Annotated in this window: 55 protein-coding genes (1 of these 55 running past the window's edge); 26 read left to right on the top strand and 29 right to left on the bottom strand. The window is 68.9% G+C overall.

Going from position 1 to position 54,062, the window contains the following annotated elements; genetic code table 11:
- The 8 genes from AC3EGR_RS14775 to AC3EGR_RS14810 all read right to left on the bottom strand — a co-directional run.
- On the bottom strand, positions 1 to 588 hold a 588-nt coding region (locus AC3EGR_RS14775), incomplete at its 3' end, for a type IV pilus assembly protein FimV (protein WP_488547255.1).
- A 205-nt stretch (positions 589 to 793) separates the two neighbouring features.
- Complete coding sequence (gene asd / locus AC3EGR_RS14780; RefSeq protein WP_488547256.1) at positions 794 to 1,942, bottom strand: aspartate-semialdehyde dehydrogenase; 1,149 nt, start codon at positions 1,940 to 1,942, stop codon at positions 794 to 796.
- A gap of 77 nt (positions 1,943 to 2,019) precedes the next feature.
- Positions 2,020 to 3,108, bottom strand: a complete 1,089-nt coding sequence (leuB, locus tag AC3EGR_RS14785) for a 3-isopropylmalate dehydrogenase (RefSeq protein ID WP_488547257.1) — start codon at positions 3,106 to 3,108, stop codon at positions 2,020 to 2,022.
- A gap of 16 nt (positions 3,109 to 3,124) precedes the next feature.
- Positions 3,125 to 3,769, bottom strand: coding sequence for a 3-isopropylmalate dehydratase small subunit (leuD, locus tag AC3EGR_RS14790; RefSeq protein WP_488547258.1), 645 nt, complete (start codon positions 3,767 to 3,769; stop codon positions 3,125 to 3,127).
- A 52-nt stretch (positions 3,770 to 3,821) separates the two neighbouring features.
- On the bottom strand, positions 3,822 to 3,953 hold the full coding sequence (locus AC3EGR_RS14795; protein WP_488547259.1) for an entericidin A/B family lipoprotein: 132 nt from the start codon (positions 3,951 to 3,953) through the stop codon (positions 3,822 to 3,824).
- Positions 3,954 to 3,964: 11 nt separating this feature from the next.
- Positions 3,965 to 5,386, bottom strand: coding sequence for a 3-isopropylmalate dehydratase large subunit (leuC, locus tag AC3EGR_RS14800; RefSeq protein WP_488547260.1), 1,422 nt, complete (start codon positions 5,384 to 5,386; stop codon positions 3,965 to 3,967).
- Positions 5,387 to 5,408: 22 nt separating this feature from the next.
- Entirely contained in the window at positions 5,409 to 6,353 is a 945-nt protein-coding gene (locus AC3EGR_RS14805) for a LysR family transcriptional regulator (RefSeq protein WP_488547261.1), read from the bottom strand.
- A gap of 104 nt (positions 6,354 to 6,457) precedes the next feature.
- A complete protein-coding gene (locus AC3EGR_RS14810) occupies positions 6,458 to 7,804 on the bottom strand; it encodes an MFS transporter (protein WP_488547262.1) in 1,347 nt (448 codons plus the stop codon).
- Positions 7,805 to 7,990: 186 nt separating this feature from the next.
- Between AC3EGR_RS14810 and cyoA the strand changes: the two genes are divergently transcribed.
- The 8 genes from cyoA to AC3EGR_RS14850 all read left to right on the top strand — a co-directional run bounded on the left by cyoA (position 7,991) and on the right by AC3EGR_RS14850 (position 15,233).
- Positions 7,991 to 9,040 carry a ubiquinol oxidase subunit II gene (gene cyoA / locus AC3EGR_RS14815; RefSeq protein ID WP_488547263.1) on the top strand — a complete coding sequence of 350 codons (1,050 nt, stop codon included), beginning with the start codon at positions 7,991 to 7,993 and terminating at the stop codon, positions 9,038 to 9,040.
- A gap of 4 nt (positions 9,041 to 9,044) precedes the next feature.
- Positions 9,045 to 11,033, top strand: coding sequence for a cytochrome o ubiquinol oxidase subunit I (gene cyoB / locus AC3EGR_RS14820; protein ID WP_488547264.1), 1,989 nt, complete (start codon positions 9,045 to 9,047; stop codon positions 11,031 to 11,033).
- A 15-nt stretch (positions 11,034 to 11,048) separates the two neighbouring features.
- The gene (cyoC, locus tag AC3EGR_RS14825; protein ID WP_488547265.1) at positions 11,049 to 11,672 is read left to right on the top strand and encodes a cytochrome o ubiquinol oxidase subunit III; all 624 of its coding nucleotides are present in this window, start codon (positions 11,049 to 11,051) and stop codon (positions 11,670 to 11,672) included.
- Entirely contained in the window at positions 11,669 to 12,043 is a 375-nt protein-coding gene (gene cyoD / locus AC3EGR_RS14830; RefSeq protein ID WP_488547266.1) for a cytochrome o ubiquinol oxidase subunit IV, read from the top strand. The genes cyoC and cyoD overlap by 4 nt, the downstream gene beginning before the upstream one ends.
- Entirely contained in the window at positions 12,040 to 12,780 is a 741-nt protein-coding gene (locus AC3EGR_RS14835; protein WP_488547267.1) for an SURF1 family protein, read from the top strand. Before cyoD ends, AC3EGR_RS14835 begins: the two co-directional genes overlap by 4 nt.
- 55 nt (positions 12,781 to 12,835) lie before the next feature.
- Complete coding sequence (locus AC3EGR_RS14840) at positions 12,836 to 14,113, top strand: ATP-binding protein (protein ID WP_488547486.1); 1,278 nt, start codon at positions 12,836 to 12,838, stop codon at positions 14,111 to 14,113.
- Positions 14,103 to 14,639 (top strand): response regulator transcription factor, encoded by a 537-nt coding sequence (locus tag AC3EGR_RS14845; protein ID WP_488547268.1) that lies wholly within the window; start codon positions 14,103 to 14,105, stop codon positions 14,637 to 14,639. Before AC3EGR_RS14840 ends, AC3EGR_RS14845 begins: the two co-directional genes overlap by 11 nt.
- Positions 14,640 to 14,753: 114 nt before the next feature.
- Positions 14,754 to 15,233, top strand: coding sequence for a BON domain-containing protein (locus tag AC3EGR_RS14850; RefSeq protein ID WP_488547269.1), 480 nt, complete (start codon positions 14,754 to 14,756; stop codon positions 15,231 to 15,233).
- 67 nt (positions 15,234 to 15,300) lie between these two features.
- On the opposite strand, the gene gltA is transcribed toward AC3EGR_RS14850, so the two are convergent.
- The 7 genes from gltA to AC3EGR_RS14885 all read right to left on the bottom strand — a co-directional run bounded on the left by gltA (position 15,301) and on the right by AC3EGR_RS14885 (position 21,196).
- Positions 15,301 to 16,611 (bottom strand): citrate synthase, encoded by a 1,311-nt coding sequence (gene gltA / locus AC3EGR_RS14855; RefSeq protein ID WP_488547270.1) that lies wholly within the window; start codon positions 16,609 to 16,611, stop codon positions 15,301 to 15,303.
- A 20-nt stretch (positions 16,612 to 16,631) separates the two neighbouring features.
- Positions 16,632 to 16,922 (bottom strand): FAD assembly factor SdhE, encoded by a 291-nt coding sequence (locus AC3EGR_RS14860; protein ID WP_488547271.1) that lies wholly within the window; start codon positions 16,920 to 16,922, stop codon positions 16,632 to 16,634.
- Between the two features lie 14 nt (positions 16,923 to 16,936).
- Positions 16,937 to 17,641 carry a succinate dehydrogenase iron-sulfur subunit gene (locus AC3EGR_RS14865; RefSeq protein WP_488547272.1) on the bottom strand — a complete coding sequence of 235 codons (705 nt, stop codon included), beginning with the start codon at positions 17,639 to 17,641 and terminating at the stop codon, positions 16,937 to 16,939.
- Between the two features lie 55 nt (positions 17,642 to 17,696).
- Positions 17,697 to 19,505 (bottom strand): succinate dehydrogenase flavoprotein subunit, encoded by a 1,809-nt coding sequence (gene sdhA, locus AC3EGR_RS14870; protein WP_488547273.1) that lies wholly within the window; start codon positions 19,503 to 19,505, stop codon positions 17,697 to 17,699.
- A gap of 11 nt (positions 19,506 to 19,516) precedes the next feature.
- A complete protein-coding gene (gene sdhD, locus AC3EGR_RS14875; RefSeq protein WP_488547274.1) occupies positions 19,517 to 19,882 on the bottom strand; it encodes a succinate dehydrogenase, hydrophobic membrane anchor protein in 366 nt (121 codons plus the stop codon).
- An 8-nt stretch (positions 19,883 to 19,890) separates the two neighbouring features.
- Complete coding sequence (gene sdhC / locus AC3EGR_RS14880) at positions 19,891 to 20,316, bottom strand: succinate dehydrogenase, cytochrome b556 subunit (RefSeq protein WP_488547275.1); 426 nt, start codon at positions 20,314 to 20,316, stop codon at positions 19,891 to 19,893.
- Positions 20,317 to 20,422: 106 nt separating this feature from the next.
- Positions 20,423 to 21,196, bottom strand: coding sequence for a GntR family transcriptional regulator (locus tag AC3EGR_RS14885; RefSeq protein WP_488547276.1), 774 nt, complete (start codon positions 21,194 to 21,196; stop codon positions 20,423 to 20,425).
- A gap of 319 nt (positions 21,197 to 21,515) precedes the next feature.
- Between AC3EGR_RS14885 and AC3EGR_RS14890 the strand changes: the two genes are divergently transcribed.
- The 5 genes from AC3EGR_RS14890 (at position 21,516) to sbmA (ending at position 27,914) form a co-directional block, all read left to right on the top strand.
- The gene (locus tag AC3EGR_RS14890) at positions 21,516 to 22,502 is read left to right on the top strand and encodes a malate dehydrogenase (protein WP_488547277.1); all 987 of its coding nucleotides are present in this window, start codon (positions 21,516 to 21,518) and stop codon (positions 22,500 to 22,502) included.
- Between the two features lie 102 nt (positions 22,503 to 22,604).
- On the top strand, positions 22,605 to 23,588 hold the full coding sequence (locus AC3EGR_RS14895; protein ID WP_488547278.1) for an HpcH/HpaI aldolase/citrate lyase family protein: 984 nt from the start codon (positions 22,605 to 22,607) through the stop codon (positions 23,586 to 23,588).
- A gap of 19 nt (positions 23,589 to 23,607) precedes the next feature.
- On the top strand, positions 23,608 to 24,159 hold the full coding sequence (locus tag AC3EGR_RS14900; RefSeq protein ID WP_488547279.1) for a hypothetical protein: 552 nt from the start codon (positions 23,608 to 23,610) through the stop codon (positions 24,157 to 24,159).
- 27 nt (positions 24,160 to 24,186) lie between these two features.
- Positions 24,187 to 26,778 (top strand): bifunctional aconitate hydratase 2/2-methylisocitrate dehydratase, encoded by a 2,592-nt coding sequence (gene acnB / locus AC3EGR_RS14905; protein ID WP_488547280.1) that lies wholly within the window; start codon positions 24,187 to 24,189, stop codon positions 26,776 to 26,778.
- A gap of 119 nt (positions 26,779 to 26,897) precedes the next feature.
- On the top strand, positions 26,898 to 27,914 hold the full coding sequence (gene sbmA, locus AC3EGR_RS14910; RefSeq protein ID WP_488547281.1) for a peptide antibiotic transporter SbmA: 1,017 nt from the start codon (positions 26,898 to 26,900) through the stop codon (positions 27,912 to 27,914).
- Between the two features lie 97 nt (positions 27,915 to 28,011).
- On the opposite strand, the gene AC3EGR_RS14915 is transcribed toward sbmA, so the two are convergent.
- Positions 28,012 to 28,887, bottom strand: a complete 876-nt coding sequence (locus tag AC3EGR_RS14915) for a helix-turn-helix domain-containing protein (RefSeq protein ID WP_488547282.1) — start codon at positions 28,885 to 28,887, stop codon at positions 28,012 to 28,014.
- Positions 28,888 to 29,136: 249 nt separating this feature from the next.
- Between AC3EGR_RS14915 and serC the strand changes: the two genes are divergently transcribed.
- From serC to AC3EGR_RS14935, 4 genes are all read left to right on the top strand, one after another.
- Positions 29,137 to 30,219, top strand: coding sequence for a 3-phosphoserine/phosphohydroxythreonine transaminase (gene serC, locus AC3EGR_RS14920; protein ID WP_488547283.1), 1,083 nt, complete (start codon positions 29,137 to 29,139; stop codon positions 30,217 to 30,219).
- Positions 30,212 to 31,402 carry a phosphoglycerate dehydrogenase gene (locus tag AC3EGR_RS14925; RefSeq protein ID WP_488547284.1) on the top strand — a complete coding sequence of 397 codons (1,191 nt, stop codon included), beginning with the start codon at positions 30,212 to 30,214 and terminating at the stop codon, positions 31,400 to 31,402. The genes serC and AC3EGR_RS14925 overlap by 8 nt, the downstream gene beginning before the upstream one ends.
- 61 nt (positions 31,403 to 31,463) lie before the next feature.
- Positions 31,464 to 34,358, top strand: coding sequence for an aconitate hydratase (locus tag AC3EGR_RS14930; protein WP_488547285.1), 2,895 nt, complete (start codon positions 31,464 to 31,466; stop codon positions 34,356 to 34,358).
- Positions 34,359 to 34,454: 96 nt separating this feature from the next.
- On the top strand, positions 34,455 to 35,624 hold the full coding sequence (locus AC3EGR_RS14935) for an FAD-dependent monooxygenase (protein WP_488547286.1): 1,170 nt from the start codon (positions 34,455 to 34,457) through the stop codon (positions 35,622 to 35,624).
- Between the two features lie 27 nt (positions 35,625 to 35,651).
- Here AC3EGR_RS14935 and kynA read toward each other — a convergent pair whose 3' ends face one another.
- The 4 genes from kynA to AC3EGR_RS14955 form a co-directional block, all read right to left on the bottom strand.
- Complete coding sequence (gene kynA, locus AC3EGR_RS14940) at positions 35,652 to 36,494, bottom strand: tryptophan 2,3-dioxygenase (RefSeq protein WP_488547287.1); 843 nt, start codon at positions 36,492 to 36,494, stop codon at positions 35,652 to 35,654.
- Between the two features lie 2 nt (positions 36,495 to 36,496).
- Complete coding sequence (kynU, locus tag AC3EGR_RS14945) at positions 36,497 to 37,759, bottom strand: kynureninase (RefSeq protein WP_488547288.1); 1,263 nt, start codon at positions 37,757 to 37,759, stop codon at positions 36,497 to 36,499.
- Positions 37,759 to 38,445: an arylformamidase gene (gene kynB, locus AC3EGR_RS14950; protein WP_488547289.1), complete on the bottom strand. Its 687-nt coding sequence runs from the start codon at positions 38,443 to 38,445 to the stop codon at positions 37,759 to 37,761. The genes kynU and kynB overlap by 1 nt, the downstream gene beginning before the upstream one ends.
- Before the next feature lie 73 nt (positions 38,446 to 38,518).
- Entirely contained in the window at positions 38,519 to 38,854 is a 336-nt protein-coding gene (locus tag AC3EGR_RS14955) for a YkgJ family cysteine cluster protein (RefSeq protein WP_488547290.1), read from the bottom strand.
- Positions 38,855 to 38,936: 82 nt separating this feature from the next.
- Between AC3EGR_RS14955 and AC3EGR_RS14960 the strand changes: the two genes are divergently transcribed.
- On the top strand, positions 38,937 to 39,341 hold the full coding sequence (locus tag AC3EGR_RS14960) for a hypothetical protein (RefSeq protein WP_488547291.1): 405 nt from the start codon (positions 38,937 to 38,939) through the stop codon (positions 39,339 to 39,341).
- 23 nt (positions 39,342 to 39,364) lie between these two features.
- On the opposite strand, the gene argF is transcribed toward AC3EGR_RS14960, so the two are convergent.
- Together argF and AC3EGR_RS14970 are read right to left on the bottom strand one after the other, a co-directional pair.
- Positions 39,365 to 40,282, bottom strand: coding sequence for an ornithine carbamoyltransferase (argF, locus tag AC3EGR_RS14965; protein ID WP_488547292.1), 918 nt, complete (start codon positions 40,280 to 40,282; stop codon positions 39,365 to 39,367).
- Positions 40,283 to 40,287: 5 nt separating this feature from the next.
- Entirely contained in the window at positions 40,288 to 41,481 is a 1,194-nt protein-coding gene (locus AC3EGR_RS14970) for an acetylornithine/succinylornithine family transaminase (protein ID WP_488547293.1), read from the bottom strand.
- Positions 41,482 to 41,756: 275 nt separating this feature from the next.
- On the opposite strand from AC3EGR_RS14970, the gene AC3EGR_RS14975 reads away from it, so the two are divergent.
- Positions 41,757 to 42,059, top strand: a complete 303-nt coding sequence (locus tag AC3EGR_RS14975; RefSeq protein WP_488547294.1) for a DUF3579 domain-containing protein — start codon at positions 41,757 to 41,759, stop codon at positions 42,057 to 42,059.
- 119 nt (positions 42,060 to 42,178) lie between these two features.
- Here the strand turns inward: AC3EGR_RS14975 and rpsT are convergent, their stop codons facing one another.
- The gene (gene rpsT / locus AC3EGR_RS14980) at positions 42,179 to 42,478 is read right to left on the bottom strand and encodes a 30S ribosomal protein S20 (protein ID WP_488547295.1); all 300 of its coding nucleotides are present in this window, start codon (positions 42,476 to 42,478) and stop codon (positions 42,179 to 42,181) included.
- A 116-nt stretch (positions 42,479 to 42,594) separates the two neighbouring features.
- Between rpsT and murJ the strand changes: the two genes are divergently transcribed.
- Entirely contained in the window at positions 42,595 to 44,160 is a 1,566-nt protein-coding gene (gene murJ / locus AC3EGR_RS14985; protein WP_488547296.1) for a murein biosynthesis integral membrane protein MurJ, read from the top strand.
- Positions 44,161 to 44,226: 66 nt separating this feature from the next.
- Positions 44,227 to 45,081 (top strand): SirB1 family protein, encoded by an 855-nt coding sequence (locus tag AC3EGR_RS14990; RefSeq protein ID WP_488547297.1) that lies wholly within the window; start codon positions 44,227 to 44,229, stop codon positions 45,079 to 45,081.
- A 42-nt stretch (positions 45,082 to 45,123) separates the two neighbouring features.
- Here AC3EGR_RS14990 and AC3EGR_RS14995 read toward each other — a convergent pair whose 3' ends face one another.
- The 3 genes from AC3EGR_RS14995 to purM all read right to left on the bottom strand — a co-directional run bounded on the left by AC3EGR_RS14995 (position 45,124) and on the right by purM (position 48,273).
- Positions 45,124 to 45,924 carry a ParA family protein gene (locus AC3EGR_RS14995; protein ID WP_488547298.1) on the bottom strand — a complete coding sequence of 267 codons (801 nt, stop codon included), beginning with the start codon at positions 45,922 to 45,924 and terminating at the stop codon, positions 45,124 to 45,126.
- Between the two features lie 119 nt (positions 45,925 to 46,043).
- The gene (locus tag AC3EGR_RS15000; RefSeq protein ID WP_488547299.1) at positions 46,044 to 47,231 is read right to left on the bottom strand and encodes an MFS transporter; all 1,188 of its coding nucleotides are present in this window, start codon (positions 47,229 to 47,231) and stop codon (positions 46,044 to 46,046) included.
- A gap of 7 nt (positions 47,232 to 47,238) precedes the next feature.
- On the bottom strand, positions 47,239 to 48,273 hold the full coding sequence (gene purM, locus AC3EGR_RS15005) for a phosphoribosylformylglycinamidine cyclo-ligase (RefSeq protein WP_488547300.1): 1,035 nt from the start codon (positions 48,271 to 48,273) through the stop codon (positions 47,239 to 47,241).
- A gap of 92 nt (positions 48,274 to 48,365) precedes the next feature.
- Here purM and hda point away from each other — a divergent pair, with 92 nt between their 5' ends.
- The 5 genes from hda to atpE are packed head-to-tail and all read left to right on the top strand — an operon-like array spanning position 48,366 to position 52,136.
- Entirely contained in the window at positions 48,366 to 49,040 is a 675-nt protein-coding gene (gene hda, locus AC3EGR_RS15010) for a DnaA regulatory inactivator Hda (RefSeq protein WP_488547301.1), read from the top strand.
- A complete protein-coding gene (locus tag AC3EGR_RS15015; protein ID WP_488547302.1) occupies positions 49,037 to 49,717 on the top strand; it encodes an HAD family hydrolase in 681 nt (226 codons plus the stop codon). Before hda ends, AC3EGR_RS15015 begins: the two co-directional genes overlap by 4 nt.
- Positions 49,714 to 51,351, top strand: a complete 1,638-nt coding sequence (gene pcnB, locus AC3EGR_RS15020; protein ID WP_488547303.1) for a polynucleotide adenylyltransferase PcnB — start codon at positions 49,714 to 49,716, stop codon at positions 51,349 to 51,351. Before AC3EGR_RS15015 ends, pcnB begins: the two co-directional genes overlap by 4 nt.
- The gene (gene folK, locus AC3EGR_RS15025) at positions 51,320 to 51,847 is read left to right on the top strand and encodes a 2-amino-4-hydroxy-6-hydroxymethyldihydropteridine diphosphokinase (RefSeq protein WP_488547304.1); all 528 of its coding nucleotides are present in this window, start codon (positions 51,320 to 51,322) and stop codon (positions 51,845 to 51,847) included. Before pcnB ends, folK begins: the two co-directional genes overlap by 32 nt.
- 46 nt (positions 51,848 to 51,893) lie before the next feature.
- Complete coding sequence (gene atpE, locus AC3EGR_RS15030; RefSeq protein ID WP_187074787.1) at positions 51,894 to 52,136, top strand: F0F1 ATP synthase subunit C; 243 nt, start codon at positions 51,894 to 51,896, stop codon at positions 52,134 to 52,136.
- 15 nt (positions 52,137 to 52,151) lie between these two features.
- Here the strand turns inward: atpE and AC3EGR_RS15035 are convergent, their stop codons facing one another.
- The 3 genes in view from AC3EGR_RS15035 to AC3EGR_RS15045 are tightly spaced (at most 16 nt apart) and all read right to left on the bottom strand, a layout consistent with a single transcriptional unit that may run on beyond the window.
- The gene (locus AC3EGR_RS15035; protein ID WP_488547305.1) at positions 52,152 to 52,628 is read right to left on the bottom strand and encodes a protein-tyrosine phosphatase family protein; all 477 of its coding nucleotides are present in this window, start codon (positions 52,626 to 52,628) and stop codon (positions 52,152 to 52,154) included.
- Between the two features lie 16 nt (positions 52,629 to 52,644).
- The gene (locus AC3EGR_RS15040) at positions 52,645 to 53,931 is read right to left on the bottom strand and encodes a c-type cytochrome (protein ID WP_488547306.1); all 1,287 of its coding nucleotides are present in this window, start codon (positions 53,929 to 53,931) and stop codon (positions 52,645 to 52,647) included.
- Positions 53,928 to 54,062: the 3' portion of a c-type cytochrome gene (locus tag AC3EGR_RS15045; protein ID WP_488547307.1), read on the bottom strand. It continues 648 nt past the right edge of the window; 135 of the gene's 783 nt are visible here — the last part of the coding sequence; its start codon lies off the right edge, out of view — the gene reads right to left on this strand; the stop codon is at positions 53,928 to 53,930. The genes AC3EGR_RS15040 and AC3EGR_RS15045 overlap by 4 nt, the downstream gene beginning before the upstream one ends.

A 54,062-nucleotide genomic window follows, 5' to 3' on the forward strand; every position in this document is an offset into this window, starting at 1 on the left:
GGCCGGTGCCGGAGCGGGCGCGGCCGGGCGCGCCGCGGGCGCGGCCGGTGCCGCAGCACGCGGGGCTGCGGTGCCCGGGCCGACCTGCGCCGACAAGGGCGCCTGGGGCTGCCGCAGTGCCGGCGGATCGAACAGCATCGTGAAGTCGCGCTGCACGCGGCCGGAGGACCACGCGGCCTCCAGGATGACGTCCACGAAGGGTTCGCTGACGGGACGGTCGCTGGCCAGCTGCAGGTAGTAGCTGCCGTTGGTGCGGCGCTGCAGGGTGATCGTGACGTTCGACAGGGCGCTGCTGTAGTCCAGGCCCTGGTTGCGGAAGACGTTGGGTGCCGCGATGTTCGCGTGCAGGGAGGACACTTCCTCCGGCGTGATCTCGGGAACGTCGATCTCGGCGCGCAGTGGCTCGCCGAGGGCGGACTGCACGGTCACGCGACCGAGTGCCAACGCCTGTGCGTCAGGGGAGGCAAAGCCGAAGGTGACTGCAGCAGCGAGCGCGAGCGCCGAGACTCGAAGTTTCGGCAGGCCCTTTTGTTGCTGAGTCCCCACACCTCCTCCGGGAGGCTGTCTTTTTCTCTTCATGCTGCCCATCGCTGAATTCGAAAAAGGACCATAGCAGCAACGTTTTAGACTGACAAGCTGAGACGCCGCTTAACGTCCGTGGAACGCTCATGCACCGCTCCGCACCCCATCCCTTGTTGCCAACGGGCAACGTCGAGCCATCGGCGGACTGTGGCGCGGACAACAAAAAGGCGCTGCGATGCAGCGCCCCGGGTGCCACTTTCTGCCGCGTCGATCAGGCCTCGAGCAGGATGCGCAGCATCCGGCGCAGGGGCTCCGCCGCGCCCCACAGCAGCTGGTCGCCGATGGTGAAGGCGCCGACGTACTCCGGACCCATGGCCAGCTTGCGGATGCGGCCCACCGGGATGCCCAGCGTGCCGGTCACGGCCACGGGCGTCAGGTCCCGGATCGAGGCTTCGCGCGTGTTCGGCACGACCTTGGCCCATGGGTTGTCGTTGGCGATCAGCGCCTCGATGTCCGCGAGCGGCACGTCCTTCTTCAGCTTGAAGGTCAGGGCCTGGCTGTGGCAACGCATCGCGCCGATGCGAACGCAGAAGCCGTCGACCGGGACCGCCGGGGTGCCGAAGCCTGCGCCCTGGCCGAGGATCTTGTTGGTCTCGGCGCCCGCCTTCCATTCTTCGCGGGACACACCGTTGCCCAGGTCCTTGTCGATCCAGGGGATCAGCGAGCCGCCCAGGGGCACGCCGAAGTTGGCGGTCTCTTCCCCGGACAGGGACTGCTGGCGCGCGAGCACCTTGCGGTCGATCTCCAGGATGGCGGACTTGGGGTCGTCCAGCAGCGCGCGCACTTCGGCGTTGAGCGTGCCGAACTGGGTGAGCAGCTCGCGCATGTGCTGCGCGCCGCCGCCGGAAGCGGCCTGGTAGGTCATGCTGGTCATCCACTCGACCAGGCCCGCCTTGTACAGCGCGCCCACGCCCATGAGCATGCAGCTCACGGTGCAGTTGCCGCCGATCCAGTTGCGGCCGCCCTTGCCCAGCGCATTCTTGATGACAGGCAGGTTGACCGGGTCCAGGACGATGACGGCGTCGTCCTTCATGCGCAGCGTGGAGGCCGCGTCGATCCAGTGGCCGTTCCAGCCGGCCGCGCGCAGCTTGGGGAACACCTCGGTCGTGTAGTCGCCGCCCTGGCAGGTGATGACCACGTCGCACTTCTTCAGCGCCTCGATGTCGAACGCGTCCTTGAGGGTCTTCTCGTTCTTCGCCTGGGCGGGCGCCTTGCCGCCGGCGTTGGAGGTGGAGAAGAACAGGGGCTCGATCAGGCCGAAGTCGCCCTCGGCCTGCATGCGGTCCATCAGGACCGAGCCGACCATGCCGCGCCAGCCCACGAGGCCGACCAGCGGTTGTTGTCCGTTCGAGAGAGTCATGGGTGCGCGCCTTTCAGTTTGGATCTGGTTCCCCCGGCTCGTCAGTGCCGGGGGTGGGCGCGACGAACCGGAGCTTGCTAGCTCTTGGTGGTCTTCGTCGTGATGGCCGCAACGACGGCCTCACCCATTTCGCGGGTGCCGACCTTGCGGGTGCCTTCGGACCAGATGTCCGCCGTCCGCAGGCCCTGGGACAGCACGGCCTTGACCGCGGACTCGATGCGGTCGGCGGCCTGGGGCTGGTTGAGGGAGAAGCGGAGCATCATGGCGGCTGACAGGATTGTAGCCAAAGGATTGGCGACCCCCTTGCCGGCGATGTCCGGCGCGCTGCCGTGGGACGGCTCGTACAGGCCCTGGTTGGACGCATTCAGGCTGGCCGACGGCAGCATCCCGATGGAGCCGGTCAGCATGGCCGCCTCGTCCGACAGGATGTCGCCGAACATGTTGCCGGTGACCACCACGTCGAAGGACTTGGGCGCCTTCACCAGCTGCATGGCCGCGTTGTCCACGTACATGTGGTCCAGCTTCACGTCCGGGTACTGCTGGCCGACCTCGGTGACCACGTCCTTCCAGAACTGGAAGGTCTCCAGCACGTTGGCCTTGTCCACGCTGGTCACCTTCTTGCTGCGCTTGCGCGCGGCCTGGAAGGCGACGTGGGCGATGCGCTCGATCTCCGGGCGCGCGTAGCGCATGGTGTCGAAAGCTTCCTCCGCGCCCTGGAACGCGCCGTCGGGAGACTGGCGACGCCCCCGCGGCTGGCCGAAGTAGATGTCGCCGGTGAGCTCCCGGATGATCAGGATGTCCAGTCCCGCGACCAGCTCGGGCTTCAGGCTGGAGGCGTGCGTGAGCTGCTCGTAGCAGATGGCCGGCCGGAAGTTCGCGAACAGCCCCAGGTTCCTGCGCAGGCCCAGGATCGCCTGCTCGGGGCGCAACTGCCGTTCCAGCTTGTCGTACTTCCAGTCGCCGACGGCGCCGAACAGCACCGCGTCGGCTTCCTTGGCGAGCTTGAGCGTGGCCTCGGGCAGCGGATGGCCATGCTTGTCGTACGCCATGCCGCCGACGTCGGCGAATTCCAGCTCGAACTTCAGGTCCAGGACCTTCAGGACCTTGACGGCCTCGTCGACGATTTCGGTGCCGATGCCGTCACCAGGGAGGACTGCGATTTTCATTGTGTTTTTCAGGAGTTCAGAGCGTATGGGCCAGCCAGGGCTTCTTCGCCAGGCGCTCGGCTTCGTATTGCCTGATCTTGTCGGACTGGCGCAGGGTCAGGCCGATGTCGTCGAAGCCGTTCATGAGGCAGTAGCGGCGGAAGGGCTGGACCTCGAAGGGGATTTCCTCGCCCTGGGGCTTGACGACCACCTGGCGGTCCAGGTCCACGGTCAGCTGGTAGCCCGGGAAGGCGTGCACCTCGTCGAACAACTGCGCCACGGTGGCGTCCGGCAGCACGATCGGCAGCAGGCCGTTCTTGAACGTGTTGTTGAAGAAGATGTCCGCGAAGCTCGGGGCGATCAGCGCGCGGAAGCCGTACTGCTGCAGCGCCCAGGGCGCGTGCTCGCGCGAGGAGCCGCAGCCGAAGTTCTTGCGCGCCAGCAGCACCGAGGCGCCCTGGTAGCGCGGCTGGTTCAGCACGAAGTCCGGGTTGGGCCGGCGGCTGGCCGGGTCCGAGTCCGGCTCGCCCTTGTCCAGGTAGCGCCACTCGTCGAACAGGTTGGGACCGAAGCCGGTCTTGGTGATCCGCTTGAGGAACTGCTTGGGGATGATCGCGTCCGTGTCGACGTTTTCGCGATCCATGGGGGCGACGAGCCCCTTGTGCACGATGAATTTGTCCATGATGGTCAGAAGGGGCCGGCCAGCGCTGCGCTGGTGCTCGTCCCCAGGTCCTTTATTTCTTCTTCGCCGTGTCTTCGATCTTCTCGCCCGCCTTCTGGATGTCCTGGCCCATGCCGCGCACGGTGTTGCAGCCGGCAAGCATCAGGGCGAAGGCGAACAGGGCGGCGGCGGTGATGGTCTTCATTGGCTCTCCTCTCAGGCGAACTGCCGGACATCGACGAAATGGCCATGGACGGCGGCAGCTGCCGCCATGGCGGGACTCACGAGGTGCGTGCGGCCGCCGGCACCCTGGCGGCCTTCGAAATTGCGGTTGCTGGTGGAGGCGCAGCGCTCGCCCGGCTCCAGCCGGTCGGCGTTCATCGCCAGGCACATGGAGCAGCCCGGCTCGCGCCACTCGAAGCCGGCGGCCTTGAAGATCTGGTCCAGGCCTTCGCGTTCGGCCTGCTCCTTGACCATGCCCGAGCCCGGCACCACGAGCGCCGCCTTGATGTTGGGCGCGACCTTGCGACCGAGCCGCTTGACCACCGCGGCGGCTTCGCGCATGTCCTCGATGCGGCTGTTGGTGCAGGAGCCGATGAACACCTTGTCGACGTAGATGTCGTTCATCGGCTTGCCCGGCTGCAGGCCCATGTAGGTCAGGGCGCGCTCCATGGCATTGCGCTTGTTGCCGTCCTTTTCCTTGTCCGGGTCCGGCACGCGGCCCTCGATGGTGGTGACCATCTCGGGCGAGGTGCCCCAGGTGACCTGCGGCTGGATCCCGGCGGCGTCCAGTTTCACCACCGTGTCCCATTTCGCATCGGGGTCGGAGAACAGGGTGCGCCAGTAGGCGACGGCCTGCTCCCACTCCACGCCGCTGGGCGCCAGCGGACGGCCCTTGACGTACTCGAAGGTCTTCTCGTCGGGCGCCACCATGCCGGCGCGCGCGCCGGCCTCGATGGCCATGTTGCACACGGTCATGCGGCCTTCCATGCTCAGGCTGCGGATGGCGGAGCCGGCGAACTCGATGGTGTAGCCCGTGCCGCCGGCGGTGCCGATCTTGCCGATGATCGCCAGCACGATGTCCTTGGCGGTCACGCCGAGGCCCAGCTTGCCCTCGACCTGCACCAGCATGTTCTTCGCCTTCTTGGCCAGCAGCGTCTGGGTGGCGAGCACGTGCTCCACCTCGGAGGTGCCGATGCCGTGCGCCAGCGCGCCGAAGGCGCCGTGCGTGGAGGTGTGCGAGTCGCCGCAGACCACCGTCATGCCGGGCAGCGTCGCGCCGGACTCGGGGCCGATCACGTGCACGATGCCCTGGCGTTTCGACAGGAAGGGGAAGTACGCGGCGGCACCGAACTCGTCGATGTTGTGGTCCAGGGTCGTGATCTGCTGCTTGGAGATCGGGTCGACGATGCCGTCGTAGCCGCGCTCCCAGCCGGTGGTGGGCGTGTTGTGGTCGGCGGTGGCCACCACGGAGCTGATGCGCCACACCTTGCGGCCGGTCTCGCGCAGGCCTTCGAAGGCCTGCGGGCTGGTCACCTCGTGCACCAGGTGGCGGTCGATGTAGAGGATGGACGTGCCGTCTTCCTCGGTGTGGACGACGTGCTCGTCCCAGATCTTGTCGTACAGGGTGCGGGCCATGGGCTTCCTTTGGCTTGAAATTCTATGCGGCGAGCGACTGCTGCTCCTGCGCGCGGGCGCGCAGGTGGTCCACCAGCAGGCGGGCGGTGAGCGGGAGGGTGGAAAAATCGCGGGCGGCCAGGCGGATGTCCCGCGTGGCCCAGGCATCGGTGAGGCGCACGCAGTCCAGGTCGCCCACGCCGTGCATCAGCATGAAGGCGCGGCGCGGCATGACGCCCACGCCCAGGCCGTTGTGGATCATGCGGCACATGGCGTCCAGGCCCGTGACGTGGATGCGCAGGCGGATGGGGCGCCCCGCGGCGGCGGCGGCGTCGCGCATGGCCAGGTAGATGGAGCTGTTGGAGTGCAGGCCGACGTGGTCGAAGTCCAGCGTGTCCTCGAACGCCACCGCCGTCCTGCGCGCCAGCACATGTCCGCGCGGCACGATCAGCACCAGTTCGTCCTGGCGGTAGGGCAGCGTCTGCAGCTCGTGGCCATTGCCGCCGGCGGCGATGTTGCAGATGCCCAGGTCCGCCGCGCCTTCCTGCACGGCGCGCAGCACCTCGGTGGACAGGTGCTCCTCCAGGTCGATCTTCACCTGCGGGTGCGCCTGGCTGAAGGCGCCCAGGTCCTCGGGCAGGAACTGCACGATGGCGGAGATGTTGGCATGGATGCGCACGTGGCCGCGCACGCCCTCGGCGTATTCGGACAGCTCCGCCTGCATCTTCTCCAGGCTGAAGAGGACCGAGCGCGCGTGGTGCAGCAGGCTCTCGCCGGCCGGCGTCAGCTTGACGCCGCGCGTGTGGCGATAGAGCAGGGGCGTCTCCAGCGTCGCCTCCAGGTCCGACAGCCGCTTGCTCACCGCCGACGCGGCGATGAACTCGCGCTCGGCCGCCTTGCCGATGGAGCCGAGCTCGCACACGGCGACGAACAGCTGCAGCGAGGTCAGGTCAATGCGGCGGGCGAAGGAACGTTCGGAGGGACGCATGGCGGCTTGGGCATCGCGTGGCGCGATGGCGAAGCCGCTATTTTCAGGGATAGGGTGGGGTTGCGCCATCGCCATCCGCGATGACGGCCCTCCCGGGTCGGGTATCAGTCCCGCAGCGTCAGCATGCGGTTGGTCCGCAGCGCCAGCAGCGTGCAGACCGCGCCGGACAGCAGGTACAGGCTCACCGCCACCAGCCCGAACCGGGCCGACAGGAACAGGGCCACCAGCGGCGCGAAGGCGGCACCGATGAGCCAGGCGAGGTCGGTGGTGAGGGCCGAACCGGTGTAGCGGAAGGACGGCAGGAAGTTGCCCGCCACCGCGCCGGCGGCCTGGCCATAGGACAGCCCGAGCAGCACGAAGCCCACGAGGATGAAGGCGTCCTGCGCCCCGGTCCCGCCTCCCAGCAGCCAGGGCGTTGCCAGGCTGAACAGGCCGATGGCGATGGCCGACCCGCCCAGCACCCTGCGGCGGCCGACGCGGTCGGCGATCCAGCCGGAGGCCAGCATGGCCAGGCCGGCGAGCACGGCACCCACCAGTTCCACGGCGAGCACCTGGCTGATCTCCTGCTCCGAATACAGCATCACCCAGGACAGCGGGAAGACCGTGACCAGGTGGAACAAGGCATAGGAGGCGAGCGAAGCGAAGGCGCCGATCACCACGTTGTAGCCCTGCTGCCGGAAGAGTTCACCGGTGTCGCAGGGCTCCAGCTCGTGCGCGTGCAGTTCGCGCTCGTATTCGTGCGTCACCACCAGGCGCAGGCGCGCGAACAGCGCCACCACGTTGATGGCGAAGGCGGCAAAGAAGGGGAAGCGCCAGCCCCACTCGTGGAAGTCCACGGGCGACAGGTTGCCCCACAGGTAGGCGAAGAGGCCGCAGGCGATCAGGAAGCCCAGGGGCGCGCCCAGCTGTCCCAGCATGGCATAGCGGCCGCGCTTGCCTTCCGGGGCGTTGAGCGACAGCAGCGAGGGCAGGCCGTCCCAGGAGCCGCCCAGCGCCAGGCCCTGGCCGATGCGGCACGCCAGCAGCAGGACGATGCCGGTGGCGCCGGCCGCGGCGTAGGAGGGCAGCAGCGCGATGCCCACGGTGCAGCTTCCCAGCAGGAACAGCGACACGGTCAGCTTGGCGCCGCGCCCGAAGCGGCGCTGCAGCGCCATCCCGAGCAGCGTGCCGACCGGCCGCACCACGAAGGCGATCGCCAGCAGCCCGAACGCCCACAGGATGCCTTCGACCCGCCCGGCGAACGGAAAGAACACCGTCGGGAACACCAGCACCGAGGCGATGCCGAACACGAAGAAGTCGAAGTACTCCGAGGCCCGGCCGATCACCACGCCCACGGCGATGTCGCCCGGGGCGACGCTCGCGGCTTCGGCGGAGTTCTCCGGATTCGCGCCGTGGGCGCCGGTCAGGGGCGAAGGGAGGGGAGGCAGCGGGGCGCGGGCGGCAGAAGTCATCGGAGCGGAACGGGGGGACGAACCGGGGAAGGGTAACCGAGGAAAGGGCAAAAGGGCAAAACCCGGCGCGAGGGGGAAAGGGCCTGAAACCGGGTGGGACAAAATGTCCACTTCTTGAGTTGCATCAAGAGGGATACATTGGCGCCCGAAGCGCAATGAGCGTTTACCCCAGCGCGACCGATCCCGATGCCTCCTTCCCCCTTCCGCCATCCGCTCGCGCGCCTCGGCGCCCTCGCGGCCCTGGTCCTGCCGCTGGCAGGCTGCAACCTGATCGTGATGAAGCCGCACGGCGACGTCGCCGTGCAACAGGCGCAGTTGATCCTCACGTCCACCTTCCTGATGCTGCTGATCATCGTGCCGGTGATCGCGCTGATCCTGTTCTTCGCGTACCGCTACCGCGCTTCGAACGAGCAGGCCACGTACACGCCCGACTGGGACCACTCCACCAAGCTGGAGCTGGTGATCTGGGGCGCGCCGCTGCTGATCATCATCGCCCTGGGCGCGATCACCTGGATCAGCACCCACAAGCTGGACCCGTTCCGGCCGCTGGAGCGCATCGATGCCCAGCGGCCGCTGCCCGCCGGCACCGAGCCGCTGGTGGTGAACGTCGTCGCCATGGACTGGAAGTGGCTGTTCCTGTATCCGGAGCAGGGCATCGCCTCGCTCAACGAGCTGGCGCTGCCGGTGGACCGCCCGGTGGAATTCCGCATGACCGCCTCCACGGTCATGAACACCTTCTACGTGCCGGCGATGGCCGGCATGGTCTACGCGATGCCGGGCATGCAGACCAAGCTGAACGCGGTGCTCAACCGCACCGGCAACTACGAAGGCCTGTCGGCGAACTACAGCGGCGCGGGCTTCTCGGACATGCGCTTTCGCGTGCTGAGCCTCAACGACGCCGACTTCTCCGCCTGGGTGGCGGCCAACAAGAGCGGCGGCGTGGCGCTCACGCGCACGAACTACCTGGAGCTGGAGAAACCCAGCCACAAGGAGCCCGTGCGCCACTTCGCGCAGGTGGAAGCCGGCCTGTACGAAGCAGTGCTGAACCGCTGCGTCGACGGCCGCAAGATGTGCAGCCACCAGATGATGGCCATCGACGCCGGGGGCGGCCTGGGCAAGGGCAACGTCGACGGCATCCTGCGCCAGTCCACGGCCACCGGCGCGCGCGCCGTCGTCGCCGCCCTCTGCACCCCCGACAACCCGCTGGGCCTGCCGCGCCCCGCCGCCGCGGACTGAAGACATGAGCCTGACCGAACTGATCCTGGGCAAGCTGGGATGGGAAGCCATCCCCCTGCACGAGCCCATCCTCCTCGCCACCTTCGCCGGGGTCGTGCTCGGGGGCCTCGTCGTCGTGGGCGGGCTGACCAGGCTGCGCCTGTGGGGCCCGCTGTGGCACGACTGGATCTGCAGCATCGACCACAAGAAGATCGGCATCATGTACGTGGTGCTGGGCATCGTGATGCTGCTGCGCGGCTTCGCCGACGCGATCATGATGCGCATGCACCAGGCCGTGGCCTTCGGCGACAACGCCGGCTTCCTGCCGCCGCACCACTACGACCAGATCTTCACCGCGCACGGCGTGATCATGATCTTCTTCGTCGCCATGCCCCTGGTGACGGGCCTCATGAACTACCTCGTGCCGCTGCAGATCGGCGCGCGCGACGTGGCCTTCCCGTTCCTGAACAACTTCAGCTTCTGGATGACCACGGGCGGCGCCGCCCTGGTGATGGCCTCGCTGTTCATCGGCGAGTTCGCCAAGACCGGCTGGCTCGCGTACCCGCCGCTGTCGGGGCTGGCCGCGAGTCCGGACGTGGGGGTGGACTACTACATCTGGGCCCTGCAGGTGGCCGGCATCGGCACGACCTTGTCCGGCATCAACCTGATCGCCACCATCCTGAAGATGCGTGCGCCCGGCATGAAGCTGATGAAGATGCCGGTGTTCACCTGGACGTCCCTGTGCACGAACGTGCTGATCGTGGCCAGCTTCCCGATCCTGGCCGCGGCCCTGGCGCTGCTCTCGGCGGACCGCTACCTGGGCACCAACTTCTTCACGAACGACCTGGGCGGCAACGCCATGCTGTACGTGAACCTGATCTGGATCTGGGGCCACCCCGAGGTCTACATCCTGGTGCTGCCCGTGTTCGGCGTGTTCTCGGAGGTGGTCGCCACCTTCAGCGGCAAGCGCCTGTTCGGCTACGCGTCCATGGTCTACGCGACCTGCGTGATCGCCGTGCTGTCCTACCTGGTGTGGCTGCACCACTTCTTCACCATGGGCTCGGGGGCGAGCGTGAACTCCTTCTTCGGGATCACGACCATGATCATCTCGATCCCGACCGGCGCGAAGATCTTCAACTGGCTGTTCACCATGTACCGCGGGCGCATCCGCTTCGAGCTGCCGATGCTGTGGACGGTGGGCTTCATGGTCACCTTCGTCATCGGCGGCATGACGGGCGTGCTGCTGGCGGTGCCGGCGGCCGACTTCGTGCTGCACAACAGCCTGTTCCTGATCGCGCATTTCCACAACGTGATCATCGGCGGCGTCGTGTTCGGCATCTTCGCCGGCATCAACTACTGGTTCCCCAAGGCCTTCGGCTACCGGCTCGACGACTTCTGGGGCCGGGTGTCCTTCTGGTGCTGGCTGGTCGGCTTCTGGGTCGCCTTCACGCCGCTGTACGTGCTGGGGCTCATGGGCGTCACGCGGCGCGTGAGCCACTTCGACGACCCTTCGCTGCAGGTCTGGTTCGTGATCGCGGGCGTGGGCGCCGGCCTGATCGCCCTGGGCATCGGCGCCTTCCTCGTCCAGCTGGTGGTGAGCTACCTGCGGCGCGAGCAGCTGCGCGACCTGACCGGCGACCCGTGGAACGGCCGCACCCTGGAGTGGGCCACCGCCTCGCCGCCGGCCGACTACAACTTCGCGTTCACGCCGGTGGTGTACGACACCGACGCCTGGCACGACATGAAGCAGCGCGGCGCCGTGCGCCCGACCTCCGGCTTCCAGTCCATCCACATGCCGAAGAACACCGCGGCCGGCTTCGTGATCGCCATGATCGCCACCCTGCTGGGCTTCGCGCTGGTGTGGCACATGTGGCTGGTGGCCGGCGTCAGCTTCGTCGCGATGCTCGCCGCGGCCATCATCCACACCTTCAACTACGACCGTGACTTCCACATCCCGGCGGACGTGGTCACGCGCAGCGAGGACGCGCGCACGCGCGACCTGGCCGCAGCCTGAGGAACAGCCAGGACCATGTCTTCCCCCACCGTGAACATCGCCGGCGCCCCGCCGGTCTTCTACGACGACGGCAGCCACCACCCGGAACAAGGCACCCTGTTCGGGTTCTGGATGTACCTGATGAGCGACTGCCTCGTCTTCGCCGTCCTGTTCGCCACCTACGCGGTGCTGGGCCGCAGCTATGCGGCGGGCCCGTCCGGCGCCGACCTGTTCGAGCTGCCGCTGGTGGCGGTGAACACCGGCCTGCTGCTGCTGTCTTCCATCACCTATGGCTTCGCGATGATCGCGATGCTGGCCGGCAGGAAGGGACAGGTGCTGGCCTGGCTGGCCGTCACCGGGCTGCTCGGGCTGGGTTTCCTCGGCATCGAGCTCTACGAGTTCTCGCACCTGGTCCACGAGGGCTTCGGGCCCCAGCGCAGCGCCTTCCTCTCCAGCTTCTTCACGCTGGTGGGTACGCACGGCCTGCACGTGACCTTCGGAACCGTCTGGCTCGTGACCCTGATGGTGCAGGTCGGCAAGCTGGGCCTCACGCGCGAGAACAAGCGCCGGCTGGTGTGCCTGTCGATGTTCTGGCACTTCCTGGACGTCGTGTGGATCGGCGTCTTCACCTTCGTCTACCTGGTGGGGGTCCTGCCATGAGCGCCGCGCAGCACGAGCACCACGACGGCCACGACGACGTCGGCTACCACGCCACCGTCAAGGGCTACCTGGTGGGCTTCGTGCTCGCCGTGGTCCTCACGGCGATTCCCTTCTGGCTGGTGATGGCGAAGGTGCTGCCGCCCGAGCCGACCAAGTTCATCATCCTGGGCCTCGCGGCCGTGCAGGTGGTCGTGCACATGATCTACTTCCTGCACCTGAACGCGAAGGTCGAAGGCGGCTGGTCCATGCTCGCCACCATCTTCACCCTCATCGTGGTGGTGATCATGCTGGCCGGTTCCGTCTGGGTGATGTACCACATGAACGCCAACATGATGCCCATGGACCCGCACACGGTGCGCAACATGCCTTGAGCACCCACCCTCCGGCGCGGGGCCCGCGCACGCTGCGCGCGCTGCTGGTGATGCTCACCGCCTGCGCCCTGGCGTGCGCGGGCTTCGCCGCGCTGGGGGTGTGGCAGCTCGAGCGCCTCGCCTGGAAGGAGGCGCTGATCGCGCGGGTGCAGCGCAACGTCAGCGAAGCGCCCGTGCCCCCGCCCGGTCCGGGGCAGTGGGACCGCCTCACGCAGGAGGATGAATACCGGCGGGTGCAGGCCCATGGCCGGCTGGACTACGAGCGCGAGGTGCTGGTCGCGGCGACGACCGCGCTGGGACAGGGCTACTGGGTGCTCACGCCGATGCAGACCGAGGAGGGCCCCTGGCTGCTGGTGAACCGCGGCTTCGTTCCGCTGGAGCTGCGCGAGCGGGTGCCCCAAGCCGCGCTGGAGGAGACGGTCACCGGCTTGCTGCGCGCGAGCGAGCCGGGCGGGCGGCTGCTGCAGAAGAACGACCCCGCCGCGGACCGCTGGTACTCGCGCGACGTGGCCGCCATCGCGGCGCGCCAGCACCTGGCCGGTCCGGTGAGCCCCTTCTTCATCGACCAGGTCGGCAGCTCCGATCCGGCGGCGTGGCCGCGTCCCGGGCTCACGGTGCTGCGCTTTCCCAACGACCACCTGGCCTACGCGCTCACCTGGTTCGCGCTTGCCGCCATGATGGCCGCGGCCTTCGGCTACGTGCTGCTGGACGCCCGGCGGCGGCGGCGCCCGCAGTGAGGCGACCGGCTTGCTGAGGCCACCCGCCTTCCCACCCGCGCCCGACGCCGCCGGCATGGCGCCGGAGCGGCTCGCCCACCGCCGCAACCTGCTGCAGCTCGTGGAGCTGCGCTGGCTGGCCGTGGCCGGCCAGCTGCTCACGATCCTCGTGGTGGAGCTGCTGCTGGCCGTGGAACTGCCGCTGCGCGAGATGCTGACGCTGCTCGCGGTGCTGGCCCTGTTCAACGTCGCGAGCTGGCTGCGCACGCGCCTGGCGCTGCCGGTCGTCAATGGCGAGCTCTTCGCCGGCCTGCTGGTCGACGTCGCCGTGCTCACCGGCCAGCTCTATTACGCGGGCGGCATCACCAACCCCTTCATCTTCCTGTTCCTGCTGCAGGTCGCGGTGGGCTCGGTGCTGCTGCGGCCCCGCTACGTGTGGGGGCTGGTGCTGGCGACGACCGCGGCCTTCGTCGCGCTGACCTTGCGGCACCGGCCGCTCGCCTTGCCGGGGCTTTTCGATGCCGTGCTCTCCAGCGACTACGTGAGCGGGCTGCTGGTGTGCTTCGTGCTCGACGCGGCGCTGCTGGTGATCTTCATCGGCCGCATCTCGCGCAACCTGCGCCAGCGCGACGAGGCGCTGGCCAGGCTGCGCCAGCGCGCGGCGGAAGAGGAGCACATCGTGCGCATGGGCCTGCTGGCCTCGGGCGCGGCGCACGAGCTGGGCACGCCGCTCGCCACCTTGTCCGTGATCCTGGGCGACTGGTCGCGCATGGCGCCCTTCGCCGGCGAGCCCGAGCTGCGCGAGGAGATCGAGGAGATGCAGCGCCAGATCGCCCGCTGCAAGGCCATCGTCGCGGGCATCCTGAGCTCCGCCGGCGAGACCCGCGGCGATGCGCCGCAGGAGACTTCGCTGAACGCGTTCCTGGACGAACTGGTCGGTGAGTGGAGGCGCAGCCGCGGTGCCGCGCTGGAGTTCGCGCGCGAGGGCCTGGACCTGCCGATCATCTCCGACACCGCGCTCCAGCAGATGGTGCACAACATCCTGGACAACGCGCTGGAGGCCGCGCCCGGCGCGCCGCTGTTCTTCCAGGCCCGCTGGGACGAGGACACGCTGAGCCTGCGCGTGCGCGACCGCGGGCCGGGCTTCCCGCCCGGCGTCCTCGAGCGCCTGGGCACGCCCTACCAGTCCAGCAAGGGCTCGGGCCGCGGCCTGGGGCTCTTCCTGGCCTTCAATGTCGCACGCACCCTGGGGGGACAGGTGGCGGCGCACAATGTTCCGGGAGGGGCCGAGGTGACGATCACGCTGCCGCTGGCCGCCCTGGTGCCGCAGGAGGATGCCGAGGATGGACGCTGAACGCGAACTGCTGGTGGTGGAGGACGACGACGCCTTCGCCCGCACGCTCACGCGTTCCTTCGAGCGGCGCGGCTATCGTGTGCTGCGCGCGTCCGACCTGGAAAGCGCGCGGGCGCTGCTGGAGGGCCACGCGCCTGCGTACGCGGTGGTGGACCTCAAGCTCGCCGGCGGCGCCTCCGGACTGGCCTGCGTGCAACTGCTGCACGAGCACGACCCCGGGATGGTGATCGTGGTGCTGACCGGCTACGCGAGCATCGCGACCGCCGTGGAGGCCATCAAGCTGGGCGCGCGCCACTACCTCGCCAAGCCCGCCAACACGGACGACATCGAAGCCGCCTTCGCGCGCGCGCAGGGCGACACGGGGGTGGAGCTCACCGAGCGCCAGACCAGCATCAAGACGCTGGAGTGGGAGCGCATCCACGAGACGCTCGCCGAGACCGGGTTCAACATCTCCGAGACCGCCCGCCGCCTGGGCATGCACAGGCGCACGCTCGCCCGCAAGCTGGAAAAGCAGCGGGTGAAATAGCCGCCGCGTCATTGCGGCCTCGCGCCGCGATCCATGCGGCGGCGGATCCAGCGGCGCATGGATCCCGGGTGAAGCCCGGGATGACAGCCTCGCCACCTGCAGTAGCCTTCGGGAATGAACACCCGCCACGTCTTCTGGCTGCTGCTGTTCGCAGCGGCCGCGCCGGCGCAGGAGCGGCGCAACGTCTTCGACGACCCGTTCCTGCAGGTCAGTTCCGCGCTGCCCGGCTGCCCGGCGCCGCGGCCGCCCGGTTTCACGCCGGAGGAGGTCCGCAAGGAGGAGCATGCCCGCGCGCAGCACGGCACCAGCTGCTTCCACTCCGGCCGCTGCCGGCTGCCCAACTCCTTCCTGTACGACCAGGAGATCATCCCGCGCGTGAAGCAGTACATCGCGCGGGATGGACGCTTCGACGACACCTCCGTGTGGGTGCTGGGCGAGCGCCGGATCGTCACGCTCATGGGATGCGTGCGGACGAAGGAGCAGGCCGAGCAGATGGAGAAGGCGGTGCTGCTGGTGGACGACGTGATGGGGGTGGTGAACCACCTGATGGTGGGCACGAAGGGCAAGCCGAAGTACGAGCTGGCGAAGCCCTGAAGCCCGGTGCTTCCGAGAAAGAAAAAAGGCCCGCGCAAGCGGGCCTTCGTGCATGCGCAGGAAGCGATCAGCGATTGTCGATCGGCTTGACGTCGCGCTTGGTCGCGCCGACGTACAGCTGGCGCGGACGGCCGATCTTGTACTCGGGGTCGGCGATCATCTCGTTGAGCTGGGCGATCCAGCCGACCGTGCGGGCCAGCGCGAAGATCGCGGTGAACAGCGACACGGGGATGCCGATCGCGCGCTGCACGATGCCGGAGTAGAAGTCCACGTTCGGGTACAGCTTGCGCGAGACGAAGTACTCGTCTTCCAGCGCCACCTTCTCCAGGGCCATCGCCAGCTTGAACAGCGGGTCGTTGTGCAGGCCCAGGGCGTCCAGCACCTCGTGGCAGGTCTCGCGCATCAGCTTGGCGCGCGGGTCGTAGTTCTTGTACACGCGGTGCCCGAAGCCCATCAGCTTGACGTTGGAGTTCTTGTCCTTCACCTTGGACACGAACTCGCCGATCTTGGCCACGCCGCCCATCTTCTGGATGTCCTCCAGCATGTTCAGCGCCGCCTCGTTGGCGCCGCCGTGCGCCGGGCCCCACAGGCAGGCCACGCCGGCCGCGATCGCCGCGAAGGGGTTGGTGCCGGAGGAGCCGCACAGGCGCACCGTGGAGGTGGAGGCGTTCTGCTCGTGGTCGGCGTGCAGGATGAAGATGCGGTCCATCGCGCGCACCAGCACGTCGTTGGGCTCGTAGTCCTCGCAGGGCGTGGCGAACATCATGCGCATGAAGTTCGACGTGTAGCTCAGCGAGTTCTTCGGGTACATGTAGGGCTGGCCCATGGAGTACTTGTACGCCATGGCCACCAGCGTCGGCATCTTCGCGATCAGGCGGATCGCGGAGATCTCGCGGTGCTCGGGATTGTTGATGTCCGTGCTGTCGTGATAGAAGGCCGACAGCGCGCCCACCAGGCCCGTCATGACCGCCATCGGATGCGCATCGCGGCGGAAGCCGCGCAGGAAGAACTGCATCTGCTCGTTGACCATCGTGTGGTTGGTCACGCGCGAGACGAAGTCCGTCTTCTGCTGGGGGTTGGGCAGCTCGCCGTACAGCAGCAGGTAGCAGGTCTCGAGGTAGTCGCAGCTGGTCGCGAGCTGTTCGATCGGATAGCCGCGGTACAGCAGTTCGCCCTTGTCGCCGTCGATGTAGGTGATGGTCGACTGGCACGAGGCCGTGGACATGAAGCCCGGGTCGTACGTGAACATGCCGGTCTGCGCATACAGCTTGCGGATGTCGACCACGTCGGGGCCGATGGTGCCGTTGTACACGGGCAGCTCGACGCTCGGGCTGCCGTTGCTGAAGGACAGCGTGGCCTTGTTGTCAGCGAGTTTCATAAGGTTTCCTCAACAGGTATTCAATGCCCTGGGCGCGGCGATGCGGCCGGTCGGCGCAGCATCTCCAGCACGCCCCTCACGTCTGGACTATCCAGTTCGCCTTCCGGGTCCTTGCGGCGCAGCAGCAGGTCCAGCAGGTCGTTGTCGGCCAGATCCATCAGCTCCCCGAGTGCGCTGGCCTGGCGTACGGTCAGGCTCGCGGCGTACTGGTCGAAGAACCGCTCGATGAAGAGATCGTTCTCCAGCAGCCCGCGCCGGCAGCGCCAGCGCAGCTTGCTGAGTGCACGTTCGTCGAGCAGAGCTTCAGTCATTCTCCACCAAATGCTCAGACCGCGCGCCGCACCATCAATTCCTTGATCTTGCCGATCGCCATGGTCGGGTTGAGTCCCTTCGGGCAGACGTCGACGCAGTTCATGATGGTGTGGCAGCGGAACAGGCGGTACGGGTCTTCCAGGTTGTCCAGGCGCTCGCCCGTGGCCTGGTCGCGGCTGTCCGCGATGAAGCGGTAGGCCTGCAGCAGGCCGGCGGGCCCGACGAACTTGTCGGGGTTCCACCAGAAGCTGGGGCAGCTGGTGGAGCAGCTCGCGCACAGGATGCACTCGTACAGGCCATTGAGCTCATCGCGCTCTTCCGGCGACTGCAGGCGCTCGGTCTCGGGCGGGATGCTGTCGTTGACCAGGTAGGGCTTGATCGAGTGGTACTGCTTGAAGAACTGCGTCATGTCCACGATCAGGTCGCGGATCACGGGCAGGCCGGGCAGCGGCTTCAGGACGATGGGGTCCTTCAGCGTGAGCAGGTTGGTCAGGCAGGCCAGGCCGTTCTTGCCGTTGATGTTCATCGCGTCGGAGCCGCAGACGCCTTCGCGGCACGAGCGGCGGAAGGCGATCGTCGGGTCCTGCGCCTTGAGCTTCATCAGGGCGTCGAGCAGCATGCGCTCGTTGCCCTCCAGCTCGATCTCCACCGTCTGCATGTAAGGCTTGGCGTCCTTGTCCGGGTCGTAGCGGTAGATGTGGAAGGTGCGCTTTTGCATAGGGGGTATCCGTATCCTGAATCTAGGCGGGAATGGGGTGCGCAGAAGTACGTAATCAGAAAGTCCGGACCTTGGGCGGCACGGATTCCACCGACAGCGGCTTGAGCTTGACCGGCTTGTACGCCAGGCGGCTGCCTTCGCTGTACCACAGCGAGTGCTTCATCCAGTTGGCGTCGTCGCGGCCGAGGGGCGCCACCGGATCGTCGGCCGGGCGCTCGTAGTCGTTGACCGTGTGCGCGCCCCGGCACTCCTTGCGCGCCGCCGCCGACACGATGGTGGCCTGCGCCGCCTCGATCAGGTTCTCCACTTCCAGCGCTTCCACGCGGGCGGTGTTGAACACGCGCGACTTGTCCTTCAGGCCGATGGCGTCGACCCGGCTGCGCAGGGCGGCGATCTTGTGCACGCCTTCGTCCATGCTGGCCTGGGTGCGGAACACGCCCGCGTGGGCCTGCATGGAGGCGCGGATGTCGTTGGCGACGTCCTGCGAGTACTCGCCGGAGCTGGTGGACTCCAGGCGATTCAGGCGCTCCAGCGTGCGCTCGGCGGCGTCCGCCGGCAGCGGCTTGTGCGCCTTGGTCCTGCTCGCGAAATCCACGATGTGGTTGCCCGCGGCCTTGCCGAACACCAGCAGGTCCAGCAGCGAATTGGTGCCCAGGCGGTTGGCGCCGTGCACCGACACGCAGGAGCACTCGCCCACGGCGTACAGACCGTTGAGCGGGCTGTTGTCCTCGCCGTTCTTCTGCAGCACGACCTGGCCGTGGATGTTGGTGGGGATGCCGCCCATCTGGTAGTGGATGGTGGGCACGACCGGGATCGGTTCGCGCGTGATGTCCACGTTGGCGAAGTTGATGCCGATCTCGTAGACCGAGGGCAGGCGCTTGTGGATGGTTTCCGCGCCGAGATGGTCCAGCTTGAGCAGCACGTAGTCCTTGTTGGGACCGCAGCCGCGGCCTTCCTTGATCTCCTGGTCCATGGAGCGGGAGACGAAGTCGCGCGGCGCCAGGTCCTTGAGCGTGGGGGCATAGCGTTCCATGAAGCGCTCGCCGTTGCTGTTGAGCAGGATGGCGCCTTCGCCGCGGCAGCCTTCGGTCAGCAGCACACCCGCGCCGGCCACGCCGGTGGGGTGGAACTGCCAGAACTCCATGTCTTCCAGCGGGATGCCGGCGCGCGCCGCCATGCCCAGGCCGTCACCGGTGTTGATGAACGCGTTGGTCGAGGCCTGGAAGATGCGACCGGCACCGCCCGTGGCCAGCAGCACGGTCTTGGCGTGCAGCACGTGCAGGTCGCCCGTTTCCATCTCCAGCGCCGTTACGCCCACGACGTCGCCGTCGGCGTCGCGGATCAGGTCCAGCGCCATCCACTCGACGAAGAAGCTGGTGCGGGCCTTCACGTTCTGCTGGTACAGGGTGTGCAGCATCGCGTGGCCGGTGCGGTCGGCCGCGGCGCAGGCACGCTGCACGGGCTTCTCGCCGTAGTTGGCCGTGTGGCCGCCGAACGGCCGCTGGTAGATCGTGCCGTCGGGGTTGCGGTCGAAGGGCATGCCGAAGTGCTCGAGCTCGTACACGACCTTGGGCGCTTCCCGGCACATGAACTCGATCGCGTCCTGGTCCCCGAGCCAGTCGGAGCCCTTGACGGTGTCGTAGAAGTGGTAGTGCCAGTTGTCCTCGGACATGTTGCCCAGCGACGCACCGATGCCGCCCTGCGCGGCGACCGTGTGCGAACGGGTGGGGAACACCTTGGACAGCACGGCCACGTTCAGGCCGGCCAGGGACAGTTGCAGGGAGGCGCGCATGCCGGAGCCGCCGGCGCCCACGATGACGACGTCGAACTTGCGCGTCGCGATGTTGCTCTTGGTGTATGCCATTTGTTCTGTCCTCAGACCCGCCACAGGACCTGGATGGCCCAGCCCGCGCAGCCGATGAGCCACACGATGACCAGGATCTGCAGGACGAGGCGGATGCCGACGGGCTTGACGTAGTCCATCAGCACGTCGCGCATGCCCACCCACACGTGGTACAGCAGGCCGACGATGGTCGCGAAGGTGAGCATCTTCATCCACTGCGGATGGAAGATGCCGGCCCATGCGTAGTAGTCGACGGGGCCGCGGGTGAAGAGGACCTGCGCCAGCACCACCAGGGTGAACAGCGCCATGAGGGCGGCGGTGACGCGCTGGGCGAGCCAGTCGCGGGTGCCGTAGTGCGCACCGACGACGGTGCGGCGGGAGCCGTAGTTCACGTTCATGGTCCGTCCTAGTAAACGCCGAACAGCTTGAGGGCCAGCACGAGGGTGAGCACCAGGCTCAGGCCCAGCGTCACCAGCGCGGAGGTCGCGCCGAAGGACTTGCTCACCGCCTTGTGGCTCACGTCCATCCACAGGTGGCGCAGGCCGGCGATGAAGTGGTGCAGGTAGGCCCAGATCAAGGCCAGGCCCACCAGCTTGAGGGCCACGGCGGAGGCGCCGCCGCCGAAGGCCACGCGCAAGCGGTTGGACGACACCTCGGAGGACACCGAGAGGTCGAAGATCCACAGGATCAGCGGCAGCAGCACGAACATCAGCACGCCGCTGACGCGATGCAGGATGGAGACCCAGCCCGCGGCGGGCAGCCGGTATTTGGGCAGGTCCGTGAAGGCGTTGATGTTTCGGAATTCCGGCCGCTGCTTGGCGAGCTCTGTCATGCGTTTCTTTCTGGTGGCGGGGGGAGGTCGGGGGCCGACAACCCAAAATTCTATTGCAACGCAACAGAGTGCTACTACTGACTGACGTCGGCCTTGCCGTTCGTGCTCAGCTCAACTCGTTGCGGTAGTGGTGCGTGTCGGTGCGGTACAGGCCCCGGCGCAGCTCCATCGGTACGTCGTTGTACGTATAGGAAAGCCGCTCCACGGACAGCAGCGGCAACCCCTGCGGCAGCGCGAGCAGCGCCGCCTGCTGGCCGTCGGCGGCAACGGCGCGGATCTTCTCCTCGGCGCGCACCATGCGCACGCCGAACTCCAGTTCGAACAGCGCATAGGTCGGGCCCTGGTGCGCATCGAGCTGTTCGGCCGTCAGGCCCTTGAAGGCATTCCCGGGCAGCCACATGTCCTCCAGGATGGTGGGGACTCCCGAGAACGAGAGCACCCGCCGCACCTGCATGACCGGGTCGCCGGTGCGCAGCTGCAGCGCGCGCGCGATCTCCGCGCTGGCGCGCTGGCGCCGGCACTCCAGGATGCTGCGCTGCGCCGGCCCGTCCACGCCACCGTCGGGCACGAGCTTGAGGAAGCGGTAGCGCACGTGCTGCTCGGCGTGGGTGGCGACGAAGGTGCCTTTGCCCTGGCGGCGCACCACCAGGTTCTCGGCCGCGAGTTCGTCGATCGCCTTGCGCACCGTGCCCTGGCTGACGCGAAAGCGCGCGGCCAGCTCCATCTCGCTGGGGATCGCCTCGCCCGGCTTCCACTCCCCGGCCTCCAGGCTTTGCAGGATGAGCGCCTTGATCTGCTGGTACAGCGGGCTGAAGGCCGGCGTGCCGGACTCGGCAGGTCCGGCGGACGAATCAGGCGGGGGGAGTTGCTGGACGGCCATGGCTCAATCGCCGCGGGGGCGCAGAGAACGCACGGGAAGACGCGTGACGGAAGAAAGAAAATTCATTTCTCTGCGGCCTTCTGCGTTCTCGGCGCCTGTGCGGTGACGGTCGTTGCGACGTCTGCGGGGATGTCGCGGGAGACCCCGATGATATCTTATATAAGACATAAGACGCGTTGACCCACGAGGGTTTGCCCGGGTACACTCTCGCCCTGTCCCCGCAGGGCCGAACCCGGGCCTCGCGCACGCGAGCTTCCCCCCGCGCCCCACGCCGACTCCCGCTTATCTCATTCGCAGCCACTTCCATTCGGAGATTTCCATGAGCAAGAAGCCCGTTCGCGTCGCCGTCACCGGCGCCGCAGGCCAGATCGGTTACGCCCTGCTGTTCCGCATCGCCTCCGGCGAGATGCTGGGCAAGGACCAGCCCGTGATCCTGCAGCTGCTGGAGATCCCCGACGAGAAGGCCCAGAAGGCGCTCAAGGGCGTGATGATGGAACTGGAAGACTGCGCCTTCCCGCTGCTGGCCGGCATGGAAGCGCACAGCGACCCGATGACCGCCTTCAAGGACACCGACTACGCCCTGCTGGTCGGCGCCCGCCCGCGCGGTCCCGGCATGGAGCGCAAGGACCTGCTGTCCGCCAACGCCCAGATCTTCACGGCCCAGGGCAAGGCCCTGGACAAGGTCGCCTCGCGCAACGTCAAGGTGCTGGTGGTGGGCAACCCCGCCAACACCAACGCCTACATCGCGATGAAGAGCGCGCCCAGCCTGCCGCGCGAGAACTTCACCGCCATGCTGCGCCTGGACCACAACCGCGCGCTGTCGCAGATCGCCGCCAAGACGGGCGCCCAGGTCGCCGACATCGAGAAGCTGACCGTGTGGGGCAACCACTCGCCCACCATGTACGCCGACTACCGCTTCGCCACCGTCAAGGGCAAGCCGGTGAAGGACATGATCAACGACCAGGAGTGGAACAAGAACGTGTTCCTGCCCACCGTGGGCAAGCGCGGCGCCGCCATCATCGAGGCGCGCGGCCTGTCCTCCGCTGCTTCCGCCGCCAACGCCGCCATCGACCACATGCACGACTGGGCCCTGGGCAGCAACGGCAAGTGGGTCACGATGGGCATCCCCTCCAACGGCGACTACGGCATTCCCAAGGACATCATCTTCGGCTTCCCCGTCACCACCAAGGACGGCAAGTACGAGATCGTCAAGGGCCTGGACATCGACGCGTTCTCGCAGGAGCGCATCAACCTGACGCTCAAGGAGCTGCAGGAAGAGCAGCAAGGCGTCGCGCACCTGCTCTGACGTGGCATGTCATCCCGGCCCCGGGCCGGGATCCCTGGGGCGGTCGATCGAGACGCGCCATGGATGGCGGCCGGAGCCCGCCATGACATCCGACCCAGCACGATGACCCATCCCCGCGACATCCTCCTCGGCGCCCAGGCGCGCACCGGCACCTTGCCGGTGTGCGACCACTACAGCGGCGTCGAAGCGCGCATGCGCAAGAGCCTGCAGCTGCAGGAGGAGATGACGCAGGAGTTCGGCGCCTGCGTCTTCGACGTGACGCTGGATTGCGAGGACGGCGCCCCGGTGGGCGGCGAGGCGGAACACGCGGCCCTGGTGGTGGAACTGGCGCTGGGCGCCAAGCCGGATGCACGGGTCGCGGTGCGCGTGCACCCGGTGGACCATCCGGCGTTCGACAGCGACATCGCCACCATTGCCGGCAAGGCGGGCCACCGCCTGGTGCACGTCATGCTGCCGAAGGTGGAGCGCCCCGAGGACGTGGAGCGCGCGAGCCGTGCGCTCGACGCCGCCGGTGCCAAGGCTCTGCCGCTGCAGGGGCTCATCGAGTCGCCCGCGGCCGTCCACCGTGCCTTCGACATCGCGGCGCACCCGCGCATGCAGTCCCTCAGCTTCGGCCTGATGGACTTCGTCTCCGCGCACGGCGGTGCCATTCCCTCGCACGGAATGGGCGTGCAGGGCCAGTTCACGCATCCGCTGGTGGTGCGCGCCAAGCTGGAAATCTCTTCCGCCTGCCATGCCCACGGCAAGGTGCCCTCGCATGGCGTGGTCACCGAATTCAGGGACCAGGCGGCTTTCCGCGCCGCGGCGTCGCGCGCAGCCAACGAGTTTGGTTACACGCGCATGTGGAGCATCCACCCCGACCAGATCAGGTCGATCGTGGAAGTGTTCGCTCCCAGTGCCGACGAAATTCACAAGGCGACACAACTTCTTCGCGCCGCGGAGGCGGCGCAGTGGGCACCGATCAGCTTCGACGGCAAACTCGAAGACAGGGCGAGTTACCGCTACTACTGGCAGGTCCTGGAAAGGGCCCACCAGACCGGGCGGCCGCTGCCCCAAGAAGCACGCGCGTGGTTCGCGCGTCCCTAGGTCCCAGAGGAGAGTCGTCATGAAGAAGATTGCCATCGCCAGCATCCTGGTCGCCGCGTTCGCCGGCACCGCCTTCGCGCAGGCGCAGCAGCCGTCCGCCAAGCCCGCAGCCAAGGCCGCGGCGAAAGCGCCGGCCAAGTCCAGCCACCGCGAGAAGGTCGAACTGTCCACGCCGCTGGAGGAGAACGACCCCTCCGACAAGCTCACGCCCACGGAACTGGAGATCGCCAAGCGGGTGTACACGGGCGAGATCAAGTGCGAGCTCGGCGCGCACGTGAAGGTGACGGCGCGCCGCCGCGAGGGCTACTTCCTCGTGTCGCACGGCATCAACCGCTTCGTGATGCACCCCGTGGAGAGCAAGACCGGTGCGATCCGCCTCGAGGACCCCGCCCGCGGCGCCCTCTGGCTGCAGCTGGGCAACAAGTCCATGCTGATGAACCAGAAGGAAGGCAAGCGCCTGGCCGACGAGTGCCAGAGCCCCGAGCAGGTCACCTTTGCCACCGAAATGAAGAACCGCCCGCCGGTGAACCTGCTGGATGGAACGCCAGCCGGGGCAACGTCGGCGAAATGACGCCCCTTTGAACGGAGAGAGACCCCCATGTTGCAAGCCTACGTCGAACACGTTGCCGAGCGCGCCAAGCTCGGCATCCCCCCGCTGCCGCTGTCCGCCAAGCAGACCGCCGAAGTGATCGAGATGATCAAGTCGGCCCCGGCCAAGGAAGAAGCCTTCCTGCTGGACCTGCTGACGAACCGCGTGCCGCCCGGCGTGGACGACGCGGCCAAGGTGAAGGCCAGCTTCCTGGCCGCCGTGGCGCATGGGGATCTCTCGGTCAAGGCGCTGTCCAAGGCCAAGGCGACCGAGCTGCTCGGCACCATGGTCGGCGGCTACAACGTCAAGCCGCTGATCGACCTGCTCGACGACGCGGAAGTCGCGCCCATCGCCGCGGCCGGCCTGAAGAAGACGCTGCTGATGTTCGACTACTTCCACGATGTCGCGGAGAAGGCCAAGGCCAACAACGCGTTCGCCAGGGAAGTGATCCAGTCCTGGGCCGACGCCGAGTGGTTCACCAGCCGCCCGGAAGTGCCGCAGAAGATCACCGTCACCGTGTTCAAGGTGCCCGGCGAGACCAACACCGACGACCTGTCGCCCGCGCCCGATGCCTGGTCCCGTCCCGACATCCCGCTGCACACGCTGGCGATGCTGAAGAACTCGCGCCCCGGCACGGTGTTCAAGCCGGAAGAGGAGGGCAAGCGCGGCCCCATGAAATTCATCGAGGAGCTCAAGGCCAAGGGCCACCAGGTCGCCTACGTCGGCGACGTGGTCGGCACCGGCTCCTCGCGCAAGTCCGCCACCAACAGCGTGATCTGGGCCACGGGCCAGGACATCCCCTTCGTGCCGAACAAGCGCTTCGGCGGGGTCACGCTGGGCGGCAAGATCGCCCCGATCTTCTACAACACGCAGGAAGACTCCGGCGCGCTGCCGATCGAAGTGAACGTGGCCAAGCTGGAGACGGGCGACGTGATCGACGTCTATCCGTACGAAGGCACGATCGAGAAGGACGGCGCCGTCATCGAGCGCTTCCAGCTCAAGTCCGACGTGCTGCTGGACGAAGTGCGCGCCGGCGGCCGCATCAACCTGATCATCGGCCGCTCGCTCACCGCCAGCGCGCGCCAGTTCCTGGGCCTGGGCGCTTCCACCGCCTTCCGCCTGCCCAAGCCCCCGGTGGATTCCGGCAAGGGCTTCACGCTGGCGCAGAAGATGGTCGGCCGTGCCTGCGGCCTGCCCGAGGGCAAGGGCGTGCGTCCCGGCACCTACTGCGAGCCGCGCATGACCACCGTCGGCAGCCAGGACACCACCGGCCCGATGACCCGCGACGAGCTCAAGGACCTGGCCTGCCTGGGCTTCTCCGCCGACATGGTGATGCAGTCTTTCTGCCACACCGCGGCCTACCCGAAGCCGGTGGACGTGAAGACGCACCGCGAGCTGCCTGCCTTCATCAGCAACCGCGGCGGCGTGGCCCTCAAGCCCGGTGACGGCGTGATCCACAGCTGGCTGAACCGCCTGCTGCTGCCCGACACCGTGGGCACCGGCGGCGACAGCCACACGCGCTTCCCCATCGGCATCAGCTTCCCCGCCGGCTCCGGCCTCGTGGCCTTCGCCGCGGCCACCGGCGTGATGCCGCTGGACATGCCCGAGTCCGTGCTGGTGCGCTTCAAGGGCGAGATGCAGCCCGGCATCACCCTGCGCGACCTGGTGCACGCGATCCCCTTCTTCGCGATCAAGCAGGGCCTGCTGACCGTGGCCAAGGAGAACAAGAAGAACATCTTCTCCGGCCGCATCCTCGAGATCGAGGGCCTGCCGGACCTGAAGGTGGAACAGGCCTTCGAGCTGTCCGACGCCTCCGCCGAGCGCTCCGCCGCCGGCTGCACCGTGAAGCTGAACCCGGCGCCGATCAAGGAGTACCTGAACTCCAACGTCGTGCTGATGAAGAACATGATCGCCCAGGGTTACGCCGACAAGCGTTCGCTGGAGCGCCGCATCAAGGCCGTGGAGGCCTGGCTGGCCAAGCCCAGCCTGCTGGAAGGCGACCAGGACGCCGAATACGCCGCCGTGATCGAGATCGACCTGGCGTCGATCACCGAGCCGCTGCTGTGCTGCCCGAACGACCCGGACGACGTGAAGCCGCTGTCGGAAGTGCAGAACACCAAGATCGACGAGGCCTTCATCGGTTCGTGCATGACCAACATCGGCCACTTCCGGGCCGCCTCGCTGCTGCTCGAAGGCAAGCGTGACATCCCGGTCAAGCTGTGGGTCGCGCCGCCGACCAAGATGGACCAGGAGGAGCTGACCAAGGAAGGCCACTACGCCAACTTCGGCGGCGCCGGTGCGCGCACCGAGATGCCGGGCTGCTCGCTGTGCATGGGCAACCAGGCGCAGGTCAAGGAAGGCGCCACCGTGGTGTCGACCTCCACCCGCAACTTCCCCAACCGCCTGGGCAAGAACACGCAGGTGTTCCTGGCCTCGGCGGAGCTCGCGGCCATCGCCTCCAAGCTGGGGCGCCTGCCCACCGTCGGCGAGTACCAGGCCGACATGGGCGTGATCAACTCGCAGGGCGACAAGGTCTACCGCTACATGAACTTCGACCAGATCGCCGAGTACGCCGAGACGGCCAGGGAAGTCGCGGTCTGAGGGCCGGGACCCGGGTGGCGGCAGAGCGAAGCGAACCCCACCGCTGAAGAAAAGCGGCCCTGCGGCCGCTTTTTCTTTTGTAGCATGCCCGACGGCAAGAACACCAAGGAAAACAGTCCATGTTCCGTTCCTTCTTCCTCGACCGGCGCTGGTTCGCGTGGTCCATCCTCGGGACCATCCTGATCCTCGCGGCCACCTGGTACCGGGTGCAGCTCGACGTGCAGATCAACGAGTGGTTCGGCACCTTCTACGACCTGGTGCAGAACGCGCTGTCGAAACCGGGGAGCATCACGCTGGCGTCCTACTGGCAGCAGCTGTCGACCTTCCTGTCGATCGCGATGATCTACGTGACCGTGGCGGTGGTGCTGGACTTCTTCATCAAGCACTACATCTTCCGCTGGCGCCAGGCGATGAACGACTACTACATGGCGCACTGGCCGAAGCTGCGCACCGTGGAAGGCGCGGCGCAGCGGGTGCAGGAGGACACCATGCGCTTCGCCAGCATCATGGAAGGCCTGGGCGTGGACCTGGTGCGCAGCCTGATGACGCTGGCGGCCTTCGTGCCCATCCTGTGGGTGCTCTCGGACAAGATCACCGCGCTGCCCGTGATCGGCTCGATCCCGCATTCGCTGGTGTGGGTGTCGATCGGCTGGGCCTTGTTCGGCACCCTGCTGCTGGCCGTCACGGGCATCCTGCTGCCCGGCCTGCAGTTCCAGAACCAGCGGCGCGAGGCCGCCTACCGCAAGGAGCTGGTGTATGGCGAGGACGACGCCTCGCGCGCGCAGCGGCCCGTGGTGGCGGCACTGTTCCAGGAAGTGCGGCGCAACTACTTCCGCCTGTTCTTCCACTACCTGTACTTCGACGTGGTGAAGTGGTCCTACCTGCAGGTGAGCGTGCTGGTCCCGCTGATCGCGATCGGCCCCACGGTGGCCGCCGGCGTGATCACCCTGGGCGTGATGCAGCAGATCTCGCGCGCCTTCGACAAGGTGACGGAGTCCTTCCAGTACCTCGTGTACAGCTGGAGCACGATCGTGGAGCTGATCTCGGTGTACAAGCGCTTGCGCGCCTTCGAGTCGCGCATCGAGGAGCCGGATGCGGCGCCGCCGGACGATGGCCTGGTTCCGTTGAATCCGTGAGCCGGATGGCGCCGGGGTTCGCGCTCTCGCGCCTCCCGGCAGCGCGCCGCCGCCACCCCCGCGTGGTGACGCCGCGGCAGCCCAGTGCCTGCAGCGTTCAGGGGTAGTCGTAGAGTGGTGCCGAGCCTTCGGGCGAACCCCGCCGAAGGGCCTTGGCCACCGCGCGCAGGGCCCGCTCGCTGAACGCGTCCGCCGGGAAGAAGGTCTCCAGCGCCAGCTCCTGCAAGGTCACGTCGACCGGCGTGCCGAAGATGGTCGTGGTGCTGATCAGGTTCAGCTCCCCGTCCGGCGTTCGAAAGCGCAGCGGCACCGCGATGCCCAGCACCTCGCCCTCCAGGCGCGTGTCGCCGGCTCCCGGCGGCAGCGGGTAGCCGCGCAGCTCCTGTTCCAGCGCCTGCAGCGTCGCGTCGCCCGTCGCCTGGACCTGCTGCCGCAGGCGCTCGAACAGGTGGTGCCGCCACTGCCCCAGGTTGGCGATGCGCGGCGCGAGGCCCTGCGGATGCAGGCTCACCCGCAGCACGTTCAGCTGCGGCTGCAGCAGCGAGGCATCCACGCCCTGCAGCAGGTGCGGCACCACCGCGTTGTGGGCGATGAGGTTCCAGTGGCGGTCCACCGCGAGCGCGGGGTAGGGTTCGTGGCTGCGCAGGATCAGTTGCACCGCCTCGCGCGCGGCAGCCAGGGCGGGATCTTCCAGCGGCCGCTGGCGGTACATGGGCGCATAGCCCGCCGCGATCAGCAGCGCATTGCGTTCGCGCAGCGGCACGTCCAGGCGCTCCGCCAGCCGCAGCACCATCTCGCGGCTGGGCGCCGAGCGGCCGGTCTCCACGAAACTGAGGTGCCGCGTGGAGATCTCCGCTTCGCTGGCGAGATCCAGCTGGCTCATGCGCCGGCGCAGCCGCCAGTCGCGCAGGTGTTCACCGAAGGGCCGCAGCTGCGAAGCCGGCGCCGCGGACGAGGCGAGTGCGATGTCCATGGGCTGCATGGTAGAGCGGCGGCCCACCGGCTTCCATGACCCGCGAGGTCATGGCCTTGCCGCCCGTCGGTGCGGACCGTGCGGGGCTGCCCAGCGGAGGGAGCGGTGATGAACGAGGGCACTTCCCCGACGCCTGCCCCGGGCGCGCGCGTGCCGCCGCCTGGGCCTGAGCTGTGCCGGGCCATGGCATCTTGGTATGCTGGCGTCCCGGCGCGTTCGCGCCCCAGCACGTCCCGTCTTCCCGCATCCATGACCCGCGTTATCAACTTCAGCCCCGGCCCCGCCACCCTTCCCGAGCCTGTCCTGCGCCAGGCCGCCGCGGAGATGCTGGACTGGAACGGCTGCGGCATGTCCGTCATGGAGATGAGCCACCGCGGCAAGGAGTTCATGGGCATCCACGCCGAGGCGGAGGACCTGCTCGCCGAGCTGATGGGCATCCCCTCCACCCACCAGATCCTGTTCATGCAGGGCGGCGCGATCGGCGAGAACGCGATCGTCCCGATGAACCTGATCGGCGCGACTGGCAAGGCCGACTACGTGCTGACCGGCGACTGGTCGAAGAAGTCGTACCAGGAAGCGAAGACCTTCGGCACGATCAGCGTGTCCGCGACCGGCGAGGCCAGCAAGTTCACCGCGATTCCCAAGCAGGCGCAGTGGAAGCTGGACCCCGGTGCGTCCTACGTCCACATCTGCTCCAACGAGACCATAGGCGGCGTGCAGTTCCACTGGACGCCCGACACGGGCAAGGTGCCGCTGGTGGCCGACATGTCCTCGGACATCCTGTCGCGGCCGATCGACGTCACGCGGTACGGCCTGATCTACGCCGGCGCGCAGAAGAACATCGGCCCCTCGGGCCTGACCATCGTCGTCGTGCGCAAGGACCTGCTCGGCCACGCGCTGCCGGTCACGCCCAGCGCCTTCAACTACCAGGTGCAGGGCGAGAACGACTCCATGTACAACACCCCGCCCACCTATGCGATCTACATCGCGGGGCTCGTGCTCAAGCACGTCAAGGGGCTGGGCGGCATGGCGGCCATCGCCGAGCACAACGCGCGCAAGGCCAAGGTCCTCTACGATTTCCTCGATGGCAGCAGCTTCTTCCGCAACCCGATCGCCCGGGAGGACCGCTCGCTCATGAACGTGCCGTTCTGGCTGAAGGACGACGCGCTGGATGCGGCCTTCCTGCAAGGCGCGCAGCAGCGCGGCATGGTCCAGCTCAAGGGGCACCGCTCGGTGGGCGGCATGCGCGCCTCCATCTACAACGCCATGCCGCTGGAGGGCGTGCAGGCGCTGGTGAAGTACCTGCAGGAGTTCGAAAAGGAACATGGATAAGACGCAGTCCTTCGGGGTCCTGGTCCTCAACCAGATCTCGAGGGCTGGTCTCGAGCGGCTGCCCGCGGGCCGCTACCGCACGGGCAAGGACATCGCGCAGCCCGACGCCATCCTGGTGCGCTCCGCCGACCTGCACGGCATGGACATCCCGGCATCGGTGCAGGCCATCGCGCGGGCCGGCGCCGGCACCAACAACATTCCGATCCCGGCCCTGAGCGCCCGGGGCGTCCCCGTCTTCAACGCCCCGGGCGGCAACGCCAATGCCGTCAAGGAACTCGTGCTCGCCGGCATGCTGATGGCCGCGCGGCGGCTGGGCGAGGCGCAGCGCTTCGTCGACACGCTGCAAGCCTCGGCCGGCGATCTCGAGAAGGTGGTGGAAGAGGGCAAGAAGGCATTCGCCGGCTTCGAGCTCTGCAACCAGACCCTGGGCGTGATCGGGCTGGGCAAGGTGGGGTCGCTGGTGGCGGATGCGGCGATCAAGCTGGGCATGAACGTGATGGGCTACGACCCGGACATCACCGTCGATGCCGCCTGGAGCCTGCCTTCGCAGGTGCAACGCGCCACCAGCGTCGAGGACGTGCTCAAGCATTGCCTTTTCGTCACCCTGCACGTGCCCCTGGTGGCCGCCACGCGCCACCTCGTGAACGCGAAGAACCTGGCGCTGATGCAGGCGGAAGGCGTGATCCTCAACTTCTCGCGCGAGGGCGTGGTCGACGATGCGGCCGTGCTGGCCGCGCTGGACGCGCGCCAACTCGGCCATTACGTCTGCGACTTCCCGCAACCCGCCATCCTGCGGCACGCGCGCGTGATCGCCTTGCCCCACCTCGGTGCGTCCACGCGCGAGGCCGAGGACAACTGCGCGATCATGGTCGCCGAGCAGCTGCGCGACTTCCTGGAGCACGGCAACGTGCGCAACGCCGTCAACTTCCCCGACGTGCGCATGGGCCGCGGCTCCTCCTGGCGCGTGGCCATCGCCAACGCCAATGTCCCCAACATGCTGGGCCAGATCTCCACCGCCATGGCGCAGGCGGGCCTGAACATCCACAACATGGTGAACAAGTCGCGCGGCGAGATGGCCTACACCCTGGTCGACGTGGACAGCCCGGTGGGCGAGCCGGTGCTCGCGGCGCTGCGCGCCATCGCGGGCGTGCTGTCGGTCCGTTACCTGCCGCTCGATTCCTGAGCGCCCCCCGGGCCGCCGGGTGGCGGCACAATGAGGAAAAGCAACAACGAGAGGTAGCGAGATGGCTCACGCGTTCGCCGAAACACTCCAGAGCTTCAAGGCCGGCACCGGGCTGGGTGGAAAGTTCTACTCCCTGCCCGCGCTCGCGGCGCAGTTCCCCAACGTCAAGCGGCTGCCGCTGTCCATGCGCATCGTGCTGGAGTCCGTGCTGCGCAACTGCGACGGCCGCAAGGTCACCGCCGAACACGTCGCGCAGGTCGCCAACTGGCAGCCGAATGCGGAACGCACCCAGGAGATCCCGTTCACCGTCGCACGCGTGGTGCTGCAGGACTTCACCGGCGTGCCGCTGCTGGCAGACCTGGCCGCGATGCGCAGCGCGGCGCAGCGCCTGGGCAAGGACGTGAACCGCATCGAGCCGCTGGTGCCGGTCGACCTGGTGGTGGACCACTCGATCATGGTCGATTACTACGGGCAGAAGAATGCGATCGACCTGAACATGAAGCTGGAGTTCCAGCGCAACCGCGAGCGCTACCAGTTCATGAAGTGGGGCATGCAGGCCTTCGACACCTTCCGCGTCGTGCCGCCCGGCTTCGGCATCGTGCACCAGGTGAACCTGGAGTACCTGGCGCGCGGCGTGCACCGCGGCGCCGACGACGTCGTGTACTTCGACTCGCTGGTGGGCACCGACAGCCACACGACGATGATCAACGGCATCGGCGTGGTCGGCTGGGGCGTGGGCGGCATCGAAGGCGAGGCCGCGATGCTGGGGCAGCCGGTGTACTTCCTCACGCCCGACGTCGTGGGCTTCGAGCTCTCGGGCAAGCTGCGCGAAGGCTGTACCGCGACCGACCTGGTGCTGACCGTCACCGAGCTGCTGCGCAAGCACAAGGTGGTCGGCAAGTTCGTCGAGTTCTTCGGCGAAGGCACCCGCAGCATCGCCGTGCCGGACCGCGCCACCATCGGCAACATGGCGCCGGAGTACGGCGCCACCATGGGCTTCTTCCCGGTGGACGAGCGCACCATCGACTACTTCGAGGGCACGGGCCGCAGCAAGGAGGAGATCCAGCTGCTGGAGCACTACTTCCGGGCCCAGGGCATGTTCGGCGTGCCCAGGCCGGGCGAACTGGATTACTCGCAGGTGGTGCGGCTGGACCTCGGCGAGGTCACGCCCAGCCTGTCGGGCCCCAAGCGGCCGCAGGACCGCATCGAGATCGGCAAGGTGGCCGCCACCTTCGAGTCGCTGTTCTCCAAGCCCGTCAGGGAAAACGGCTTCAACAAGTCGCCCGACCTGCTGCAGACGCGCCACCTGGTGCACAAGCCGGGCGTGAACCTGATGGAGGAGCGCCTGCCGCAGGACAACCCGCCGGTGCCGGTGGACGCGCCGCGCTTCGAGCTGGAGATGCAGGCCAACAAGCCCACGCCGCCCTCGGCCCGCACGATGTCGGTGCCGCCCGTGGAAGTGGGCGACGTCACCATCGGCAACGGCGACGTGCTGATCGCCGCGATCACGAGCTGCACCAACACCTCCAACCCGGGCGTGATGCTGGCCGCGGGCCTGCTGGCGAAGAAGGCGGTGGAGAAGGGCCTGAAGGTGCAGCCGCACATCAAGACCTCGCTGGCGCCGGGATCGCGCATGGTCACCGAGTACCTGCGCGACGCCAAGCTGCTGCCCTACCTGGAGCAGCTCGGGTTCACGCTGGCCGGCTACGGCTGCACCACCTGCATCGGCAATTCGGGCGACCTCACCTCGGAGATCAACGAGGCGATCAACCAGAGCGACCTGGTCTGCGCCGCGGTGCTCTCGGGCAACCGCAACTTCGAGGCGCGCATCCACCCCAACATCAAGGCCAACTTCCTGGCGAGCCCGCCGCTGGTGGTGGCCTACGCGCTGGCCGGCACGATGCTCAAGGACCTGATGACGCAGCCGGTGGGCCAGGACGACCAGGGCCGGGACGTCTGGCTGGGCGACATCTGGCCCTCCAGCGACGAGGTGAACAAGCTGATGAAGTACGCGATGAACGCCAAGGGCTACCGGGCGAACTACGCGAAGGTCAAGAGCGACCCGGGCGAGCTGTGGAAGGACATCGAGGGCGTCTCGGGCGAGACCTACGACTGGCCCGAGAGCACCTACATCGCCGAGCCGCCGTTCTTCGAGGGCTTCACCCTGGAGGTGTCGCCCACGTCCGCGGCGGGCGGCACGGCCGGCGCCGCGCAGCCGCATGCGGTGCGCAATGCGCGGATCATGGCGCTGTTCGGGGACTCGATCACCACCGACCACATCTCGCCCGCCGGCTCCATCAAGGACACCTCGCCCGCGGGGCGCTGGCTGCAGGAGCACGGCGTGCTCAAGCCCGACTTCAACAGCTACGGCTCGCGCCGCGGCAACCACGAGGTGATGATGCGGGGCACCTTCGCCAACGTGCGCATCAAGAACCTGATGCTGCCCGCGGGGCCGGACGGCTCGCGCAAGGAAGGCGGCTACACCCTCTACCGCGGCGACGACGGCCAGGCGGAGCAGATGTTCATCTACGACGCCGCGATGAAGTACATGGCGCAAGGGCGTGCGACGGTGGTGTTCGCCGGCGAGGAATACGGCACGGGCTCGTCGCGTGACTGGGCGGCCAAGGGCACGCAGCTGCTGGGGATCAAGGCGGTGGTGGCGCGCAGCTTCGAGCGCATCCACCGCAGCAACCTGGTGGGCATGGGCGTGCTGCCGCTGCAGTTCCAGGGCGACACGAGCTGGCAGTCGCTGGGGCTCACGGGCGAGGAGCTGATCGACATCGAGATCGACCCGCAGCTGAAGCCGCAAAGCAGCGCGGCGCTGATCATCCGCCGGCCCGACGGCTCCAGCCAGGAAGTCAAGCTCACGCTGCGCATCGACACGCCGATCGAGGTCGACTACTACCGCCACGGCGGCATCCTGCCCTACGTGCTGAGGCAGCTGCTGGCCCAGTGAGGCGCGCCGCGCGGCCGCCCGAAGGCGCGCGCCCTCTGCGCTTGCGCAGGGGGAAGGCGCAGGCCGCGCAGCGGCCAGGCCCGGGGGAGGATTCCGATGTTTGAACTGCTGGTGGCCGGCGGCGGGATCGCCGGCCTCGCGGCCGCGATCGCGGCCCGGCGTGCCGGGTGGGAGGCGCGCCTGTTCGAGCAGGCCGCGGAGTTCTCCGAGGTCGGTGCGGGCATCCAGCTGGGACCGAACGCCACGCGCATCCTGCGCGAGTGGGGCCTGTCCGGGCCGGACTTGCGGGCGGCCGCGCCGCCGCACTTGCGCGTGCGCGACGGCGTCGACGGCACCGTGCTCGCCGCGCTCCCGCTCGGTGCCGACTTCGAGCGGCGCTATGGCGCGCCTTACCTCACCGTGCACCGCGCGGACCTCCACGCGGCCTTGCTGCTCGGGGCGCGGGAGGCGGGCACGCGCCTGCATCCGGCCTGCCGGGTCCTGGGCGTGGAGGAAAAGGCGGACGCCGTCGCCTTGCGCACGGAACGCGCGAGCGGCGTGGAAGGCGATGCGCTGGCCGTGGCGGACGGCGTCTGGAGCAGCCTGCGCGCCCTGGTCGTGCCCGACGGCGCACCGCGGGCGACCGGGCACCTCGCCTACCGGGGCATGGCGCGGCAGCAGGACCTGCCGCCGAGGCTGCGCAGCAACGAGGTGACGGTCTGGCTGGCGCCGCGCATGCATCTCGTCACCTATCCCGTGCGCGACGGCGAATGGCTCAACGCGGTGTGCATCGTCGAAGGCACGCAGCCGGGCGATCCGCGCGACTGGGACCATGCGGCGTCGCAGGCCCAGCTGGAAGCGGCCCTGGGGCCGGTGTGTGCGCCGGTGCGCGAGCGCGTGGCCTCGCTGCCCGAATGGCGCCTGTGGGTGCTGCATGCGCGCAAGCCGGTCGCCTCGGCGGAGGCGCTGGCGCGCGGGCGCATCGCGTTGCTGGGGGATGCCGCCCATCCCATGCGGCCTTACCTGGCGCAGGGTGCGGGGACGGCGATCGAGGACGCGCGGGAACTGCAGCGCGTGCTGTCGGTGGCCGACGGGCGCGTGATGGACGTCGCCACCGCCATGCGCCGCTATGCGCTCAGCCGCTGGGAACGGGTGGCCAAGGTGCAGGAACGCTCCGGGCGCAACGGGGCGATCTTCCACGCGACGGGGGCCTTGCGCGTCGCGCGGAACACGGCCTTGCGGACGCTGGGAGCCAAGCTGCTGGACCAGCCGTGGTTGTACCGATGACGGGGACCGGTGTCGCTGGCGTTCGGCCTACAGCTCCGTGCGCAACTGCCAGATCTCCGGAAACAGCACCACGTCCAGCATCTTGCGCAGGTAGCTCACGCCGCCGGTGCCGCCCGTGCCGCGCTTGAACCCGATCACGCGCTCCACGGTCGTCACGTGCCGGAAGCGCCACAGGCGGAAGGCGTCCTCCAGGTCGGTGAGTTCCTCGCCGAGCTGGTACAGGTCCCAGTTGTCCTGCGGCGCCCGATACACCTTCAGCCAGGCCTGCTCGACTTCCTTGCTCGCCTGGTAAGGCTGCGTCCAGTCCCGCTCGGTGTGCGACTGCGGCACGGGCAGCCCGCGCCGCGCGAGCAGGCGCAGCGCCTCGTCGTACAGCGAGGGCGCCTCGTACGCCGCCTGCACCACCGACAGCCGCTCCGGATGGTGCGAGTGCGGCTTGAGCATCGCCGCGTTCTTGTTCCCGAGCCGGAACTCGATGCAGCGGTACTGCCAGCTCTGGAAGCCGCTGGAGTTGGCCAGGTAGGGCCGGATCGCGCTGTATTCCGGCGGCGTCATCGTCGCCAGCACGTCCCAGGCGTGCACCAGCTGCTCCATGATGCGGGACACGCGCGCCAGCATCTTGAACGCCGGCGGCAGCTGGTCCTGCGCGATGCTCGCGATGGCCGCCGACAGCTCGTGCAGCATCAGCTTCATCCACAGCTCGCTGGTCTGGTGCTGCACGATGAACAGCATCTCGTTGTGGTCGGGCGAGAGCGGCTTCTGCGCCGACAGGATCGCGTCGAGCTGCAGGTAGTCGCCGTAGCTCATGTCGCGGCTGAAATCCAGCTGCGCACGCTCGGCGTGGACGATGTCTTCGGGCTTGTTCGTCATGGTCAGGTGACCGCCTGCTGGCGGTTGAACTCGGGCCGCTGCCATTCCTGCGTCGCCAGCACCTCGCGCAGGTGCTCCACCGCGTTCCACACATCCTCGAAGCCCAGGTACAAGGGCGTGAAGCCGAAGCGCAGGATGTCGGGACGCCCGGCGCGGAAGTCGCCGATCACGCCGCGCGCGATCAGGGCCTGCACGATGGCGTAGGCGCCGCTCTCGCGCGTGAGGCAGACCTGCGAGCCGCGCCGCGCATGTTCCCGCGGCGTCGCCAGCCCCAGTCCGTGGCCGGCGCAGCGTTCCTCCACCAGCGCGATGAACAGGTCCGTCAGCGCCAGCGACTTGCGGCGCAGCGCCGGCATGCCTCCCAGCGGCTGCGCGGCGAGCAGCGTGTCCAGGCCGCATTCCAGCGCCGTCATGCTCAGGATGGGCTGGGTGCCGCACAGGTAGCGCGCGATGCCCGCCGCCGGCTGGTAGTCGTGCGTGAAGGCGAACGGTGCCGCATGGCTCCACCAGCCCGAGAGCGGCTGCCAGAAACGGTCGGCATGGCGCGGATGGACCCAGACGAAGGCGGGAGCGCCCGGCCCGCCATTGAGGTACTTGTAGCCGCAGCCGATGGCGAAGTCCGCCGCGGCGCCGCGCAGGTCGACCTCCACCGCGCCGGCGCTGTGCGCGAGGTCCCAGACGACCAGCGCGCCGGCCGCATGGGCCGCGCGCGTGACGGCGGCCATGTCGTGCATGGCGCCGGTGCGGTAGTTGACGTGCGTGAGCATCAGCACGGCGGTGCGGTCGTCCAGCGCCGCGGGGATCTGCTCCGCCTGCAGGAGCTGCAGATCCAGGCCCCGCTCGCGGCACAGGCCCTCGGCGATGTAGAGGTCGGTGGGGAAGTTGCTGCGCTCGCTGATGACGGTACGCCGGGCCGGGGAATCCGCCGCGCAGATCGACAGCGCGGCGCTGAGCACCTTGAACAGGTTGATCGAGGTGCTGTCGGTGGCCACGACTTCGCCCGGACCGGCGCCGATGAGGGCCGCGATCCTGTCGCCCAGGCGCGCCGGCATCTCGTACCAGCCGGCCGTGTTCCAGGAGCGGATCAGCCCTTCCCCCCATTCCTGGCGCACGGCGCGCGCGATGCGCTCCGGCGCCGCCAGCGGCATCGGGCCCAGCGAATTGCCATCGAGGTAGATCACGCCTGGCGGCAGGGTGAAGAGTTCGCGCAGCGAGCGCAGCGGGTCTTGCGCGTCGAGGGCGCGGCAGTCTTGCAGCGTGAGCATCAGGACACCTCCGTGCTTCGCACTACGGCGACAGCCCCTTCGGGCGGCCGTGCGGGGCTGGGCAGGCTTCGCAGGACGGCACGCACCGGGGAGGCGTCCGCCGTCATGAGTTTCAGGGGCAGGGCGATCAGCTCGTAGTCGCCTTCGGGCACCGCATCGAGCACCAGGTTCTCCAGCACCCGCAGGCCGCGGCGGCGGATCACCTGGTGGCTGTCCAGCGTCTTGCTGTCGGCCGGGTCGATGCTGGCGGTGTCTATGCCGACCAGGCGCACGCCGAGGTCCGCCAGGCGCTCCAGCGTCTGCGGCGCATACGCGGCCAGGTGCGGGTCCCAGCGCTGCACCGGCGCGCGTTCGTAGGTGCGCACCAGCACGCGCGGCGGCAGCTCGTGCAGCGCGTGCGCCAGGTGCTCCCAGTGCACCAGCGGGCCGCGGGCGATCGCGTGGATCACCCGGCAGCGTCCGAGGTAGGGGTCCAGGTCGAGCGCGCCCACCGGCACGCCCTGCGGGTCGTAGTGCAGCGGCGCATCGGCATGGGCCCCCACGTGCGGCGACAGCGTGAGCGTGCTGACGTTGACCGGGCAACCGGGCGTGATGGTGGCGGCCCAGGCCTGGCGGTACGGCGTGTCGCCGGGGAAGACGGGCGCGCCTTCCTGCACCGGTGGAGAGATGTCCCAGAGGCGTGGCATGCGGCGCAGTGTGCGCCGCGGCCGGACGGCGTGGTGTCGGTTGCTTCCAACAGCCCGCAAAAATCCTTCAGGCTTAAAGCATCGCGGCGTCCAGCGGCGCGAGGCCGTGCCGGGCGCGTGCCTTCTCGCAGGCCGGGCTGCCCGGCTCGAGTTCGCGGCAGGGGTTGGGCCGCCACTCGTAGATGCCGCAGGCGGCGCGCTCGCCGACCTTGCCGCTGAGCGCGGCGCAACGCACGGGCAGGTGGTCGGTGCCGCGCATGCGCCAGGTGCTGCCCGTCACCTCGACGGCGAGGCCCATGGGCACGGTCCCGCCCAGGTCCTGCAGTTCGAAGGCGGAGAAGTCGACGCGGTAGGCGGCGCAGCAGGCGCCGCAGCGCAGGCAGGGATGGGCGGGATTTTCTTGTGACATTTCAACGTCAACGCAAGGCGCGGTGCGGCCGTTGGGGCAGGACTGTATGCGGATACAGTTCACCCCACACCCCGGAGGCCCCATGGAACTGCAGATCGCCCGGCAGATTATCGACACCCTGGCGCAAGGCATTCATCCGATCACCGGAGAGGCCATGCCCGAAGACAGCCCGTACAACGCGCCGCCGGTGATCCGGGCCCTGCACGCCGTGTCGCGTGCGCTCGAAGGCGCGGACCCGGGTGTCGTCCCCTCGCCGGGGCCGGACAAGCCGCGCGGCAGCCCGCCGCCCAACGCCGGCAAGAAGTGGACGGAGCAGGAGGACGCGGCCCTGGAGACGGCCTTCGACGCCGGCGTCGCCCTCAGGCAGGTTGCGAAGGAGCTGGGGCGCACCGCCTTCGCGGTGGAGCAGCGCCTGGTGAAGCTGGGCAAGATCGAGGCGAACGCCGGGGGAGGGCGCTACGGCAAGGGTTCGGCGGCGATGACCTGAACAGGCGCCTGCAGGGCAGGCGGCTACTCGCCGACGCGCCCGAGCAGGAGGTACTCCATGAGCGCCTTCTGCACGTGCATGCGGTTCTCCGCCTCGTCCCACACCACCGACTGCGGGCCGTCGATCACGTCGGCTTCCACTTCCTCGCCGCGGTGGGCGGGCAGGCAGTGCATGAACAGGGCGTCGGGCTTGGCCACGCGCATCATTTCCGTGTCGACGCACCAGTCGGCGAAGGCCCTGCGGCGTTCCTCGTTCTCGGCTTCGAAGCCCATGCTGGTCCACACGTCGGTGGTGACGAGGTCGGCGCCGCGGCAGGCTTCCATCGGGTCGCGGAAGACCTTGTAGCTCTCGCTGGAGCGGATGCCGGCGATGTCCTGGTCCACCTCGTAGCCGCTGGGCGTGCTCACGTGCACCGTGAAGCCCAGGAGCTCCGCCGCCTGCAGCCAGGTGTTGGCCATGTTGTTGCCGTCGCCCACCCAGGCCACGACGCGGCCCCGGATCGAGCCGCGGTGCTCGATGTAGGTGAAGATGTCCGCCAGGATCTGGCAGGGGTGGAACTCGTTGGTCAGGCCGTTGATCACGGGCACGCGCGAGTGCTCCGCGAAGCGCTCGATCTTGTCCTGGCCGAAGGTGCGGATCATCACCAGGTCCACCATGCGGCTGATCACCTTGGCGCTGTCCTCGATCGGTTCGGCGCGACCGAGCTGGCTGTCGCCGGTGGTGAGGTGCACCACGGAGCCACCGAGCTGGTACATGCCGGCCTCGAAGCTCACGCGCGTGCGCGTGGAGGCCTTCTCGAAGATCATGGCCAGCGTGCGGTCGGCCAGCGGGTGGTATTTCTCGTAGGCCTTGAACTTGCGCTTGATCTCCGCCGCGCGGCGGAACAGCCACTCGTGCTCCTCGGTGCTGAAGTCGCTGAACTGCAGGAAATGCTTGCCCATGGTGCTCACTCGGCCAGGAAAGCCTTGACCAGCGGCGCGAGGATGGCCACCACCTCGTCGGCCAGGCGCTCGGTCAGGATCAGCGGCGGCAGCAGGCGGATGACGGTGTCGGCGGTCACGCTGATCAGGAGGCCCGCTTCGGCCGCGCGCTGCGTCAGCACGCCGCAGTTGCGATCGAGCTCGATGCCGAGCATCAGGCCCTGGCCGCGGATCTCCACCACGCCGCGCAGCCCGCCGATCTCGCGCGCCAGGGCGCCCTTGAGGTGCGCGCCCACGCGGGAGGCGTTCTCCAGCAGGCCGTCTTCTTCCATGATGCGCAACGTCTCCACCCCGGCCCGCATGGCGAGCGGATTGCCGCCGAAGGTGGTGCCGTGGTTGCCCGGCTGGAAGATGTTCGCGGCCCGCGGGCCGGCGACGATGGCGGCGATCGGCACGCCCGAGCCCAGGCCCTTGGCCAGCGGCATCACGTCGGGCACGATGCCGGCCCACTGGTGGGCGAACCACTTGCCGGTGCGCCCCATGCCGCACTGGACTTCGTCGATCACCAGCAGCCAGTCCTTCAGGTCGCACAGTTCGCGCACCTTCTGCAGGTAATCGATGCGCATCTGGTTGATGCCGCCTTCGCCCTGGATGGTCTCGAACATCACGGCGACCACGTTCCTGTTGCCTTCGGTGGCCTTCTTCAGCGCATCGATGTCGTTCATCGGCACGCGGATGAAGCCTTCCACCAGCGGCCCGAAGCCCTGCTGCACCTTCTCGTTGCCGGTGGCGGACAGGGTGGCGATGCTGCGGCCATGGAAGGCCTTCTCGTAGACCACGATCTCCGGGCGCTCGATGCCGCGGTCGTGCCCGAACTTGCGCGCCAGCTTGATGGCCGCCTCGTTGGCCTCCAGCCCGGTCGAGCCGAAGAAGACGTTGGTCATCCCCGACAGCTGCACCAGCTTGGCCGCCAGCTTTTCCTGGTTGGGCACGTGGTAGTAGTTGCAGCTGTGGATGATCCTGGCCACCTGCTCCTGCAGGGCGGGGACCAGCTTGGGGTGGTTGTGGCCCAGCGTGTTGACGGCGATGCCCGCCAGCGCGTCGAGGTAGCGCTTGCCGTTCACGTCCCAGACGTAGCAGCCGTCGCCGCGCTCCAGCGCGATCGGCAGCCGGCCGTAGGTGTTCATGGTGTGGGGCGATGCCGCCTCGATGTGGGCCATGGATGCGCTTCCTCGAATCACAAATGAAAGCGGCTCAAGGTCGGGATCCGCGGGGAACTTGCGCCCGGGGTGCCAACGCATTGAGCCGTTGGATCGCGATTGTAGGCACACGCCATGCGTGCTTTGTTTGAGAATTCCGCATCACAGCGATGCCCGCGACAGCCCGATGACAGGCCCGCGGGCCAGCATGGCGGGGCGCCAACTCTTATATAAGATAGAATACTTGTGCAGCGCAGCAAGGGCCTTCCCCCGCCACCGCGCCGCATCGGATCGACATGGATTCCAAGCTCCCCCGCGAAGTGTTCATCCAGGGCATCACCCGGGACGGACGCACCTTCCGGCCCAGCGACTGGGCGGAACGGCTGGCGGGCGTCATGAGCTCCTTCCGCCCCGGCGGCGCCCGGCCGGGCAGCCACCTGAGTTACTCGCCCTGGTGCATCCCCACCGTGATCGAGGGCGTCAAGTGCGTCATCGTCAACCGCGAACTGCGCGACCTCGAGCCCATGGCCTGGGACTTCGTCATCAACTTCGCCAGGGACAACGACCTGAAGGTGTCCGAGGGGAAGTTCGAGAAGTGACGACCGCCCATGAAAAAAGCCGCCCGGAGGCGGCTTTCTCACTTTTTGCTTTGCTGGCAGCGCACCCGGTTCAAACGGCGCGAACCTTGCGGTTCACGGGCTGACCCGACGCTGGTGCGTCAGGCGGCGGCCTGGAGGCCCTTGAGCTTCGCGGACAGGCGGGACTTGTCGCGCGCGGCCTTGTTCTTGTGGAAGATGCCCTTGTCGGCCACCGTGTCCACGATCGATTGCGCCTTGGCGAAGAGTTCGGTCGCCTTGGCCTTGTCACCCGCGGCGACGGCCTTCTCGACGTTCTTCACCGCGGTGCGGTACTTGGAGCGCAGCGAGGTGTTCGCGGCGTTGAGTTTCACGTCCTGGCGGGCGCGCTTGCGGCCCGACGCCAGGCGCGGGTTCTTCTTCTTGGGTTTGGCTGAAGCCATGGATGATCCTTTACGTGTCTGAGGATGTTGCCAGCAAAGCCCGCGATTATAGCCCGGCCCCTTTTCCCCTGCCGCCCTCGGGCCCGGGCGCAAATCGCAGGGCTACACTCGCGCCGGTGAGCCTGTTCAAAGCTGCCTCGACCGTCTCCCTCCTCACCCTGGCTTCCCGCGTCACCGGACTCGTCCGGGACGTCCTGTTCGCCTCCTTTTTCGGAGTTTCCGCCCTCACCGACGCCTTCTACGTCGCTTTCCGCATCCCCAACCTGTTCCGCCGCATCTTCGGCGAGGGCGCCTTCAGCCAGGCCTTCGTGCCCGTGCTGGCCAGCGTGCGCACGACCGACGGCGATGCCGGGGCGAAGACCCTGGTCGACCACGTCTCCACGGTGCTGCTGTGGACGCTGGTGGGCCTGTGCATCGCCGGCGTGGCCGGCGCGCCGCTGATGGTCTGGGCACTGGCCAGCGGCCTGAAGAAGGACCCGCACGCCTACGACGCCGCGGTGCTCATGACGCGCTGGATGTTCCCCTATATCGGCTTCATGTCGCTGGTGGCCCTGGCGGGCGGCATCCTGAACACCTGGAAGAAGTTCGCCGTGCCCGCGGCCTCGCCGGTGCTGCTGAACCTGGCGATGATCGCCTCGATCACGCTGGCCGCACCCTGGTTCCGGCACCTGGGCATCGAGCCGATCTACTCGCAGGCGATCGGGGTCATGGTGGGCGGCGTGCTGCAGTTGGTGATCCAGGTGCCGGCGCTGCGCCGCATCGGCATGTGGCCGCGCATCGGCGTGGCGCTCGCGGGCCTGCGCGCCGGCTGGAACGACCCCTCCACCCGCAAGGTGCTGCGCCTCATGCTGCCGGCCCTGCTGGGCGTGAGCGTGGCGCAGATCTCCTTGCTGATCAATACCCAGATCGCCTCCTACCTGCCGGCCGGCAGCGTCAGCTGGCTCAACAACGCCGACCGGCTGATGGAGTTCCCGACCGCCTTGCTTGGCGTCGCGCTGGGCGTGGTGCTGATGCCGCAGCTCGCCGCCGCCCGCGCCAGCGGCGACGAGGAGCGCTACTCCGGCATGCTGGACTGGGGCCTGCGGCTGGTCGTGCTGCTCGCGATCCCGAGTTCGGTGGCCTTGCTGGTGTTCGCCGCGCCGCTGGTGGCCACGCTCTTCCACTACGGCGCCTTCAAGGACAGCGACGTGGGCCAGGTCGCCATCGCGCTCGCGGGCTACGGCACCGGGCTGCTGGGGCTGGTCGCGATCAAGGTGCTGGCGCCCGGCTACTACGCGAACCACGACATGAAGACGCCGATGAAGATCGCGATCGCGGCGCTGATCGTGACGCAGCTGCTGAACGCGGCGCTCGTTCCTTTCCTCCGCCACGCGGGGCTGGCCCTGTCGATCGGCCTGGGCGCGCTGGTCAACGCCGGCAGCCTGCTGTTCGGCCTCTTGCGCCGGGGCAGCTACAAGCCGCGACCGGGCTGGCCCGTGTTCGGCCTGCAGGTGCTCGCGGCCTCGGCGCTGCTCGCGGTCTTCCTGACCTGGGCGGCGCACGCGTTTCCCTGGACGGCCTGGCACGCGGAGCCCTGGAAGCGCGTGGGCATGATGGCCGCGACGCTCGCCGGCGCGATGGTCCTTTACTTCGGCGCCTTGTTGGCCGCGGGCGTGAAGCTGCGCCAGTTTGTCACGCGCTGAGTTCGGCCGTTGCCCTTCACCCGCAGGTCGCTTGACGCTCGGTGGCCCGTCCATTACAACCCTTGCATGTCGTCGCTCCAGTTCTCTACACCCACCGCCCTGGAATACTTCCGGATGCTGGTGCAAAGCGACGAAAACCTCCCCCTGCTGGAGGCCGCCGCCAGCATCGCGCAGGATGAATACCCGGACCTGGACCTGCAGGTCGTGCTGGGCGACGTCGACCAGCTGCTCGCGCGCCTGAAGCGGCGCATCCCCGCCGACGCCGCGGCGCTGCAGCGGCTGCGAACGCTCAACCAGTTCTTCTTCCGCGACCTGAGCTTCGGCGGCAACGTCAACGACTACTGCGACCCGGACAACAGCTACCTCAACGTGGTGCTGCGCACGCGGCGCGGCATCCAGATCTCGCTGGCCGTGTTGTGGATCGAGCTGGCGCAAGGCATCGGCCTGCACGCGCGCGGCGTGTGCTTCCCCGGCCACTTCATGGTCAAGGTCAACCTGCCCAAGGGCCAGGTGGTGATCGACCCCTTCAGCGGCCAGTCGCTCTCGCGCGAGGAACTGTCCGAGCGGCTGGAGCCCTACAAGCGCCGCAGCGGCCTGATCGACGAGTTCGAGGTGCCGCTGGGCCTGTACCTGCAGGCCGCGCCGCCGCGCGACATCCTCGCGCGCATGCTGCGCAACCTCAAGGAGATCCACCGCGCGCAGGAGGACTGGCAGCGCCTGATCGCCGTGCAGGACCGCCTGCTGGTGCTGCTGCCCGATGCCTGGGCCGAGTTCCGCGACCGCGGCCTCGCGCATGCGGAGCAGGGCCACACCGCGCTGGCGGTGGACGACCTGGAGACGTACCTGGTGCACGCCCAGGACGCGCTGGACATCGACGCCATCGCCGACCGCGTGGCAGACCTGCGCCGCGCGCTGCAGTAGGGCGGCGGCGCGCGAAAGCGACCCCCGCCGGACGGTGGGCGACTAGCTTGCGCGCACGATCCCGGCGTTCAGCGGCAGGCCCCCCAGCACCGACGATCGCGATTCCGCCAGCACCGAGGCGCGGCCTGCCTCGTGCAGCGGGCGCGAGCCCAGCACCGAAGGCTTGCGCACCGGCAGGATGGGCTCGCGCCGGGTCTCGGCCACCGGCACGGGCTTGAGCACCGGGTCCAGCCACTGCAGGATGGACTGCCATTGCGCGAGGTCGGTGGCCGCCTTGTCCCTGGGCACGTCGAACAGGGTGAGACCGCGCTCGAGGCAGCGCACGTAGTTCTGGGTCTCGCGCAGCACGCCGATCATGTCCACGCCCGCTTCCTGCGCCCAGGCGCGCAGCGTGTCGGCGCCGGTGGTGCGGCCGTCCACGCGCATGCCCACGGCGGCCACCTTGCATTGGCCCTTGGCGATGCGCGGCAGCGTGTGCAGTTCGGCGAGGCAGGCCGCTGCCGACTCGCGATCGAACACGGAGGGGCACACCGGCATCACGATGGCGTCGGCGAACATGACGATGCGCGACAGCTCGAAGCCGTGCATGCCGCCGGGCGTGTCCAGCACCACGTGCGTGATGCCGCTGGGCACCCGCAGCACGTTCTTCTGGTCGACGACCCAGGGCGCGATCGCCGGCAGGGACGCGTCGCGGCGCCGCAGCCAGCCGCGGCTCGATTGCTGGCGGTCGATGTCCCCCAGCATCACGGCGAACCCCTGGTGCGCGCACCAGGACGCCACGTGGGCGGCGAAGGTGCTCTTGCCGCTGCCCCCCTTCCGGTTGACGACTGCGATGACCGGCATGGTTGTCTCCCAACGGTGAGGGATCAGTGTCGGCCAGCGTTTCCCGGGTGTCCAGCGCCGGCGGGCATTTTGCCGCTCCTGGATTTGTAGCGACGCAACGTGGCGCCGCCCGTCCGGCATCAGCCGCCGTTCACCGCCGACGGAGCCCTGGCCGCTAGTGCGGCAAGCGCGATGGCGGCGATCGCGGCCCCCGCGACGAAGGTGCTGGCGGCTCCCAGCCGGTCCCAGAGCAGGCCGGCGAGCGCGCTTGCCACCAGCAGCGCCAGGCCGCTGGCCAGGTTGAACACGCCGAAGGCGGTGCCGCGCAACGCCGCGGGCGCCGTGTCGGCCACCATGGCGGCCAGCAGGCCTTGCGTGAGCGCCATGTGCAGGCCCCACAAGGCGATGCCGGCCCACAGCACGGGGCCGTGGTCCGCCAGCGCGAGTGCCACGTCCGCCGCCACCAGAACGGCCAGGCCGATGGCGAGCAGCTTGCGATGCGACATGGTGTCGGCCAGGCGGCCGAAGGGATAGGCACCGACCGCGTACACCACGTTCATCGCGATCAGCACCAGCGGCGCATAGGCGAGGGACAGGCCGCCTTGCTGCGCCCGTAGCACGAGGAAGGCCTCGCTGAAGCGCGCCAGCGTGAACAGCGCTCCTATGCCCACCACCCACCAGTAGGCCGCGGTGAGCTGGCGCAGGCTTTCGCGCCGGATCGGGTTGACGCGCCTGACGCCGGCTGGCGTGTCCGGTTCCTTCACGCCGAAGGCCAGCAGCGCCACCGACAGCACGCCCGGGACCACGGCCACCCAGAAGATCGCGTGGAAGTCGTTGGCCCACAGCAGCATGAGCGCGATCGCCAGCAGCGGCCCTGTGAAGGCGCCCACGGTGTCGAGCGACTGGCGCAGACCATAGGCCGCGCCCCGCTGCCGCGGCTCGACGAGGTCCGCCACCAGCGCGTCGCGGGGCGCGCCCCGCAGGCCCTTGCCCACGCGGTCGATCAGGCGCGCGGCCAGCACGGTGCCCGTGCTGGTCGCCAGCGCGAACAGGGGCTTGGAGGCGGCACCGAGGCCGTAGCCCAGCAGGGCCAGCGGCTTGCGGCGTCCCAGCCAGTCGCTCCACGCGCCGGAAAAGACCTTGACGATGAGCGCGGTGGCTTCCGCGGCGCCTTCGATCAGGCCGATCGCCAGCATGCTGGCGCCCAGGCCCGTGGCGAGGAAGACGGGCAGCAGGCTGTGGATCATCTCCGAGGAGACGTCCATCAGCAGGCTGACGAAGCCCAGGGCCCAGATGCCGGCGGGCAGCCGGGAGCGCGCCGGCGCCACGCGTTCCTCAGGCGACGGTGACGCTGGCGCCTTCGCCGCGCGGCGCGATGCGGCCGATCTCGTGCACCGACTCGCCTTGCTGCCGCAAGGTGGCGGCAACCGCGGCGGCCTCGCCCGGATCCACCACGACCACCATGCCGATGCCGTTGTTGAAGGTGCGGTTCATCTCGTGGTCGTCGATGCCGGCAGTCGCCTGCAGCCACGCGAACACCTCGGTGCGCGGCCAGCTGCCCTTGCGCAGCTGCGCGGCCAGGCCGTCCGGCAGCACGCGCGGGATGTTCTCCAGCAGGCCGCCGCCGGTGATGTGCGCCAGCGCCTTGATGCCGGCGTGCTGCTCCAGTGCGGCCAGCACCGGCTTGACGTACAGGCGCGTGGGCTCCATGACGGCCTGCCGGAAGGGCTTGCCGTCGAGCGTCGCGGGCAGCTGGGCGCCGGCCCGCTCGATGCACTTGCGCACCAGCGAGAAGCCGTTGGAATGCACGCCGCTGGAAGCCAGGCCCAGCACGACGTCGCCGGCCTGCACGTTGCGGCCGGTGAGGATCTTGGCTTTCTCCACCGCGCCGACGGCGAAGCCCGCCAGGTCGTATTCGCCGGCCGGGTACATCCCGGGCATCTCCGCCGTCTCGCCGCCGATGAGGGCGCAGCCGGAGAGTTCGCAGCCGCGGGCGATGCCGCCCACCACGGCGGCGGCGGTGTCCACGTCCAGCTTGCCGCAGGCGAAATAGTCCAGGAAGAACAGGGGCTCGGCGCCTTGCACCAGCACGTCGTTGACGCTCATCGCCACCAGGTCGATGCCGACCGTGTCGTGCATGTTCCACTCGAAGGCGAGCTTGAGCTTGGTGCCCACCCCGTCGGTGCCGCTGACCAGCACCGGCTCGCGGTAGCGCTTGGGGACCTCGAACAGGGCGCCGAAGCCGCCTATGCCCGCCAGCACGCCCTCGCGCATGGTCTTGCGGGCCAGCGGCTTGATGCGTTCGACCAGCGCGTCGCCGGCGTCGATGTCGACGCCGGCATCCTTGTACGAGAGGGGGGAAGCGTTCATGCAGGTGCTGGCCGGGGCCCTGGAGCGCCGGCCGATAGAATTTGCGCCTGATTTTAGTGTCTCCGGGCTTCGTGCCCGACTCCGCCACCCCCGTGAAGCAGCTTCCCCTCGACATCGGCCTGGGCCGCGTGACCAGCCTGGCGACCTTCCTCGCCGGGCCGAACGAGGCCGCCTGGAAGCACCTGCTGCTGTGGGCAGGCAGCCCCACGCGCTCGCCGGTGCCCACTTACCTGTGGGGTGCGCCGGGAAGCGGCAAGAGCCACCTGCTCAAGGCGGTGCAGGAAAGCCTGCGCGAGCAGGGCGCGAGCGCCGGCTGGCTCGATCCGTCGCTGGCCGAGCCCCCGCCTTTCGACGAGCGCTGGGCCGCCGTGCTGCTGGACGACGTCCACCACTACAGTGCCGTGCAGCAGCACGCCGCCTTCAGCTGGTTCGTGCAGGCCCAGGCGCTGCAGCGCGGCGTGCTGGCCTCGGGCCTGCTGCCCCCGGCGCACATGAAGGTGCGCGAGGACCTGCGCACCCGCCTGGGCTGGGGCCATGTCTTCGAGCTGCGCGTGCTGTCCGAGCCGGAGCGGCGCGCCGTGCTGCGCCAGGCCGCCGACGCGCGCGGCGTGTTCCTCGGCGACGAGGTGATGGACTTCATCCTGCACCGCTTCTCGCGCGACCTGGGCAGCCTCATGCAGTTGCTGGACCACCTGGACGCCTACGCCCTGCAGACGCAACGCGCCATCACCATCCCGCTCATCAAGTCCATGCTGGAGAACGAGTGACGAAACCCAAGGTCACCCTGTTCGACCTCGACCACACCTTGCTGCCGCTCGACTCGGACTACTCCTGGGGCGAGTTCACGCAGCAGATCGGCTGGACCGACCCGGTCGAATTCAAGCGCCGCAACGACGAGTTCTACGCGCACTACGTGGCCGGCACGCTGGACGTGCACGACTACGTGCGCTTCGCCGTGGAGGCGATGCGAGTGCGCGGGGCCGTCGCCTATGAACAGGCGCACGCGCGCTTCATGCGCGAGTGGATTGCGCCGGCGCTGCTTCCCCCGGCGCTGGACCTCGTGCGCCAGCACCAGCAGGAGGGGGACCTGGTCGCCATCGTGACCGCCACCAACGAACTCGTCACCCGGCCCATCGCGGCCGCACTGGGCGTGGCCGAGCTGATCGCGGTCGAGCTCGAGCGCGATGCCGCCGGCTGGATCACGGGCGCCATCGCCGGCGTGCCCTCCATGCGCGAAGGCAAGGTCGTGCGCGTCACCGACTGGCTGCGCGCCCGTGGCCTCGACTGGCTGGACGTGGAGACCACCTTCTATTCCGACTCGATGAACGACCTGCCGCTGCTCGAGCGCGTCGAGCATCCGGTCGCCACCAATCCGGATCCCCGCCTGCGCACCCTGGCCCTGGAACGCGGCTGGCGCATACTCGACCTCTTCCCAAGACAATGATCAAGAAGTTCATCGACACCCTCATCGCCGGCGCCACCGGCCGCAAGCCGAAGTTCGGCAAGCGCAAGGAAGTCGGCCCCCAGGAGCACGCCATCGACCCCACGCTCGTGGACGAGCGCGCGCTGTCGGTGGTCCACGCGCTCAAGGAAGCCGGCCACGAGGCCTACATCGTGGGCGGCGCGGTGCGCGACCTGCTGCTGGGCCTGCGGCCCAAGGACTTCGACGTGGCCACGAACGCGACGCCCGAGCAGGTCAAGAGCCTGTTCCGCCGCGCCTTCATCATCGGCCGGCGCTTTCGCATCGTGCACGTCGTGTTCGGCCGCGGCCGCGAGCACGAGGTGATCGAGGTCTCCACCTTCCGCGCCTACCTGGACGCGGCCAGCGCCGAGGCGGTCAGCGGCAACGAGCGCACCAGCAAGAGCGAGCTGGCGGGCATGCACCACGCCGTCGGCGGATCCGGCCGCGTGCTGCGCGACAACGTCTGGGGGCCGCAGGAAGAAGACGCGGCGCGCCGCGACTTCACCATCAACGCCATGTACTACGACCCGGAGACCCGCATCGTGGTCGACTACCACGGCGGCATGACCGATGCCAAGAAGCGCGTCCTGCGCATGATCGGCGACCCGGTCGCCCGCTACCGCGAGGACCCGGTGCGCATCATCCGCGCCGTGCGCTTCTCGGCCAAGCTGGCGGGGCTGGGTTTCAAGTTCGACCCCAAGACGAAGTCGCCGCTGGTGCCCAGCCTGCCGCTGCTGCAGGAGGTGCCGCAGAGCCGCCTGTTCGACGAGATGCTCAAGCTGCTGCAGACCGGGCATTCGCTGGCGACCATCGAGCAGCTCAAGGCGCTGGGCATGGCGCGCGGCATCTATCCCCTGCTGGACCTGGTGGTCGAGCGCGCCGAGCAGCCTTTCGTGCGCGCCGCGCTGCAGGACACCGACCGCCGCGTCGGCGAAGGCAAGCCGGTGGCGCCCAGCTTCCTGCTCGCCTGCGTGCTGTGGTCGGACGTGCGCGATGGCTGGCAGGACCGCAGCACGCGCCGCCGCATGCACCCCTTCCCGGCCCTGCAGGAAGCCATCGACGAGGTGTTCGAGTCGCGCATCGGCGACATCTCCGGGCGAGGCAAGCTGGGCGCGGACATGCGCGAGATCTGGATGATGCAGCCGCGCTTCGAGAAGCGCAGCGGCCAGACCCCGTTCACGCTGGTGGAGCAGCCGCGCTTCCGGGCGGCCTTCGACTTCATGCGCCTGCGCGCCGACATCGGCGAGGTGGAAGTCGTGCTGGCCGACTGGTGGCAGGAATTCAGCCAGGCGAGCGACCTCGTGCGCGACGACCTGGTGGCGGCGCTGCGCGACGAGCAGCGCAAGCAGCCGCCGCGCCCGCGCCGCGTGAAGCCGCAGGCGGATGCCGACGGCGGCGCGCCGGCGGCGCAGCGGCAGGAGCCGGTGCGGCGCGAGGCGGAACGGCGCGCGCCGGACAGCGCAGCGGGCGAAGGCGCGAGCGAGGCGGACGGCGGCGCGAGCGAGGCGGGCGGGGGCGACGCGCCGCGCAAGCGCCGGCGCCGCCGGCGCAAGCCGGCGGGGCAGGGCGGCGAGCACGCGCCGCATGCGCCATCCGCGGGCGACTCCGCCGACTGAGGACGCGGCGGTGCGCGAGCCGGTGGGCGCCTTCGTCGGCCTCGGCGCCAACCTCGGGGACGCCAGGCGCACCGTGCAGGAAGCGATCGCCGCGCTGGGCGGACTGCCGCATACGCGCCTGGTCGGCGCCTCGCGCCTGTACCGCAGCGCGCCGGTGGACGCCGGCGGCCCCGATTTCCTCAACGCCGTCGCACAGGTCGAGACCTTGCTGTCGGCGCCCGAATTGCTGGCCGCCCTGCAGCAGCTGGAGCAGGCCGCGGGCCGTGAACGGCCGTACCGCAATGCGCCGCGCACGCTGGACCTGGACCTGCTGCTGTTCGGCGACGCGCGCATCGCCAGCGCCGCCCTGACCGTGCCGCATCCGCGCATGCGCGAGCGGGCCTTCGTGCTGCTGCCGCTGCAGGAACTGGCGCCCGAACGCGTGGCCGCAGCCGACCTCGCGGCGGTCGCCGGCCAGCGCATCGCCCCATTACCTCCCGCGTCATCGCCGGCATGACGGTGAACCGGCACCATGCGTGCAGGTTCAACAAAGGAGAGAAACCATGAGCGACACGGGTCTCATCGCCGTTGCGTGCGGCTTGATCATCGGTCTGGGCGCGATCGGCGCCTGCCTGGGCATAGGCACCATGGGCGGCCGCTTCATCGACGGCGCCGTCCGCCAGCCCGAGATGATGGAACCGCTGCAGACCAAGATGTTCCTGCTGGCGGGCCTGATCGACGCGAACTTCCTCATCGGCGTGGGCGTCGCGATGATGTTCGTGTTCGCGAATCCGTTCGCGAAGTGAACCCCACCGTGGCGGTCAGAACCAGTGCACCAGCCCCGACTGCTCCGCGTTCTGCGGATTCGACCCCGCATCGCGCACGCGTTGCAGCGCATCGTCCGCCGGCAGCCCCAGCGCCTTGAGCAGGCACGCCGCCGCCGTCCCCGTGCGGCCCAGCCCGGCGGCGCAGTGCAGCAGCACCACGTCGCCGCCGCGCAGTTGCTGCGCCAGCGTTGCAATGTCGCGGCGGAAGCTGGCCGGATCTTCGGGCAGGCCGAAGTTGCGCATCGGGATCTGCAGCCAGCGGAACGGCAGCCCGCCGCGCGTGAGCGCCGCGTGGTATTCGGGGGCGAGTTCGGCCACCTCCTCGCGCGGCGCGAGGCAGACCACGCCGGTGAGCCCGGTGCGCTGCGCTTCCTCGCGGAAGCTGTTCCAGGAATCGAAGCGGCCCGGCATGGGGCCCAGCCAGACCTGGCCGGGCACCTCGGGCGGCAAGCGCAATCGTCGCAAAGCCATGCGCCGATTGTGAGGGCTACTCGCGCGTGCTGCTGCGCTGCTGTCCCACCGCCAGCTCGCTCACCGGCGCGGCGTGGTTGCGCCAGGACGCGCGGATGTAGCTGATCACCGCCGCGACGTCCGCATCGGGCAGCACGGTCGCGAAGGGCGGCATCCCGAAGGGACGCGGCTGGGCGCGGGTGGCGGGCGCGAAGCCGCCGTGCAGCACGACCTGCACCAGGTTCGAGGTGTTCGCCAGGGTCACCGCGCGATTGCCCGCCAGCGCCGGATAGGCGCCGGCGATGCCCTGGCCCTTGTCGCCGTGGCAACTCGCGCAGTGCTGCTCGTACAGCTTGCCGCCGCGTTCCAGCACGTTGGCCGCCGCGTTCGGCACCTCCCGCGGGTCGGTGTCGGTGGGCGTCTGCGGCAGGGCCTTGAGGTACACCGCCATCGCCCGCAGGTCCGCCGGCTCCAGGTACTGCGTGCTGTGCAGCACGACTTCGGCCATGGGACCCAGCACCGCGCCGCGCGGCGAGTTGCCGGTGGCGAGCAGCTGCACGATGGACTCCAGCGGCCAGTCCGCCACGCCCGCTTCGGTCGGCGACGCGAGCGACGGTGCGTACCAGTTCTGCATGGGGATCAGGCCGCCCGAGAGGTCCATGCCGTTGCGCTGGCCGCCGAACACGTCGCGTCCGCCGTGGCAGGCGGCGCAGTGGCCCAGGCCCTGCACGAGGTAGGCACCGCGGTTCCACTCGGGGGTCTGGGTCGTGTCCTCGACCTGCTGTTCGGGCCGGAAGTACAGGGTGCGCCACACCGCCAGCGCGGCCTGGGTGGAGTAAGGCCAGCGCAGGCGATGCTGCCGGTTGGGCCGCGACACCGGCGGCAGGCTGCGCAGGTATTCGAACAAGGCGTCCGCGTCCGGGTCCGTCACGCGCGTCATGTGCGTGTAGGGGAACACGGGGTACAGCAGCCGGCCGTCGCGCGAGCGGCCCTCGTGCAGGGCGCGGCGGAAGTGCGCGGCCGACCAGGCGCCGATGCCGGTCTCGGCATCGGGCGTGATGTTGCTCGCGTAGACGGTGCCGAAGGGCGTCTCCAGCGGGCGCCCGCCCGCGTACGACGCGCCGCCGCGCTCGGTGTGGCACAGCATGCAGTTGCCCACGCGCGCGAGATAGGCGCCGCGGGCCGCGAGTTCGCGCACCGGCGGCGTGCGCGGCGCGGCGTCGGGGATGCGCTCGCCGCCGAAGTTCATGGACCACACGAGCGCGCCGGCCACCAGCAGGGCGATCGCGGCCAGCACGCCGATCACGAGCAGGGCGCGCTTCATCGGCTGCTCCCCGCCACCGGCGCCTGGGCCGCACCGCAGCGCATGGAGGGAGGCGGCTCGGGAGCCGGCGCGGCCGCCGGTGCCTTGCGGCCCTTGCGCCGCTGCGCCGCCGGCGCCGGCGCCTCGGCCGA

Source organism: Ramlibacter sp. G4-7 (assembly GCF_057784995.1).

Excerpts from the sequence above, each read along its gene's own strand:
- AC3EGR_RS15040 (WP_488547306.1), bottom strand. The coding sequence starts at position 53,931 with ATGAAGCGCGCCCTGCTCGTGATCGGCGTGCTGGCCGCGATCGCCCTG.
- rpsT (WP_488547295.1), bottom strand. The coding sequence starts at position 42,478 with ATGGCTTCAGCCAAACCCAAGAAGAAGAACCCGCGCCTGGCGTCGGGC.
- AC3EGR_RS14840 (WP_488547486.1), top strand. The coding sequence starts at position 12,836 with ATGGCGCCGGAGCGGCTCGCCCACCGCCGCAACCTGCTGCAGCTCGTG.
- sbmA (WP_488547281.1), top strand. The coding sequence starts at position 26,898 with ATGTTCCGTTCCTTCTTCCTCGACCGGCGCTGGTTCGCGTGGTCCATC.
- AC3EGR_RS14895 (WP_488547278.1), top strand. The coding sequence starts at position 22,605 with ATGACCCATCCCCGCGACATCCTCCTCGGCGCCCAGGCGCGCACCGGC.
- AC3EGR_RS14960 (WP_488547291.1), top strand. The coding sequence starts at position 38,937 with ATGGAACTGCAGATCGCCCGGCAGATTATCGACACCCTGGCGCAAGGC.
- sdhC (WP_488547275.1), bottom strand. The coding sequence starts at position 20,316 with ATGACAGAGCTCGCCAAGCAGCGGCCGGAATTCCGAAACATCAACGCC.
- atpE (WP_187074787.1), top strand. The coding sequence starts at position 51,894 with ATGAGCGACACGGGTCTCATCGCCGTTGCGTGCGGCTTGATCATCGGT.
- AC3EGR_RS14970 (WP_488547293.1), bottom strand. The coding sequence starts at position 41,481 with ATGGCCCACATCGAGGCGGCATCGCCCCACACCATGAACACCTACGGC.
- serC (WP_488547283.1), top strand. The coding sequence starts at position 29,137 with ATGACCCGCGTTATCAACTTCAGCCCCGGCCCCGCCACCCTTCCCGAG.
- AC3EGR_RS14900 (WP_488547279.1), top strand. The coding sequence starts at position 23,608 with ATGAAGAAGATTGCCATCGCCAGCATCCTGGTCGCCGCGTTCGCCGGC.
- AC3EGR_RS14795 (WP_488547259.1), bottom strand. The coding sequence starts at position 3,953 with ATGAAGACCATCACCGCCGCCGCCCTGTTCGCCTTCGCCCTGATGCTT.
- folK (WP_488547304.1), top strand. The coding sequence starts at position 51,320 with ATGCGCCATCCGCGGGCGACTCCGCCGACTGAGGACGCGGCGGTGCGC.
- gltA (WP_488547270.1), bottom strand. The coding sequence starts at position 16,611 with ATGAAACTCGCTGACAACAAGGCCACGCTGTCCTTCAGCAACGGCAGC.
- leuD (WP_488547258.1), bottom strand. The coding sequence starts at position 3,769 with ATGGACAAATTCATCGTGCACAAGGGGCTCGTCGCCCCCATGGATCGC.
- cyoD (WP_488547266.1), top strand. The coding sequence starts at position 11,669 with ATGAGCGCCGCGCAGCACGAGCACCACGACGGCCACGACGACGTCGGC.
- kynU (WP_488547288.1), bottom strand. The coding sequence starts at position 37,759 with ATGCTCACGCTGCAAGACTGCCGCGCCCTCGACGCGCAAGACCCGCTG.
- leuC (WP_488547260.1), bottom strand. The coding sequence starts at position 5,386 with ATGGCCCGCACCCTGTACGACAAGATCTGGGACGAGCACGTCGTCCAC.
- AC3EGR_RS14975 (WP_488547294.1), top strand. The coding sequence starts at position 41,757 with ATGGATTCCAAGCTCCCCCGCGAAGTGTTCATCCAGGGCATCACCCGG.
- AC3EGR_RS14865 (WP_488547272.1), bottom strand. The coding sequence starts at position 17,641 with ATGCAAAAGCGCACCTTCCACATCTACCGCTACGACCCGGACAAGGAC.
- AC3EGR_RS14915 (WP_488547282.1), bottom strand. The coding sequence starts at position 28,887 with ATGGACATCGCACTCGCCTCGTCCGCGGCGCCGGCTTCGCAGCTGCGG.
- sdhA (WP_488547273.1), bottom strand. The coding sequence starts at position 19,505 with ATGGCATACACCAAGAGCAACATCGCGACGCGCAAGTTCGACGTCGTC.
- sdhD (WP_488547274.1), bottom strand. The coding sequence starts at position 19,882 with ATGAACGTGAACTACGGCTCCCGCCGCACCGTCGTCGGTGCGCACTAC.
- AC3EGR_RS14935 (WP_488547286.1), top strand. The coding sequence starts at position 34,455 with ATGTTTGAACTGCTGGTGGCCGGCGGCGGGATCGCCGGCCTCGCGGCC.
- pcnB (WP_488547303.1), top strand. The coding sequence starts at position 49,714 with ATGATCAAGAAGTTCATCGACACCCTCATCGCCGGCGCCACCGGCCGC.
- kynB (WP_488547289.1), bottom strand. The coding sequence starts at position 38,445 with ATGCCACGCCTCTGGGACATCTCTCCACCGGTGCAGGAAGGCGCGCCC.
- AC3EGR_RS14805 (WP_488547261.1), bottom strand. The coding sequence starts at position 6,353 with ATGCGTCCCTCCGAACGTTCCTTCGCCCGCCGCATTGACCTGACCTCG.
- argF (WP_488547292.1), bottom strand. The coding sequence starts at position 40,282 with ATGGGCAAGCATTTCCTGCAGTTCAGCGACTTCAGCACCGAGGAGCAC.
- cyoC (WP_488547265.1), top strand. The coding sequence starts at position 11,049 with ATGTCTTCCCCCACCGTGAACATCGCCGGCGCCCCGCCGGTCTTCTAC.
- AC3EGR_RS14930 (WP_488547285.1), top strand. The coding sequence starts at position 31,464 with ATGGCTCACGCGTTCGCCGAAACACTCCAGAGCTTCAAGGCCGGCACC.
- cyoB (WP_488547264.1), top strand. The coding sequence starts at position 9,045 with ATGAGCCTGACCGAACTGATCCTGGGCAAGCTGGGATGGGAAGCCATC.
- AC3EGR_RS14810 (WP_488547262.1), bottom strand. The coding sequence starts at position 7,804 with ATGACTTCTGCCGCCCGCGCCCCGCTGCCTCCCCTCCCTTCGCCCCTG.
- AC3EGR_RS14860 (WP_488547271.1), bottom strand. The coding sequence starts at position 16,922 with ATGACTGAAGCTCTGCTCGACGAACGTGCACTCAGCAAGCTGCGCTGG.
- AC3EGR_RS14955 (WP_488547290.1), bottom strand. The coding sequence starts at position 38,854 with ATGTCACAAGAAAATCCCGCCCATCCCTGCCTGCGCTGCGGCGCCTGC.
- purM (WP_488547300.1), bottom strand. The coding sequence starts at position 48,273 with ATGAACGCTTCCCCCCTCTCGTACAAGGATGCCGGCGTCGACATCGAC.
- AC3EGR_RS14885 (WP_488547276.1), bottom strand. The coding sequence starts at position 21,196 with ATGGCCGTCCAGCAACTCCCCCCGCCTGATTCGTCCGCCGGACCTGCC.
- AC3EGR_RS15035 (WP_488547305.1), bottom strand. The coding sequence starts at position 52,628 with ATGGCTTTGCGACGATTGCGCTTGCCGCCCGAGGTGCCCGGCCAGGTC.
- AC3EGR_RS14890 (WP_488547277.1), top strand. The coding sequence starts at position 21,516 with ATGAGCAAGAAGCCCGTTCGCGTCGCCGTCACCGGCGCCGCAGGCCAG.
- leuB (WP_488547257.1), bottom strand. The coding sequence starts at position 3,108 with ATGAAAATCGCAGTCCTCCCTGGTGACGGCATCGGCACCGAAATCGTC.
- asd (WP_488547256.1), bottom strand. The coding sequence starts at position 1,942 with ATGACTCTCTCGAACGGACAACAACCGCTGGTCGGCCTCGTGGGCTGG.
- cyoA (WP_488547263.1), top strand. The coding sequence starts at position 7,991 with ATGCCTCCTTCCCCCTTCCGCCATCCGCTCGCGCGCCTCGGCGCCCTC.
- acnB (WP_488547280.1), top strand. The coding sequence starts at position 24,187 with ATGTTGCAAGCCTACGTCGAACACGTTGCCGAGCGCGCCAAGCTCGGC.
- AC3EGR_RS14850 (WP_488547269.1), top strand. The coding sequence starts at position 14,754 with ATGAACACCCGCCACGTCTTCTGGCTGCTGCTGTTCGCAGCGGCCGCG.
- AC3EGR_RS14995 (WP_488547298.1), bottom strand. The coding sequence starts at position 45,924 with ATGCCGGTCATCGCAGTCGTCAACCGGAAGGGGGGCAGCGGCAAGAGC.
- AC3EGR_RS14990 (WP_488547297.1), top strand. The coding sequence starts at position 44,227 with ATGTCGTCGCTCCAGTTCTCTACACCCACCGCCCTGGAATACTTCCGG.
- kynA (WP_488547287.1), bottom strand. The coding sequence starts at position 36,494 with ATGACGAACAAGCCCGAAGACATCGTCCACGCCGAGCGTGCGCAGCTG.
- AC3EGR_RS14925 (WP_488547284.1), top strand. The coding sequence starts at position 30,212 with ATGGATAAGACGCAGTCCTTCGGGGTCCTGGTCCTCAACCAGATCTCG.
- AC3EGR_RS14845 (WP_488547268.1), top strand. The coding sequence starts at position 14,103 with ATGGACGCTGAACGCGAACTGCTGGTGGTGGAGGACGACGACGCCTTC.